53 protein-coding genes (1 of these 53 running past the window's edge) are annotated in these 57671 nt (G+C 40.3%); 37 read left to right on the top strand and 16 right to left on the bottom strand.

Going from position 1 to position 57671, the window contains the following annotated elements; all coding sequences use genetic code 11:
- Nucleotides 1-298 precede the first annotated feature (298 nt).
- Nucleotides 299-1561, top strand: a complete 1263-nt coding sequence (locus tag ACIQZ2_RS01740) for a DNA recombination protein RmuC (RefSeq protein WP_395767113.1) — start codon at nt 299-301, stop codon at nt 1559-1561.
- A 72-nt stretch (nt 1562-1633) separates the two neighbouring features.
- Here the strand turns inward: ACIQZ2_RS01740 and ACIQZ2_RS01745 are convergent, their stop codons facing one another.
- The 3 genes from ACIQZ2_RS01745 to ACIQZ2_RS01755 are packed head-to-tail and all read right to left on the bottom strand — an operon-like array spanning nt 1634 to nt 5892.
- Complete coding sequence (locus tag ACIQZ2_RS01745) at nt 1634-1861, bottom strand: zinc ribbon domain-containing protein YjdM (protein WP_395767114.1); 228 nt, start codon at nt 1859-1861, stop codon at nt 1634-1636.
- A 24-nt stretch (nt 1862-1885) separates the two neighbouring features.
- Entirely contained in the window at nt 1886-3745 is a 1860-nt protein-coding gene (locus ACIQZ2_RS01750) for a YgiQ family radical SAM protein (protein ID WP_395767115.1), read from the bottom strand.
- A 32-nt stretch (nt 3746-3777) separates the two neighbouring features.
- Nucleotides 3778-5892: a S9 family peptidase gene (locus tag ACIQZ2_RS01755; protein ID WP_395767116.1), complete on the bottom strand. Its 2115-nt coding sequence runs from the start codon at nt 5890-5892 to the stop codon at nt 3778-3780.
- Between the two features lie 111 nt (nt 5893-6003).
- Here ACIQZ2_RS01755 and ACIQZ2_RS01760 point away from each other — a divergent pair, with 111 nt between their 5' ends.
- The 12 genes from ACIQZ2_RS01760 (at nt 6004) to ACIQZ2_RS01815 (ending at nt 19229) form a co-directional block, all read left to right on the top strand.
- A complete protein-coding gene (locus ACIQZ2_RS01760; protein WP_395767117.1) occupies nt 6004-7008 on the top strand; it encodes a glycosyltransferase in 1005 nt (334 codons plus the stop codon).
- Nucleotides 7009-7056: 48 nt separating this feature from the next.
- Nucleotides 7057-7809 (top strand): EboA domain-containing protein, encoded by a 753-nt coding sequence (locus ACIQZ2_RS01765; protein WP_395767118.1) that lies wholly within the window; start codon nt 7057-7059, stop codon nt 7807-7809.
- A gap of 112 nt (nt 7810-7921) precedes the next feature.
- Entirely contained in the window at nt 7922-8827 is a 906-nt protein-coding gene (locus tag ACIQZ2_RS01770; protein WP_395767268.1) for a TatD family hydrolase, read from the top strand.
- Nucleotides 8827-9714, top strand: coding sequence for a UbiA-like protein EboC (gene eboC / locus ACIQZ2_RS01775; RefSeq protein WP_395767119.1), 888 nt, complete (start codon nt 8827-8829; stop codon nt 9712-9714). Before ACIQZ2_RS01770 ends, eboC begins: the two co-directional genes overlap by 1 nt.
- A 9-nt stretch (nt 9715-9723) precedes the next feature.
- A complete protein-coding gene (locus tag ACIQZ2_RS01780; protein WP_395767120.1) occupies nt 9724-10869 on the top strand; it encodes a 3-dehydroquinate synthase in 1146 nt (381 codons plus the stop codon).
- A gap of 1 nt (nt 10870) precedes the next feature.
- Nucleotides 10871-12049 carry a metabolite traffic protein EboE gene (gene eboE / locus ACIQZ2_RS01785; protein WP_395767121.1) on the top strand — a complete coding sequence of 393 codons (1179 nt, stop codon included), beginning with the start codon at nt 10871-10873 and terminating at the stop codon, nt 12047-12049.
- Nucleotides 12034-13398 carry an alkaline phosphatase family protein gene (locus ACIQZ2_RS01790; RefSeq protein WP_395767122.1) on the top strand — a complete coding sequence of 455 codons (1365 nt, stop codon included), beginning with the start codon at nt 12034-12036 and terminating at the stop codon, nt 13396-13398. The genes eboE and ACIQZ2_RS01790 overlap by 16 nt, the downstream gene beginning before the upstream one ends.
- A 10-nt stretch (nt 13399-13408) precedes the next feature.
- Nucleotides 13409-15664, top strand: coding sequence for a carboxypeptidase-like regulatory domain-containing protein (locus tag ACIQZ2_RS01795; RefSeq protein WP_395767123.1), 2256 nt, complete (start codon nt 13409-13411; stop codon nt 15662-15664).
- 252 nt (nt 15665-15916) lie between these two features.
- Nucleotides 15917-16276: a hypothetical protein gene (locus ACIQZ2_RS01800; protein WP_395767124.1), complete on the top strand. Its 360-nt coding sequence runs from the start codon at nt 15917-15919 to the stop codon at nt 16274-16276.
- 5 nt (nt 16277-16281) lie between these two features.
- Nucleotides 16282-17481: a parallel beta-helix domain-containing protein gene (locus ACIQZ2_RS01805; protein WP_395767125.1), complete on the top strand. Its 1200-nt coding sequence runs from the start codon at nt 16282-16284 to the stop codon at nt 17479-17481.
- 2 nt (nt 17482-17483) lie between these two features.
- On the top strand, nt 17484-18494 hold the full coding sequence (locus ACIQZ2_RS01810) for an SO2930 family diheme c-type cytochrome (RefSeq protein WP_395767126.1): 1011 nt from the start codon (nt 17484-17486) through the stop codon (nt 18492-18494).
- Between the two features lie 81 nt (nt 18495-18575).
- On the top strand, nt 18576-19229 hold the full coding sequence (locus ACIQZ2_RS01815; RefSeq protein WP_395767127.1) for a hypothetical protein: 654 nt from the start codon (nt 18576-18578) through the stop codon (nt 19227-19229).
- Nucleotides 19230-19257: 28 nt separating this feature from the next.
- On the opposite strand, the gene leuS is transcribed toward ACIQZ2_RS01815, so the two are convergent.
- A complete protein-coding gene (leuS, locus tag ACIQZ2_RS01820; protein WP_395767128.1) occupies nt 19258-22074 on the bottom strand; it encodes a leucine--tRNA ligase in 2817 nt (938 codons plus the stop codon).
- 119 nt (nt 22075-22193) lie between these two features.
- Between leuS and ACIQZ2_RS01825 the strand changes: the two genes are divergently transcribed.
- A complete protein-coding gene (locus ACIQZ2_RS01825) occupies nt 22194-23147 on the top strand; it encodes a sulfite exporter TauE/SafE family protein (protein WP_395767129.1) in 954 nt (317 codons plus the stop codon).
- Here the strand turns inward: ACIQZ2_RS01825 and ACIQZ2_RS01830 are convergent.
- Nucleotides 23144-25123, bottom strand: a complete 1980-nt coding sequence (locus ACIQZ2_RS01830) for an FG-GAP repeat domain-containing protein (RefSeq protein WP_395767130.1) — start codon at nt 25121-25123, stop codon at nt 23144-23146. The two genes, ACIQZ2_RS01825 and ACIQZ2_RS01830, sit on opposite strands and share 4 nt — an antisense overlap.
- Before the next feature lie 45 nt (nt 25124-25168).
- On the opposite strand from ACIQZ2_RS01830, the gene murF reads away from it, so the two are divergent.
- The 4 genes from murF to purQ all read left to right on the top strand — a co-directional run bounded on the left by murF (nt 25169) and on the right by purQ (nt 30268).
- Complete coding sequence (gene murF / locus ACIQZ2_RS01835; RefSeq protein WP_395767131.1) at nt 25169-26461, top strand: UDP-N-acetylmuramoyl-tripeptide--D-alanyl-D-alanine ligase; 1293 nt, start codon at nt 25169-25171, stop codon at nt 26459-26461.
- A 91-nt stretch (nt 26462-26552) separates the two neighbouring features.
- On the top strand, nt 26553-27869 hold the full coding sequence (ahcY, locus tag ACIQZ2_RS01840; protein ID WP_395767132.1) for an adenosylhomocysteinase: 1317 nt from the start codon (nt 26553-26555) through the stop codon (nt 27867-27869).
- A 79-nt stretch (nt 27870-27948) separates the two neighbouring features.
- The gene (locus tag ACIQZ2_RS01845) at nt 27949-29535 is read left to right on the top strand and encodes a M1 family metallopeptidase (protein ID WP_395767133.1); all 1587 of its coding nucleotides are present in this window, start codon (nt 27949-27951) and stop codon (nt 29533-29535) included.
- Nucleotides 29536-29581: 46 nt separating this feature from the next.
- A complete protein-coding gene (gene purQ / locus ACIQZ2_RS01850) occupies nt 29582-30268 on the top strand; it encodes a phosphoribosylformylglycinamidine synthase I (RefSeq protein ID WP_395767134.1) in 687 nt (228 codons plus the stop codon).
- Nucleotides 30269-30361: 93 nt separating this feature from the next.
- Here the strand turns inward: purQ and ACIQZ2_RS01855 are convergent, their stop codons facing one another.
- The 3 genes from ACIQZ2_RS01855 to ACIQZ2_RS01865 all read right to left on the bottom strand — a co-directional run bounded on the left by ACIQZ2_RS01855 (nt 30362) and on the right by ACIQZ2_RS01865 (nt 34521).
- Nucleotides 30362-30964 carry an outer membrane lipoprotein carrier protein LolA gene (locus ACIQZ2_RS01855; RefSeq protein WP_395767135.1) on the bottom strand — a complete coding sequence of 201 codons (603 nt, stop codon included), beginning with the start codon at nt 30962-30964 and terminating at the stop codon, nt 30362-30364.
- A complete protein-coding gene (locus ACIQZ2_RS01860; RefSeq protein WP_395767136.1) occupies nt 30964-33423 on the bottom strand; it encodes a DNA translocase FtsK 4TM domain-containing protein in 2460 nt (819 codons plus the stop codon). Before ACIQZ2_RS01860 ends, ACIQZ2_RS01855 begins: the two co-directional genes overlap by 1 nt.
- A gap of 63 nt (nt 33424-33486) precedes the next feature.
- Nucleotides 33487-34521, bottom strand: a complete 1035-nt coding sequence (locus tag ACIQZ2_RS01865; protein ID WP_395767137.1) for a quinone-dependent dihydroorotate dehydrogenase — start codon at nt 34519-34521, stop codon at nt 33487-33489.
- Between the two features lie 190 nt (nt 34522-34711).
- Between ACIQZ2_RS01865 and ACIQZ2_RS01870 the strand changes: the two genes are divergently transcribed.
- Genes ACIQZ2_RS01870 through ACIQZ2_RS01880 form a run of 3 tightly spaced genes read left to right on the top strand, consistent with a single transcriptional unit; the run spans nt 34712 to nt 37310 of the window.
- Nucleotides 34712-35674, top strand: a complete 963-nt coding sequence (locus tag ACIQZ2_RS01870) for an alpha-E domain-containing protein (RefSeq protein WP_395767138.1) — start codon at nt 34712-34714, stop codon at nt 35672-35674.
- Nucleotides 35675-35731: 57 nt separating this feature from the next.
- The gene (locus tag ACIQZ2_RS01875) at nt 35732-36466 is read left to right on the top strand and encodes a peptidase (protein WP_395767139.1); all 735 of its coding nucleotides are present in this window, start codon (nt 35732-35734) and stop codon (nt 36464-36466) included.
- Nucleotides 36456-37310 carry a transglutaminase domain-containing protein gene (locus ACIQZ2_RS01880; RefSeq protein WP_395767140.1) on the top strand — a complete coding sequence of 285 codons (855 nt, stop codon included), beginning with the start codon at nt 36456-36458 and terminating at the stop codon, nt 37308-37310. Before ACIQZ2_RS01875 ends, ACIQZ2_RS01880 begins: the two co-directional genes overlap by 11 nt.
- Here the strand turns inward: ACIQZ2_RS01880 and ACIQZ2_RS01885 are convergent.
- Nucleotides 37307-38038 carry an MlaE family ABC transporter permease gene (locus tag ACIQZ2_RS01885; protein ID WP_395767141.1) on the bottom strand — a complete coding sequence of 244 codons (732 nt, stop codon included), beginning with the start codon at nt 38036-38038 and terminating at the stop codon, nt 37307-37309. The two genes, ACIQZ2_RS01880 and ACIQZ2_RS01885, sit on opposite strands and share 4 nt — an antisense overlap.
- Before the next feature lie 37 nt (nt 38039-38075).
- Between ACIQZ2_RS01885 and ACIQZ2_RS01890 the strand changes: the two genes are divergently transcribed.
- Genes ACIQZ2_RS01890 through ACIQZ2_RS01905 form a run of 4 tightly spaced genes read left to right on the top strand, consistent with a single transcriptional unit; the run spans nt 38076 to nt 40813 of the window.
- Nucleotides 38076-38777, top strand: a complete 702-nt coding sequence (locus ACIQZ2_RS01890) for an SDR family oxidoreductase (protein WP_395767142.1) — start codon at nt 38076-38078, stop codon at nt 38775-38777.
- Entirely contained in the window at nt 38774-39196 is a 423-nt protein-coding gene (gene tsaE, locus ACIQZ2_RS01895; protein WP_395767143.1) for a tRNA (adenosine(37)-N6)-threonylcarbamoyltransferase complex ATPase subunit type 1 TsaE, read from the top strand. Before ACIQZ2_RS01890 ends, tsaE begins: the two co-directional genes overlap by 4 nt.
- Nucleotide 39197: 1 nt before the next feature.
- Entirely contained in the window at nt 39198-40412 is a 1215-nt protein-coding gene (locus ACIQZ2_RS01900) for an alanine dehydrogenase (protein WP_395767144.1), read from the top strand.
- On the top strand, nt 40409-40813 hold the full coding sequence (locus ACIQZ2_RS01905) for a hypothetical protein (RefSeq protein ID WP_395767145.1): 405 nt from the start codon (nt 40409-40411) through the stop codon (nt 40811-40813). The genes ACIQZ2_RS01900 and ACIQZ2_RS01905 overlap by 4 nt, the downstream gene beginning before the upstream one ends.
- Here ACIQZ2_RS01905 and xerD read toward each other — a convergent pair.
- Nucleotides 40810-41724, bottom strand: a complete 915-nt coding sequence (gene xerD, locus ACIQZ2_RS01910; protein ID WP_395767146.1) for a site-specific tyrosine recombinase XerD — start codon at nt 41722-41724, stop codon at nt 40810-40812. The two genes, ACIQZ2_RS01905 and xerD, sit on opposite strands and share 4 nt — an antisense overlap.
- Nucleotides 41725-41790: 66 nt before the next feature.
- Here xerD and aroQ point away from each other — a divergent pair, with 66 nt between their 5' ends.
- Genes aroQ through mog form a run of 8 tightly spaced genes read left to right on the top strand, consistent with a single transcriptional unit; the run spans nt 41791 to nt 47431 of the window.
- Nucleotides 41791-42216, top strand: a complete 426-nt coding sequence (aroQ, locus tag ACIQZ2_RS01915) for a type II 3-dehydroquinate dehydratase (RefSeq protein ID WP_395767147.1) — start codon at nt 41791-41793, stop codon at nt 42214-42216.
- A gap of 5 nt (nt 42217-42221) precedes the next feature.
- Nucleotides 42222-43271: an aminotransferase class V-fold PLP-dependent enzyme gene (locus ACIQZ2_RS01920; protein WP_395767148.1), complete on the top strand. Its 1050-nt coding sequence runs from the start codon at nt 42222-42224 to the stop codon at nt 43269-43271.
- On the top strand, nt 43261-43833 hold the full coding sequence (locus ACIQZ2_RS01925; protein ID WP_395767149.1) for a MarC family protein: 573 nt from the start codon (nt 43261-43263) through the stop codon (nt 43831-43833). The genes ACIQZ2_RS01920 and ACIQZ2_RS01925 overlap by 11 nt, the downstream gene beginning before the upstream one ends.
- A complete protein-coding gene (locus ACIQZ2_RS01930) occupies nt 43833-44459 on the top strand; it encodes a viroplasmin family protein (RefSeq protein WP_395767150.1) in 627 nt (208 codons plus the stop codon). Before ACIQZ2_RS01925 ends, ACIQZ2_RS01930 begins: the two co-directional genes overlap by 1 nt.
- Nucleotides 44446-45147, top strand: a complete 702-nt coding sequence (locus ACIQZ2_RS01935; RefSeq protein WP_395767151.1) for a tRNA1(Val) (adenine(37)-N6)-methyltransferase — start codon at nt 44446-44448, stop codon at nt 45145-45147. The genes ACIQZ2_RS01930 and ACIQZ2_RS01935 overlap by 14 nt, the downstream gene beginning before the upstream one ends.
- Nucleotides 45148-45192: 45 nt before the next feature.
- On the top strand, nt 45193-46146 hold the full coding sequence (locus ACIQZ2_RS01940) for a glycosyltransferase family 2 protein (RefSeq protein WP_395767152.1): 954 nt from the start codon (nt 45193-45195) through the stop codon (nt 46144-46146).
- On the top strand, nt 46146-46919 hold the full coding sequence (locus ACIQZ2_RS01945; RefSeq protein WP_395767153.1) for a ThiF family adenylyltransferase: 774 nt from the start codon (nt 46146-46148) through the stop codon (nt 46917-46919). The genes ACIQZ2_RS01940 and ACIQZ2_RS01945 overlap by 1 nt, the downstream gene beginning before the upstream one ends.
- Nucleotides 46916-47431, top strand: coding sequence for a molybdopterin adenylyltransferase (gene mog / locus ACIQZ2_RS01950; protein ID WP_395767154.1), 516 nt, complete (start codon nt 46916-46918; stop codon nt 47429-47431). The genes ACIQZ2_RS01945 and mog overlap by 4 nt, the downstream gene beginning before the upstream one ends.
- Before the next feature lie 112 nt (nt 47432-47543).
- Here mog and ACIQZ2_RS01955 read toward each other — a convergent pair whose 3' ends face one another.
- Nucleotides 47544-48362, bottom strand: coding sequence for an aminotransferase class IV (locus ACIQZ2_RS01955; RefSeq protein ID WP_395767155.1), 819 nt, complete (start codon nt 48360-48362; stop codon nt 47544-47546).
- The gene (gene folP / locus ACIQZ2_RS01960; RefSeq protein ID WP_395767156.1) at nt 48340-49209 is read right to left on the bottom strand and encodes a dihydropteroate synthase; all 870 of its coding nucleotides are present in this window, start codon (nt 49207-49209) and stop codon (nt 48340-48342) included. Before folP ends, ACIQZ2_RS01955 begins: the two co-directional genes overlap by 23 nt.
- A 63-nt stretch (nt 49210-49272) precedes the next feature.
- Between folP and ACIQZ2_RS01965 the strand changes: the two genes are divergently transcribed.
- From ACIQZ2_RS01965 to ACIQZ2_RS01975, 3 genes are read left to right on the top strand one after another with little or no spacing between them, the layout of a single operon-like run.
- Complete coding sequence (locus ACIQZ2_RS01965; RefSeq protein WP_395767157.1) at nt 49273-49857, top strand: DUF1599 domain-containing protein; 585 nt, start codon at nt 49273-49275, stop codon at nt 49855-49857.
- A gap of 5 nt (nt 49858-49862) precedes the next feature.
- Nucleotides 49863-50957, top strand: a complete 1095-nt coding sequence (locus tag ACIQZ2_RS01970; protein WP_395767158.1) for a BT_3928 family protein — start codon at nt 49863-49865, stop codon at nt 50955-50957.
- Nucleotides 50958-50965: 8 nt separating this feature from the next.
- Nucleotides 50966-51484: a shikimate kinase gene (locus ACIQZ2_RS01975; protein WP_395767159.1), complete on the top strand. Its 519-nt coding sequence runs from the start codon at nt 50966-50968 to the stop codon at nt 51482-51484.
- Here ACIQZ2_RS01975 and ACIQZ2_RS01980 read toward each other — a convergent pair.
- Together ACIQZ2_RS01980 and ACIQZ2_RS01985 are read right to left on the bottom strand one after the other, a co-directional pair.
- Entirely contained in the window at nt 51481-53022 is a 1542-nt protein-coding gene (locus ACIQZ2_RS01980) for an OmpP1/FadL family transporter (protein ID WP_395767160.1), read from the bottom strand. The two genes, ACIQZ2_RS01975 and ACIQZ2_RS01980, sit on opposite strands and share 4 nt — an antisense overlap.
- 6 nt (nt 53023-53028) lie before the next feature.
- Nucleotides 53029-54015: a hypothetical protein gene (locus tag ACIQZ2_RS01985; protein WP_395767161.1), complete on the bottom strand. Its 987-nt coding sequence runs from the start codon at nt 54013-54015 to the stop codon at nt 53029-53031.
- Between the two features lie 156 nt (nt 54016-54171).
- On the opposite strand from ACIQZ2_RS01985, the gene proS reads away from it, so the two are divergent.
- Complete coding sequence (gene proS / locus ACIQZ2_RS01990; protein ID WP_395767162.1) at nt 54172-55644, top strand: proline--tRNA ligase; 1473 nt, start codon at nt 54172-54174, stop codon at nt 55642-55644.
- Nucleotides 55645-55718: 74 nt separating this feature from the next.
- Here the strand turns inward: proS and ACIQZ2_RS01995 are convergent, their stop codons facing one another.
- Nucleotides 55719-56867, bottom strand: coding sequence for a cysteine desulfurase family protein (locus tag ACIQZ2_RS01995; RefSeq protein ID WP_395767163.1), 1149 nt, complete (start codon nt 56865-56867; stop codon nt 55719-55721).
- Nucleotides 56868-56874: 7 nt separating this feature from the next.
- A protein-coding gene (glmM, locus tag ACIQZ2_RS02000) for a phosphoglucosamine mutase (RefSeq protein WP_395767164.1) crosses the window boundary here: on the bottom strand, nt 56875-57671 show its 3' portion. 592 nt of this gene lie beyond the right edge of the window; 797 of the gene's 1389 nt are visible here — the last part of the coding sequence; its start codon lies off the right edge, out of view; it ends in the stop codon at nt 56875-56877.

The following is a 57671-nucleotide window of genomic DNA, read 5'->3' on the forward strand; positions in this document are numbered from 1 at the left end:
TAAGCCCCGCACCGCTGATGATACTGGGATCAAACCCGGGAAAGTAAGTAAGCTCCAAGTTATTTAAAAAAAACCGCCTCCTAGGAGAGCGGTTTTTTTTTGCATAACAGTCAACAGTAGTCAGTCGTAAATAGTCAGTCGTCAGTCGCAAGTCCGAAGGGAATCAGGAGCTAATTTAACTCTTCAATCTTAGCTCTTAATTCCTGCCTCTTAATTATCAACTCAAACTTCTCCTCCGTACTCTTTCCCTTCGGACTGACGACTAGCGACTAGTGACTCTTTTTACTATATTTACTTCATGACTATCATCTACATCATTCTTGCGATTTTGGCCGGAACAGGAGTAACCTACCTCCTACTCCAAGGCAAATTAAACCTACTTAACAGCGAATTGGCTCAATTAAGCAAGGTACAAGCTAAAGCAGACGCTCTTGAACAAGAAAACAAGGCCATGTTTGGGCAATTATCCCAACTCCAAGGTCAAAATGAAACACTCAAAGAGACCATAGAAAGTCAAAAAGCGGACGAAGGTAAAATGCAAAAAATGTTGTCCGAGATAAGCAATGAGTCGGTTCTCCGACAAGGTCGGATTTTGAGTGAACATCAGCAAGTCAAATTAAATGATGTGTTAAACCCACTAAAAGAAAAATTACAAGCATTTGAGACGAAAGTAAATGAAAGTCAAAAAAGCTCTTTACTTCAAAACACCATACTTTTGGAGCAAATAAAAAATTTAACAAGCCTGAATCAAACCGTTAATCAAAAAACAGAAGACCTAACCAATGCCCTGAAAGGATCTAATAAATCCCAAGGTAACTGGGGCGAAATGATTCTTGAGCGTGTTTTAGAAAGCTCAGGCCTTAAAAAAGGCATGGAATACGAAACCCAATTCGTAACTAAAAACCAAATCAATGAGACCATTAAACCCGATGCGGTCATTTTTTTGCCCGACAATAAAAACCTGATCATCGACTCCAAAGTATCTTTGACAGCCTACGAACGCTATACCAGCGCTGAAGAAGGTACCGTTGAAAAAGACCAAGCACTCAAAGAACACATCGAGTCACTAAAAACACATATTAAATTATTATCAGCCAAAGATTATCACACAGGACTCGGTTTAAATAGCCCCGATTTTACATTATTATTCATCCCTATAGAATCAGGATTTGTGGCTACTATCAGCCAAGATACGAGCTTATTTAATTTTGCCTGGGACCGTAAAATCGTATTGGTCTCCCCTTCTACCCTATTGGCAACATTAAGAACCATCGCATCCGTTTGGAAAACCGAATACCAAACCCGAAATGCCCTTGAAATCGCACGTCAAGCCGGTGATTTATACGATAAATTCGTCTCGTTTACCCAAGACATGGAAGATGTAGGTAGACACATGAAACGTGCCGAAGATGCACATGCTGGTGCCCTAAATAAACTAAGCACAGGAAAAGGTAATCTTATCAGCCGTGCCGAAAAACTTCATAAATTAGGCATTAAATCATCCAAAAAACTTAATCAAGGTTTGATTCAGGATGAAGAACCCGAAATTGAAGAGGAATAATCAAGAAATAAGAATGAAGAGTTAAGAGATGAAAAACTCGCAGGACTACAGACCTAAAGGACAAGCGACTAATTACGCTTTCTTCAAAAATTCCGTTCTCAAAACCATCACTGACTTCTCAACCTTACCTTCGATTTCGTCCGCATCATCCGTTAATCGAATGTTCTTCACCATTGTTCCACGCTTGATTACACCGGATGACCCACGCACTTTCAAATCTTTGATTACCGTAACAGAGTCGCCATCCTTCAATACCGTACCGTTGCTATCGCGAACAACCAACGCTTCATGCTCATCCATGTTATAGAAAATTTATGCTGCTACTTATTTCTTCCAACCCGTTTTATTATTTCTAAAACCTAACAATCGCTGAGCTAAATCTGGCCGCTTTAGATAAGTCAATCTGTTTCTAATCCAATCCTTATACTCCGCCTTGTACCAAAAGAAATATTTATTCTGATTCTGCTTTTCCTCACGCGTTTTTGCCGTTTTAATTGGCTGCAACGTATACGGATGTACTCCCGAATAATAAATAACTTCCGCCACCGTCATTGGAGTAGGCGTAAAGTCTTGAACTTGCTCCAACTGAAACCCTAAATCCTTTGTTTCCGCAGCCAAGTTCGCCATATCCTCTTCCTCACATCCCGGATGTGAAGAGATAAAATAGGGAATCAAAGGCTGTTTTAAACCAAATTTGGCAGAAATTTCATCATACTTCTTCTTGAACGCATGAAAATACTTAAAAGATGGCTTACGCATGACACGTAATGTAGCATCTGAGGTATGTTCCGGAGCAACCTTCAATCGACCAGACACATGACGCGTAATCAATTGCTCCATGTACTCATCGTGATTGCCGTCCTGATTGTTCTTATTAAAGTCATCCACCAATAAATCATAGCGAACACCTGAGCCCACAAACGCCTTCTTAATACTTGGGTGTGCATCCACCTTGCGGTAAATCTCCGTCAATGGTGTATGGTTTGTATCCAAATTATTGCAAATAACCGGATGAATACAAGATGGACTTACGCATTTGGCGCAAATCGACTCATCCTTCCCTTTCATACGATACATATTCGCAGAGGGTCCTCCTAAATCTGAAATATACCCTTTGAATTCTGGATGCTTCGTAATTTCATCCACCTCCTTCATAATCGACTTCTCACTCCGGGAAGCAATAAATTTCCCTTGATGCGCTGAAATCGTGCAAAAACTACAACCCCCGAAACAGCCTCGGTGCATATTCACCGAAAACTTAATCATCTCATAAGCCGGGATTGGGCCACGTTTCTTATATTTTGGATGTGGCAAACGTGTATATGGTAAATCAAAGGACTTATCCATCTCCACTTCTTCCATCGTCTTAAACGGTGGATTGATCACCAATACATCGTCCCCAACCTCCTGTGTAATCCGATTCGCTTGCCACTTATTGGACTCAACTTCTACAATCTTGAAGTTGGACGCATACTTAATTTTATCTTCCAAACAAACCTCATGACTCGCTAACTCCACCGTTTCCCAGTCACCGACAACCGGTAAAGTTTCCAATTTTTTCTGCAGGTAAGCCACCTGATTAATATCAGTTAATTCCGACAATTGCTTACCAGATTTTACACCACGGATGATTTCACGCAAGGGTTGTTCTCCCATGCCATACACCAACATATCCGCTTTGGAATCCACTAAAATCGATGGAAATAACTTATCAGCCCAATAATCATAATGTGTTACACGACGCAATGAAGCTTCGATACCACCAATCAACACAGGAACATCTGGGTAAATCTCCTTTAAAATATTGGAATAAACCGTAGTTGCATAATCAGGACGAAAACCTGCTTCACCTCCCGGGGTATACGAATCATTCGATCGCAAACGCTTATTTGCCGTATAATGATTCACCATGGAATCCATACAGCCTGCCGTTACACCAAAAAAGTATTTGGGTTTACCTAACTTCTTAAAATCGCGCAAGTCGTCTTGCCAATTTGGCTGCGCGACAATCCCCACTTTCAATCCTTCGCTTTCCATGATTCGACCAATTACCGCCGTACCGAAGGCTGGATGGTCCACATAAGCATCACCTGAAATCAGGATTACATCGAGTTCATCCCAACCGCGTTTTTCAACTTCCTTTTTGGTCAGCGGCAGCCAGTCGGTAATAGGTCTTTCTTGCATTCGGCAAAATTACGCTAAAAACAACATGAAACCTACTTTAACAACTTCGCTTTAAAATAATCAGCCGTAGCTTGAAAGACCTTAAGGGCATTGGAAAACTTCATCCAATGATGCGTATCGTCCACAATTACCAGGGTCTCCATAGGTACCTTTTTCTTTTGAAGTCGATTGATTAAGTCTATGGTTTGGCTAAAAGGCACATTACGGTCATCATCTGCGTGTATAAGCAAAACAGGGGACTTCCAAGTATCAATTGATGAAATTGGAGAAGAACGAAAAGATAAACTCATAGCCCAATCCGCATCAGGAGCCTTGTGTGGACCCGATATAGACGCTAATGGTATCTCTCGCTGGTGCGCCCAATCATGAACACCATGAATATCAACACCAGCAGTAAAAAGTTTTGAATCTCGTGCCAATCCCAATGCCGTTAAATATCCGCCATACGATCCTCCATATAATGCGATTTTTTTTGCATCAACAAATGACTGTTGAGCTAACCACTCCCCTGCCGCCTTGATATCTAAATATTCAGATGCTCCCCATTGACCTGCTGATTTTGGATTATGAAAGTCATAACCGTAACCAATACCCAAGCGGTAATTGACCGATAAAACAACAAACCCTTCGCTTGCCAAATATTGATTTAACGCATAGGCATTTGAATAATAGTCAGAATAATGCCAACCTAATAACATCTGACGCGGGGGTCCCCCGTGTATAAAAATAATTGCCGGCTTTTTCTGAGAACCATTAGTATTATCAAAAATCTGTCCGTGAATGGTCATTCCATCAAGCGATTTGAATATCACTTGCTTGGGTTCAACCAAAGACTTGGCAGGAAACTCGGCAGGAATTAAACTTTCAGTTAAGGAACGGGGATTAGCGGAACTACCCAGCATAACTTGAGGTGCTTTTTGAGCGCCTGCACCAATATAAGCATAACCTCCATTGACTGAAATTGCAGTCCACTCAATACCGGTCCCAGGCGTTAAAACCTTCATGTCAGCTTTATCAATTGACACTTGGCATATATGTCTACGATCAATGTCGGTAGCATCTGATCCTGTATTAGCGTCAAAATAAATTGAGTTACCATCAGCGCTGACACTTAAATGCTCCACCATAAAGTTACCTGGGCTTAACAAAAGCGCTGGACCTCCCTCAGGGGCCACAGAATAGGCATGTGGCCATCCATCTTGATAAGAGGTGAAAACTAGGCGATCTTTACGCGCCCAATGCAAATTTGTCCCCCCATGCGTTGTGGGAATTGAACCCCGATAAGTATTGGGCGCCTCCCAAACTAAACTTGACTTTTCTCCTGCGGTTAATCCAACCTTACGAATCGACCAAGGTATGCGTTTACGTTGCGTCAATGAGTCTGCTGAACCGCCCTCCGCTGGAGTACGATTGAATGCGATTTGAGTTCCATCTGGCGACCATCTTGGATTAAAATCGTTAGCAAATGTAGGATCTAACCAATTGACATTGGTCTTGCCCATTTCCAAAAAACCAACAAACGAATGATCCCCACGGTCGACCACAAACGCAATTTTTTTACCACCAGGTGCCCAGCGTAGCGAGTGGACAGAACCTCTGGTTTTAAACAAACGAACTGGAGCCTCTAGAAAGTCTTCATTCTCATTGGTATCCAACTTACACACCCATGGCTGGCCTTCTTTAATATAAGCGACCACTTTATTATCAGAAGAAATCACCGGAAAATCCCCCTCTGAAATAATACGAATAGGCCCACCAACAAAAGCAATTTGCATAACTCGAACCGTTTGCGGTTCCGTATTTCCCGCAGGATTAACTGCTTTCTCATCATCAAAATTTGCCCCATGGTCACCACCACGAACAAAAAGCACCCATTTTCCATCATCTGAAATAGAAATAGAGCTTATCTCCTGGCCGTCGTCATCTACAAAACTTGTCAATTTACGCGCTACAAAATTGGGAGCTTCAGCAACATAAATGTTTCGAACACCTTTCTCATCTAAGGCCCAAGCAATTTTATCACCTTTGGCAGAACGAACTAATTCCGTTGGAAAAGCATACGATTTAACAGCATCCAAAGTGAATTTTTGACCAAATAAGGAAAGTTGAATGGTTACAAGAACCAAGATGTATAGGTACTTACGCATAAATTGTTTTGAATTTTTTATATACTAAATATAGGAAATGAATGATGAAAACGAAAAGAAAAACACCTAGACCTGTTTAATTAAAATAAATTCAAACTAATTTTGAAGTTCATGGATGTATCAATCGTATTTGTCAACTACAAGACTGAAGCGCTCTTATTGGATTGCTTGCGTAGTATTTATGAACATACGATTGGGGTAGATTTTGAATGTATTGTCGTTGATAATCATTTTATTCCCGGAGCAAACCAGCAAATACTTGAGGCCTTCCCTGCTACCCAATGGATTGATTCAGGCGGAAATCTTGGCTTTTCCAAAGCTAATAATATTGGTTTGGCTGTCGCAAAGGGTGATTATGTCTTGTTTCTCAATGCAGATACACTTGTGTTTGACTCGGCTATAACTAACGCATATCAACATTTAACGAGTGATTCTGAATTGATAGCTGTTGGAGGAATCCAATTGGATGCAAAACACAACCCTATTCCCTTTTACAGAACGCTCAATGATACCCGTAGGGATTTTTATATTGTCCCCAATAAATCAATATTTCATCAATTGATTAATCGATTTTTGCCTAAAGAGTCTTTTTCAAGACCCGAGGAAACCAACAATTTGGTGGGTGCTTTCATAATGGCTTCAAAAGAACGTTTACTAAATTTGAAAGGATGGGATGAGGACTTCTTCATGTATGCTGAAGATGTTGAATTATCTTGCCGCCTCAATAAATTTGGCAAACTAGCTTATTTCGAAAATGTTAAATTTATTCATCTCATTCAAGATAACCCGTATAGAAGAACGAAGTATTCATGGGTAAATCGTTTCTCCATTCAAGTACAGGTTTCTAATTTGCTCTGGATACGAAAAAGCTATGGTATTTTGGCTTTTCTACTTATCTACCTAAACTATGCTAGTTTGGCTCCTATTTTTTGGATATGGAAAATCACGCTCAATCTTTTGAAAGGAAAAGTATGGCATCATGATACAACTAACCAACGTATTTTCTCCCGGAAAGTCGCCATTTTATTTCGGTATTTTTTCCCTATTTTATTTCTTCAAAAAGGCCCATATCAGATAAAAGAAGATGAGAATATTGATCAAGTCAATAAATCATAATAATCCTCATTTTTTTTAGTATTTTCGTTGAAAGGAACCTAATTAGCCGTGAAAACGAATTTACAAATCACCGAAACCCTTGCAGCAATTGCCAGTGAAGCCGAATCTAATTGGCTAATTGAGCAAAAAGCCTTATCAGGTAAAGCATTGGCTTTAGCTTTTGTAAAAGTTCCCCGATTTATTTCTAAAAAAATCATTGAAGGTGGTGAGTTTTCAAGTTGGACATTAGACCAACTCGTTCGTTTGGACATATTGATGCAATTAGACGCAGCCAACATCGATTCATTATTCGAAACCGCAGAAATGCAAGAAGCTGTCGCACTGACTCGCTCATTACCATTTTTACCAAATCCTTCATCCTATTTGTTGCGTGCAACAGATGCGGTAAGATCTAACATGGGGCCTGTATTCGATGCGATCGCCTTTGGAAATACCTATCCAAAAGACTATTTCAGTGAAGCTGCTTGGAACCAATTGGTCTTAAAATGTATTTTCAATGACAAAGCGATACACCAAATCATCGGATTGGATGAGCGCTCAAACCAAAACTTAGCGAATACGCTTTCCGATTTTGCACATGAACGATGGGCTGCAGACCGAAGAGTGCCTTCACAAGTATGGAGGTTAGTTCCTCGATTTATGAATGAAACCTTACAGGCTGACATTGAAAAATTAGCTCAGTCAGAAAATTCTAAGGACGTCCTCGCGGCATCTTTAGTAAAACAGGAAGTCCAAATTCCAGGCAGCACGCAGGGTCTTTGGCATGAATTAGAAAACCCAGAACCGATTTATACCGCCTAATATGTGCCAAGAACATAAAACCATTGGAAATCCTTCTCATTTCGAAGGAACTGAACAAGAAAAAACAACGGCTCACGCGGTCGATGGGACATTTGCTCAATATACTCAAGGCATGAAGTTCTTTGATCCGCATGTACATATGACTTCGCGGACGACGGATGATTACCAGGCGTTGGCGGATGCTGGGGTGGTTGCCTTGATTGAACCTGCATTTTGGTTGGGCCAACCGCGAACCGGATTAGCCTCGTTTAAAGACTATTTCGCCAGCTTAGTGGGTTGGGAACGTTTTCGATCATCCCAATTTGGGATTAAACATTATTGTACGATTGGATTGAATTCTCGTGAGGCAAATCATGAAGCTTTAGCCGAACAGGTAATGGAAATTTTGCCTTTGTTCTTGCAAAAAGAGGGCGTCGTGGGCGTAGGGGAAATCGGCTTCGATGACCAAACAGCTGCTGAAGAAAAATATTACCGAGCACAATTAGAACTTGCGAAGGAAATGAATTTGCCCGTTCAGGTTCACACACCACACCGCGATAAGAAGAAAGGAACGGAACGTAGCATGGCCATTGCTTTAGAGCATGGTATCGCACCGAACATGGTCATCATCGACCATAACAATGAAGAAACCGTGAAATCGGTTTTAGATCAAGGATTTTACGCTGCATTTACGATTTATCCATTTACCAAAATGGGCAATGAGCGCATGGTGGAAATTGTAAAACAATACGGACCAGAACGCATTATGGTAAACTCGGCTGCCGATTGGGGAATTTCAGATCCTTTGGCGATACCTAAGACTGCGGCTTTGATGAAGATTAAAGAAGTACCGGACGAACATATTCGATTGGTAACTTATCAAAATGCTTTGGATGCATTTGCTCAAAGTGGACAGATTCAGGAAGCTGATTTCATCCATGGATTGGAAATAGATCAAACACAAAAATTCAATGGTAATACCGTTTTACGCGGAGGACAAGCACCACGCATCGACAAGGACTCCTTAATCATTCGCTAATGCGCAGTAAAATTAGAGCCTTTCTTGAACTCATGCGTCCAGCTAATGTCATCACGGCATTAACGGATGTATTGGCAGGTATGGCCATCGTAGGATTTACCTTTGGAACCTTAGAATACCAATTTTGGCCAGTCGTTTTTTTAGGCATTTCAACCATGTGTTTATATGCAGGTGGAGTTGTATTTAATGATGTTTTTGACCACGAACTGGATATCCTAGAACGTCCAGAGCGCGCCTTGCCAAGCGGAAGAATCCAACGAGCAGAAGCGGTATTTGGTGGAATTGTTTTATTATCATTGGGTATATTCTTGGCTTTTTGGCAGAGCAGACTAAGCGGAATCGTGGCAGTGCTCGTGACCATTCATGCATTATTTTATGATTTCAAGGGCAAACATATGCGTATTTTTGGCCCTATTAATATGGGATTATGTCGGGCATTCAACTTGATGTTAGGCATGAGCGTTTATGAACTAGGCGTATTGGAACATTTTTATTTGATAGTAATTCCATTGATATACATCGCTGCCATTACATTAGTCAGTCGCGGTGAGGTCCACGGAAGCCAGTCGGCGCCGTTATGGTTCGCGGCCATTTTATTCATTTTCGTCCATGCAAGCCAAATAGCCGTTGGCTATCAAGCAGGCAAATTGGTTTACATGTTACCATTCGTTTTGATACATGTGTATTTAATCTTTGCCAAATTAATCCCGGCCATTAAAAAACCCATTGGTCCAAATATAGGCCAAACAGTAAAGACTGGAGTTTTGACACTAATTTTAATGAATGCCGCTTGGGTGAGTTTAAGTGAACAATATTACATGGCTTTTGTTACCTTAGCGTTGTTGCCATTCTCCATGTGGGTGGGTAAAAAATTCGCCGTTTCATAATTTATATTCATGCACGTATTACAACAGCAATTTCAGGTTCCTTTTTATTACCAAGTGATTTTCACGAAGCACTTGTTTGAAAGCAGTAATAAAACCTTGTGTGAATTTATCTCAAATTTCGGCCAAAGTAATTTTCGCAAACGCATCTTATTTGTCATCGATAAAGGGGTAGCAGATGCGCATCCAACATTAACAAAATCAATTGTTACCTATTTTGAAGCTAATAATGTAGCTGATTTAGCCCCTGAATTGCTCGTCTTACCGGGAGGAGAAGGGTGTAAAAACGATCCAAGATTTTATGAAGAAGTGGTACGTGCGATTGACGAACATCGCATCGATCGGCACTCTTTTGTAGCGGCCATAGGTGGTGGGGCATTTTTGGATATGTCGGGTTATGCAGCAGCCATCTCCCATCGAGGCGTTAAATTGATTCGTATACCTACTACCGTTCTATCTCAAAATGATTCAGGGGTAGGCGTTAAAAATGGTGTCAATTACTTAGGAAAGAAGAATTTCTTGGGAACCTTCGCTCCTGCTGTAGCCGTATTTAATGATGTTGCATTTTTAGCGACGTTGGAAGATCGTGATTGGCGCTCTGGAATAGCGGAAGCGATTAAGGTTGCGTTGATTAAAGATATAGCTTTTTTCGAATGGCTTGAGACTAATGTCTCAGCTATGAATGCCCGCGATGAAGATGCCATGGTGGAACAGATTTATCGCTGTGCCGACTTGCACATGAAGCATATTTCGGGCGGAGATCCATTTGAGTTGGGGTCTGCTCGTCCATTGGATTTTGGGCACTGGGCAGCACATAAATTAGAATACTTAACGGATTTCAAGATTCGTCATGGTGAAGCGGTAGCGATTGGTATTGCTTTAGATTGCGTGTATTCGCACTTGATTGGAGCAATTAGTTTATCCGATTGCGAACGAATTTTGGCTGTGATTAAAGGCCTAGGATTTAATGCATACCATCCGGCATTGGCAGAAAACGAATGCCAAAACCTCCACAAAGGCTTACAAGAATTCCAAGAACATTTGGGTGGTCACTTGACCATCACTTTATTGAAAGCGCTAGGAAAAGGAGAAGAAGTGCACGAAATGGACTTCAAGACTATCCAAGCATCCGTTGCTTTACTTGCCACCTACGCCTAAGATGAAAACAGCCCACGGACACCTCAGTTATTGCAGCAATATTCATCCGGGAGAGATTTGGGAAGAACATTTTGCCAATTTACAAGCGACTGTTCCGAAGGTAAAAACAGCAGTTTGCCCAGACCAGACGATGGGATTGGGATTACGCATTGCCAACCAGGCGAGTATTGATTTAATCGAAGATCCCGATAAACTAGCAGCCCTAAAAACTTGGCTAGCACAGGAAGACATCTATATTTTTACGCTCAATGGATTTCCTTACGGAGGATTTCATAATACAATAGTCAAAGATCAGGTACACGCACCCGACTGGACAACGCAGGATCGCGTGAATTATACGCGGCGGTTAATCGATTTATTGGTTCAATTATTGCCCTCGGATCAGCATGAAGGTGGAATTTCCACATCTCCCCTATCCTATAAGTTTTGGTGGGATCAACGTGGAGCGGCAATCGGTCAAGCTACTATGGAATTGTTGAAACTCGTTCCTTATTTGGCCCAAACAGAGCAAAAAACAGGTAAATGGATTCACATTGACATCGAACCGGAACCGGATGGATTACTAGAAAATCACCGCGAATTCGTCGACTGGTATACAGATACCTTGATTCCATTTGCTATTACTGCGGGGATTCCGGAGGATTGGGTGCGCCGACATATTCACATCTGTTTCGATGTGTGCCATTATGGAGTTTCATATGATAAACCTGCTGACTGTTTGCAAGAATTAGTGGATAAAAACATTTCTATCGGCAAGATTCAAATCAGCTCTGCCCTTCGCGTAGATTTGCGAAAAGATGCATCAGCACGTATTGAGGCATTGAAACAATACGAGGAGCCAACTTATCTGCACCAGGTTAAAGCCTTGAAAAAAGATGGAAGTTATGTGCAGTTTAAGGATTTAGGAGAAGCGCTAGCCCAATACAAAGAGGGTGTTTATGACGAATGGCGTGTGCATTTCCATGTACCCTTGTTCTTGGATTCGTATGGTTTATTGAATTCCACCCAAGCAGAAATCGGCGAAACATTGGCCTATCAAAAAAAGCACCATATTACACGAATGATGGAAATTGAAACCTACACGTGGGGCGTTTTACCTTCCGAATACCAAGAATCGATTGAAACCTCTATCGCACGTGAGGTCACCTATATTCAAGACATATTATGCAAAAAACCGTAGTCATAGATATCGTTGGCCTAAGTGAAAGCATTTTAGGTCGATATACACCCTTTTTGGACGCATATATTTCAGGTAAAAAGAAATCGAAAATCAAGCCCCCATTTCCGGCTGTAACCACTACGTCTCAAAGTGTTTACTTAACAGGAAAATATCCGAGTTCCCATGGTATCGTAGGAAACGGTTGGTATGATGCGATAGACTCTGAAGTGAAATTCTGGAAACAGTCCAACAAACTCGTTGGAGATGAAAAAATTTGGGATGCCGCGCGTAGAAAGGATTCAAAGTTTACTTGTGCTAATTTATTTTGGTGGTACAACATGTATTCATCAGCGGATTATTCTGTAACACCGCGTCCGCAATACCACTCAGATGGAGTCAAAATGCCCGATTGCTACAGCCATCCGGCTGATTTACGAGATGAATTGCAAGAGGCTTTCGGGACATTTCCCTTGTTTAATTTCTGGGGACCCAATGCGAATATCAAATCGACAAATTGGATAGCGGACGCCTCCATTTATGTGGATAAGAAATTTGATGCGACATTGACATTCATCTATCTGCCTCATTTGGATTACTGCTTACAGAAATTCGGGGTGGATTTTGAAAAGATCAAAGGTGATTTACAAGAGATTGATCAGGTCATTGAACGATTAATATCGCATTTCGAAAGCAAAGGAGCGAAGGTGATTATCTTATCCGAATATGGAATTAATGATGTGTCAAATCCTGTTCATTTGAATCGTATTTTACGAGAAGCAGGCTATATCGCCTTGCGGGAAGAACAAGGATTGGAATTGTTAGATCCCGGCGCATCGCGCGCATTTGCGGTTTCAGATCATCAAATTGCGCATGTTTATTGCCCAGATGAAACCGTTTTGGATGAGGTCAAGCTCCTTTTGATGCAAACGAACGGTGTTAAAAAAGTGCTATCAGGAGACGAATTAGTAGCTTATCACATCGATCATCCGCGTGCGGGTGATTTGGTATTGATTGCTGATTCTGACGCTTGGTTTACGTATTATTACTGGTTGGATGACAAAAAGGCACCCGATTTCGCTCGTTGCGTGGACATCTTCAAGAAACCGGGTTACGACCCAGTTGAGATGTTTATGGACCCTAAAAATCCCTTCATTAAGTTGCGGGCAGCCTATAAATTAGCTCGTAAACTGACGGGATTCCGTTACCGAATGGATGTGATTCCTTTAGATGCAACTTTAGTTAAAGGGTCACATGGAAGTCCTTTTTGTGATGAAGCTTACTATCCCTTGTATATTGCTGATAATCAGCCAGCTGCTAACATGGAGCCTACGGAAGTTTATTCGTTGATTTGGAACACGGTGTTTAAATAAATTACTAAAGTTGAAATCAATTCTTTTCATAGGGCTATTCATTTCATACACGAGCTTTTCCCAAACCCAAAATATTCGAGGTCGGCTACTGGATAAACATACTCAACAGCCAATTTCATTTGCAGATATCTATTTATCGCCTTCCAATCTAATTGCCAAATCCGATTCTGTAGGCAATTTTTCTTTTTCTAAACTGCCGCTCAATTCATACCAATTACGCATAAGAGCTTTGGGATATCACGAATTTAATATTCCCAAAATTGAATTGATAGCTGGAAAAGAAAGCTATTTAGCCATTGAATTAGAGGAAAACCCCGTATTCCTACAAGAAGTTCGTGTCGTTGCCGAAAAACCAAAAGATGTGGCAAAAAATGAATTTGCCCTGGTGAGTACAAGACAATTTAGCTTATTGGAAGCGCAACGCTATGCCGGAGGATTTCAAGATCCCGCAAGAATGGCCTTGAATTTTGCAGGCGTAACAAACTCCGGATCAGATCAGAATAATGAAATTATCATTCGAGGAAATTCTCCTAAGGGCTTGTTGTGGAGAATGGAAGGAATTGAAATACCCAATCCCAATCATTTTGGAGATGGTCAAGGATCCACCAGCGGGATAATTTCCATGATTAATTCCACTAGTTTAGCCAATTCGGATTTTATGTCAGGTGCATTCCCCGCTGAATATGGCAATGCCTCTTCAGGGGTCTTTGACCTGAGTTTAAGGCGGGGAAATAACTTGAATCGAGAATGGATGGCAACGCTATCCGTTGTAGGATTGGATGTGGCCAGCGAAGGTCCACTGGGGAAAAAGGGTGGATCTTATCGACTTGGATTCAGGTATTCAACGTTGGAGTTATTGTTAAAATCAGGACTGGTAAATATTAATACAGGCAATTTCAAACCAGCCTATCGAGACTTAAATTACTTAATTGAATTACCAACTAAAAAATCGGGAACGATAACCATTTGGGGTATAGCTGGAGCAAATAATACGGAAGATTTAAGAACAAATGTGAGTGATTATACGAATAGCTATTTAGCTGTAGGTGGAATTTCACATAAACTGCCTTTGAAAAATGGGCATTTAAAAACGGTTTTGGCATATACAATGGAGTCTACCGAAATTATTCGCGAAGATTTTTCTGTTAAAACAAGAGAGCAAACTTACCAATATCCCTCTTGGCGATTTAGTACCTATTATTTACACCGCATAAATGCTAAAACACAAGTAAAAATTGGATTCAATGGTAGTCAATTAGCATATCAATTATATGAAAATAGAAATAAAATTACCTTCCTAGATGAAGACGATAAAACCTATTATTGGCAACAATTTATCCAAATAAATAAAAGATTGACATCACAATTGAATGTAACGGCTGGTATTCATCACTACCAGTTTGAGTTAAATAATGCAAAGGGCTGGGAGCCTAGACTTGGCTTATCCTGGAATACCAACTCTGGGGGTCGTTTTAGCGCAGGAATGGGCGTTCACTCACGCCTAGAGCCTCTATCTGTCTATTTCTATAAACGATACAAAGGTAAAATTGCTGAAATGCCGAATCAATCTATTAAACCAGCTGTTTCACTTCATCAAGTCATTGCGTATGACCAAAGATTAGGAGAAAATACGCGCTTGAAAGTAGAAGCCTATCTGCAAAATATTAGTCATGCGCCCGTGGATTCCAATAGAAACAGTCCGTTTTCACTCCTCAATTACAGTTCTGGAATACCGACACAGGTTTTAGAAAACGTAGGAAAAGGAGAAAATAAGGGTATTGAATTAACCATTGAACGCTTTCTAAGTAATGATTTTTATTATTTATTAACAGCATCCGTTTTTGACACGAAATATCAAGCCAAGAAAAATGTTTGGTATAATACTCAATTCAATAATAGGTATGCAGCTAACCTATTAGTAGGAAAAGATTTTCGCCAAAAATTTTCACTGAATTTTCGCTATTTGGTAAGAGGAGGAAATCGGTATACGCCCATTAATTTAGCGGAATCAATTCGAAGAAATACCACCGTTCTACAATCTAATAGAATAATGGAAGGACAATACCCTACTTTTCATCGGTTAGACATATCGTTTGCCTATAAGGTAAATAGAAAGCAACATACGTGGACTTTTCGAGCAGACCTCCAAAACGTCATTAACATCAATAATATTATTGAGGAGTTTTATGATGGAAGAATAAAAGCGCTTAACTATCGATATGCGCTTCCGCTTATTCCAATATTCAGTACAAGAGTAGATTTTTGATACAAATTAAAACATCCATCACTTGCAAAGGTGATTTACCCTCGAGGTATCTCAAATTGAAATACCACAACAGGATATACCCTTCTGAAAAGACCAAGGTCAACAAAATTATTTCATTGGGTGTATACCAGGAAGCCCATTTCAGAGATCATGAATCAACAGATCAGATGCAAACATGCAAAGTTTATTCCTTGATTTTAGATACGGTGTTTAAATAAATTACTTAAATTGAGAATTGAAAAAATAAAACCTATGAAAAAAATCTTAACGACAATTGCCATGGTCGTTGCTCTTTTGGGAGCTGGCGAAGCAGCACACGCACAGATGCCAAGTCCTCAAGAAATGGCGATGAATCAATTGAACCGAATGAGTTCGGAATTAAAATTGACCAAAGAACAAGAAGATAAAATAGAGCCCTTAATTGTTGCCCGTATAGAAAAAATGATGGAATTCCGTCAAGCTGGAATGGAACGCGAGGAAATGATGGGTGAAATGAAGAAGATTAATGAAGGCCAACTAGAAACATTAAAGGCTATTTTGACACCGGAGCAATTAGAAAAATACAAGACTATGCAAACGCAAATGCGTGCGGGTGGTGGTCCTCGTAACTAATTCGAATGAAATATTTACTGATATTTTTATTATTCATTGGGCTTTCTCCAGTCATGGGGCAAGCCCAATTTGAAAAAGCACTTCAGACACAATTAATTCTTGCCTCAGATGGTGATGTGATTGAAGTGGAGGAAGGAAATTTTCAAATTTCAGGTAGTCTTTCCTTAGAGGGTAAAAAGAAAATCACCATTCGTGGAAAAGGAATGGACAAAACCGTTTTAAGCTTTAAAAATCAAAAAACGGGTGCTGAAGGTATTAAAATCACCAACTGTGAAAATATCATTTTGGAAGATTTTACCGTTCAGGATTCCAAAGGTGATTTAATCAAAACGATGCACGTGAAGGATATCATATTCCGCCGCATCAAAGCGGAATGGACGGGTGGCCCAAAAGCAGAAAATGGCTCCTATGCGCTATATCCTGTATTATGCACCAATATATTAATTGATAGTTGTATCGCGATCGGTGCATCTGATGCGGGTATTTATGTGGGGCAATCCAAAAACATCGAAGTAAAAAACTGCATAGCCTATCAAAATGTTGCTGGCATTGAGATTGAAAACTCATTGTATGCAGATGTACACCATAACCATGCCTATGGAAATACGGGAGGCATATTAGTATTTGACTTACCTGATTTGATTCAAAAGAAGGGTGGTTTCGTCAAGGTGCACGATAACCTCATCGAGGATAATAACTTATCTAATTTTGCACCCAAAGGTAATATTGTTGGCAAAGTTCCCCGCGGAACCGGCATGCTAATTCTTGCGACCAGCAACGTAGATATTTTCGACAATAAAATATTAAATCATCGGACCGTAGGTGTAGGCATTATTTCCTATTTCTTGGCAGAGATAGCCATTAAAGATAAGGAATATGACCCCTACCCAACCGCCATTTCGGTATACAAAAACACCTTTGAGCGTCGGCTTGGACGCGTTCCATTGGAAGGACGCTTTGCGCAGATCTACCGATTCAAACTGCGTTTTGGTCGGGATGTACCACATATCGTTTATGATGGTGTTTTGGATTCAACGCGCTGTGGAAGTGATGGGCAATATTTACCTCAGCATCGGATTTGTGTGCATCAAAATATAAACCAATCTGTAGCTAATATGGATGCGGAACATGATTTTAAGAACGTGCGTCGCAATCCCAAGGAGCTTGATTGTGTACAAGAATATGTCAAATCGAATCAATTTTAACGATGCGATACCTAGGATTTATCTTGTTATTGGGTTTGTTTTCTTATCAGCCGGGGCCTAAATTTCCGAGTAAATTGTCTGATTATGGCTTGTTTGAGGGGGATTTAAAAAATCAATTACCCCATTCCGGTGTGACCCCATATGAATTGATATCTCCTTTATTTTCAGATTACGCACATAAATTACGTTTTATACAATTGCCAGCGGGTCAGTCTGTCGCTTATAATCCCGATTCCGTATTCCAATTTCCGGTAGGTACCCGTATTGCTAAGACCTTTTATTATCCCATGGATGAGCGAAAACCAAATGGCAGTAGACGCTTGATGGAAACACGTATTCTAAGTCATGAACCAACGGGCTGGGTAGCATTACCCTATATTTGGAATGAGGAGCAAACGGAGGCATATTTAGAAGTGGCTGGAGGAACAAGTTTGGTGGAGTTTAAGAACCAACAAGGAAAGAAACAGCAAGTAAATTATGTAGTACCTAATGTCAATCAATGTAAAGGTTGTCATGAGCGAGATGGTATGATGACTCCAATTGGTCCTTCAGCACGACAGATGAATGCGTCGATGCAATATGTCCATGGTTCCGAAAACCAGTTGGACTATTGGAATCGGACAAATCAAATGAGTAACGTTCCTTCATTACGTCCCAAATTCGTTTCATATAGTGACGAAGGTGCTTCCTTAAATGAACGTGTTAAAGCATATTTAGATATCAATTGTGCACATTGCCATAATCCGAAAGGACCTGCAAAAAGTTCTGGTTTGTTTTTAGATTACCGCTATTATGGTTCGACGGCGTATGGGATGATGAAATCACCTGTAGCAGCAGGTCGAGGTTCAGGTGGGCTTCAATACGATATTGTTGCAGGCAAACCCGCCGAAAGCATTCTACATTACCGCATGAATTCACATGATCCGGGTGTCATGATGCCGGAACTTGGCAGAACCATTGTGCACCAAGAGGGCGTCGAACTCGTTCGCGCATGGATTAAATCATTAAACTAATAATCATTCGATTAGTCAAATTTTGAATAGGAAACGGCATTTTAGCGGGCGAAATTTGTTTTAACAAACCTAGCCCAGAAAATGAGAAAGACTGCCAAAATTGAGAATCAGCTACTGGAAATGATTCAGCCTCGTATACAGCTAATTGAAAACAAGTTTTCTAGTGGAGAGGCTTTAACAGATCAAGATGTGAATTCACTTCTAGTGAAATCAGCATTCAATCACATGAATCATTTAGATCAGCGATTAGATGAAGTAGCTGCAGATGTGGCTCAATTAAGAACTGATTTTTGTGGACTTGAAGGTAGATTTCTTGAGCTTGAAGGAAGATTCCATACGCTTGAAGGAAGATTTCATGCGCTTGAAGGAAGATTCAAGTTACTTGAGGGTAGATTCCAGGTACTTGAGGAAAGATTCCAGGTACTTGAGGAAAGATTCCATATTCTTGAGGGTAAATTTCAGCTAATGGAGGGTAAATTTCATGAACTCGAAGGTAGGTTTAATGCACTCGAAAGAAGGTTTCAAGAACTTGAAAATAGATTTTATACGCTAGAAGGAAAATTCGAAACACTTGAAGCAAGATTCGAAACCTTAGAGGCGAGATTCATTTCTTTTGAGTCAAGAATGGAAGCTACCATTGAGAAAACGATGAAATCTCACATTAAATGGACACTCGGCTTAATGACCTTCTGCCTCACATTATTTAAAATCATTGATCTAGTAGTACAAAACTAAAAAGGGCTGACCCCTCAGCCCTTTCCAACTATTTGCCTAAAACAATATTAACGATCCGTTTCGGAACCACAATCACCTTAGAAGGAGCTTTACCGTCCAAATGTTTCTGCACTTGATCGTTGGCCAATACACCCGTCTCTACTTCTGCAGGACTTGCCGTGGCAGAAAAAGCTAAGGTCAACTTAACCTTACCATTAAATGAAATCGGATAATTGAACTCGTTCTCCACCAAGAATTCTGGATTGAAAACAGGGAACTTCGCGTGTGAGATCGCACCCGCTTCCTCACCCAAAGCCACCCATAACTCCTCAGCAATGTGTGGCGCATAAGGAGAAAGCAATAAAACCAATTCACGAAGAACCGATTTCTTATGACATTTCAATTGGCCTAAATCATTCACACAAATCATCAAAGTCGATACAACGGTATTGAATGAATAACGATCCAAATCATCTTGCACCTTACGAATCGCCGTATGTAAAACCTTTAATTCTTCAGGTGTTGCTGACGCATCCACTAAAACAGATTTCTGAGCTTGCTCATCAAAGAACAATCGCCACACCTTCCGCAAGAAATTGTGTGACCCCGAAATCGAATTCGTATTCCAAGGTTTGAATTGCTCCAAAGGACCTAAGAACATCTCATAAACCCGTAAAGTATCAGCCCCATATTTGGCAATTAGATCATCAGGATTTACAACATTGAACTTCGATTTGGACATTTTCTCCACTTCCCAACCGCATAAATACTTCCCATCTTCTAAAATAAATTGTGCATCTGCAGGAACATCGTTGCGTGAGCGCTTAAATTCCTCAAGATCCAAGATGTCATTTTCGACAATATTCACGTCTACATGCAACGCAGCTACATCGTATTGATCTTTCAATCCATACGATACAAAAGTCACTTGATCCGAATTTTTCACTCGATAAACGAAATTCGACCGACCCTGAATCATCCCTTGGTTGATCAATTTCTTTGCAAATTCCTCCTCTGCCACATAGCCCAAATCCTTCAAAAATTTATTCCAAAAACGCGAATATAATAAGTGACCGGTAGCATGTTCAGAACCTCCGATATATAGGTCAACTGCCTTCCAATAGTTAACAGCTTCAGAGGAAGCAAATTCGGCATCGTTTTTAGCATCCATATATCGGTACCAATACCAGGATGATCCAGCCCAACCCGGCATGGTAGACCATTCATAATCATACTGACCTTGATATTTCCACGAATCTGCGGCACGACCTAATGGCGGCTCGCCCGTTTCAGTAGGTAAATACTTGTCGATTTTTGGTAACTCCAAAGGCAACTCGGATTCCTGAATTAAATAAGGCAATAATTGGCCTGAAGATGTCGGTTTAAAATATACCGGAACGGGCTCACCCCAATAACGTTGACGAGAGAATACGGCATTACGCATTCTGTAATGCACTTTTCCCTTACCAATTCCTCGTTCCTCTAACCACTGAATTAAGGTATCTGTGGCTTCCTTATAACCCATGCCGTTGATGATACCCGAGTTGATATATTTCCCCTCTTTGGTATTATCGGCCTGTTTTTCAATATCTTTTTGTGCATCTAATATGGCTGGAATAGGCAAATCAAAATGCTTGGCAAAATTCCAGTCTCGTTGGTCACCCGAAGGTACACCCATCACGGCACCCGTTCCATAACCGGCCAATACATAGTCCGCAAGGAAAAGAGGAACCCGCTCATTATTCAGCGGATTAATTACATAAGAACCTGTAAATACGCCTGAAACCGTTTTAACCTCTGAAACACGATCCAACTCTGAACGGGATTTTGTCCAGGTAATATACGCATCCACGTCGGCTTGTTGGGCTGGCTTCGTTAACTCCGCCACCCACTCATGCTCCGGTGCTAAAACCATAAAGGATACGCCATAAATGGTATCGACACGCGTTGTAAAAACTTTAATTTTCTTATCTGAAATACCTTCAATGGCAAATTCTACATCGGTACCGATTGATTTCCCAATCCAGTTTCGCTGTTGTTCTTTTAAGGAGTCTGACCAATCAACCTCCTCTAAACCCCGTAATAAACGATCTGCATATGCGGTAATGCGCATTGACCACTGACGCATTTTTTTCTGCTCAACCGGATAACCACCACGCTCGGAAAGACCATCTTTAACCTCGTCATTCGCTAATACCGTACCTAATTGAGGGCACCAGTTAACGACTGAATCATCCAAATATGCCAAACGAAAATTCAGTAAATAAGCATATTGCTCCTCTTCACTCATCGCATGCCAACTTGCCGCGGAGATGCGTTCTACCTCCTCATCGCATACAGCCTGTAATCCAATAGAGCCCTGTGATGATAAAATCTTCTTTAGGGTATCTATGGATTCAGCTTTGTCGGCCGACTGGTTATACCAAGAATTAAACAACTGCATAAAAATCCACTGCGTCCATTTATAATAAGAAGCATCAGATGTACGCACCTCACGTGACCAATCGAACGAAAAACCCATGTTTTTCAATTGCTCGATATAACGCGTAATGTTTTGTTCCGTCGTTATCGCTGGATGTTGGCCCGTCTGAATCGCATATTGCTCTGCAGGCAAACCAAAGGAATCAAATCCCATGGGATGCAACACTTCATACCCCTGCAATCGCTTATAACGCGCCATAATATCAGATGCAATGTAGCCAAGTGGATGACCCACATGAAGCCCCGCTCCAGAAGGATAAGGGAACATATCTAACACATAATACTTGGGTTTATTGGGATTAACCTGAGCTTTGAATGTTTGGTTTTTCTCCCAAATTCCTTGCCAAGCTTTTTCGATCTCACGAAATTGATACTCTGAACGCATAAATTGTTTGTTTTTCAAAAGGGGATGCAATTTACACGAATTTTACGAAAAAATATTTACTCTACTTTGTTGGTAGATTAAGTAAAGTCTATTAGTTTTGTAGGATAATTGAATTAACCATGTCCACAGAACCTGACTCGACACCTAAAAAGCCTAAATTTCCAAGCTTATTTAAAGCTATCGATATCATTTGGAAACGAGAAAGGAGCATTACGGAAGTCATCATTCACCTAAGCAATGCGCTTGCCTTAATGATAGTGGGGCATCTTCTTTTTACATACTTAACCGCTGAAAATGTTATTGCGATATTCAACACGGTCGATTCAGAAATTCTTTACTACATATTGGGAGGATTTATCGCCCAAATGATCGATGGTGCTTTGGGAATGGCATATGGTGTTACAGCCACTACGTTTTTGATGTCGGTAGGCATCACCCCGGCCGCTGCTTCAGCCAGTGTGCATGCGTCTGAGGTCTTTACCTCTGGCGTTTCTGGCTATATGCATTTGAAATTTGGTAATGTGAATTCCAAATTATTCAAAACTTTAGTTATCCCGGGCGTTATTGGAGCCATTTTAGGTGCCTATGTTCTATCGTCCCTAGAGGATTATTCAGGATACATTAAACCTATCGTGTCCATTTATACCTTATTTTTAGGAGCAATCATTATTCGAAAGGCATTAATCAAGCGACAAGAAAAACGTCAATTAAAACGTGTAGGCTGGTTGGCACTTTTCGGAGGCTACCTCGATTCCATCGGTGGAGGTGGCTGGGGTCCAATCGTTTCCTCTACCTTAATCGCTTCAGGTCGTCATCCTAAATATACCATAGGAAGTGTTAATCTAACTGAGTTCTTTGTTTCCCTCGCTTCTTCGTTAACCTTCTTTACCGTGATCGGCCTAGGTTATTGGCAAGTAATCGCAGGACTTATTTTAGGGGGTGTCGTAGCAGCTCCTATTGCAGCGCGCTTAGCGAATAAGCTTCCCGTGAAGAGTATGATGATTTTAGTAGGGATTGTCATCATCATTGTTAGCCTACGTCAGATTCTCTTAGGAGCAGAAAAATTCTTTTAATCTTGCTGTACTTTTCGGGTTGTCACATGACCTTTGGCATCTATAAATCGCAATACATGCATGTTTGCATGTGTGAATTGGTATGTTTTACCTGATTTTATTGAAACTTGATCTAGTAATTGACCTAATCTATTAAATACTTGAAATTCGCCCGGCTGATTTGCTAGAACATGAATAAGGCCTGAATTGGGATTGGGCCAAACCTGAAATGCATCATTTTTCAAACCCTCCCAAACAAGTGAAGTACTTTTATTTTCTACTAGATATACCCCACCACTTCCTGTACCCACAATTAAATCATTTCGGCCATCCCCAGTAAAATCGGCTACTTGCAAACGTGCATTGCGACCTACTGTAAGCCCAAAAAAATCGGCATCAAGCCATGTTAGGGTATTCGTCTCATCTTGGTAATTACCAACATGCCATTGACCCTCCATATCTATTCCAATAAATTCAATCGTTCCATCACCATCTAAATCAGCAAATTGGCAAGTTCTTATTTGCCAGGGATACTGACCCAACTGACCCCAGTCCAGACCTGATTTCGACCACTGAATACGCCCGGACTTGGTTAATATCATATTCCCCCAAGGACTAAATAATGGAATTTCACCAAAATTTAACTCAAAATTTATCGGGCTCAATTGCTGGTTGACTATTTTATAAGCCTTAGTCCCCATGGAACTTTGTCCCACAACAATTACTTGATTGCCTGAAACTTGCAACACAATTTCCGTCAATGATTCCCTTGCTGTCAAGCCTAAATAATCCGATGTCTTTAAATTATATGTACCTAATTGATTTTCATATAAATAAATTCCGGCTTTAACATCATTTGCTTTTCGATAACCTGCATGACCTATTAATAGATCCAAATCGCCGTCGGCATCTATATCAAAAAAACAAGGACTTGCCTTTTCCCCCACATCAATCATTTGATCTTGCAAGAAAGGCGTAGCTTTCCCTGAGCTAACTTGAAATGAAGAATGTTGAAAATCTTGTAAATACCCTACATTATCAGCTGAATTGACCGATACAAAAACATCTTCGGAATTGCCTGTCAATTGCAAAGGTGTCGCGGTGTAAAATACACCGGGAGAAACTGCCTTAGTAGATAAAAAATCATAATCAATATTTGAATATTTTACTTGTTGGTTTGTTCCTATGTTTTTCAAAAAAGTCAAATTATCACAGGACACTTGCCCCAAGAACAAATCATTTTGAGCCGTAATACCTAGGCTATTGCCCACGTGGGCTACTTTATTCTTTAGTTGTACGGCATCAGATCTCTTTTCGGATTGCAACAGTTGAATTGACTTACAATCTTGATGTATTATGTTTCCCCAATTGGTAGGCGATTTCACAAATTGCAATCCCGCCGTTCCCGATTTTTGAATGGATATGTTTTCATGGAATTCAATATAATGTCCACCAGGTTCAAATGCCAATATATCCACATCGCCATCCTGATCTACATCAGCAACAACGGGGATATCAGGAGCAGCCACATATAGGTTAATCAAACCGGAAAAGCCAACACTGAAAAGGGGTTCTTTGACTAATTCAAAAACAATTTGATTAGCAGTAGACTTATTTTCATACACTTTAATGCCAGCGCTCGTAGAACTGAACAAATCCTTTTGACCATCCCGATTATAATCCACAAGCACAAACCAATTCTCAATACGAGGAAATTTTGAAATATATTGAGGCGAAAAAACAAATGAGCCAAGTCGATCTTGTAAAAAAGTAGAAATTTGTTGGCTCGTCCTGTCATATGAAACCAAATCGACAATCCCATCACTATTCAAATCCATACTTTGATACTGCATGGAATTCATCCCACCAGCCCAAGGTAGTGATAAGTTTGTCCCATTTTGATTGACACGTAAGTTTTGAATAATGCTAAATCTTAATTTTTGGCCTTGTATTTGCATACTTATCAAGCCCAATAAAAGGATTAAACAATTTTTCATTCGATATTTGTAGCTGCATGTAAACAAAGGCTCACTAAAATTAACATGAAGATTTTAAATTCAGCTCTTTTAGATTTATTTCTATCATCTACTGGCATATGTACAGATACCCGAAAAATTCAAGCGGGGAATCTATTCTTTGCGTTAAAGGGGCCTAACTTCAATGCCAATGTTTTAGCAAAAGAAGCCTTAGAAAAAGGAGCAATAGCTGCCATTATTGATGATCCGGCTTATTTAACTGGAAAAGAAACCATATTGGTTGAGGATGGATTGCAAGCCTTACAAGACTTAGCCCGTGACTATCGTAGCACGTTGAAAATTCCGATTATAGGTTTAACGGGGTCAAATGGAAAAACCACGACCAAAGAACTTTTGTTTTCTGTTTTGTCACAGCAATACCAATGCTACGCAACGGAAGGAAACTTGAATAATCACATTGGGGTTCCACTTTCAATACTTCAAATAAAGCCTATGCATGAGGTAGCCGTTATCGAGATGGGGGCCAACAAACAAGGGGACATTAAGGAATTGGTGGAGATAACTCAACCCACACACAGTTTAATTACGAATATAGGTAAAGCGCATTTAGAGGGATTTGGGGGCGAATCTGGAGTAATTAAAGGGAAAGGTGAATTATTCGATTATGTAGCCCTACATGGAGGAATCGTCTTTTTACCTAAAGACAAAAATGTAGTTTATACCATGAGTCAAGAAAGAGGAATCCGTGACTGTGTATATGCAAATGAAGCGATGCCCATTACTTTATTAGAAGCCAAACCAACGGTCACATTTTCATGTCCTGATGGAAGTATTGTTACATCGCACTTACCAGGGATTTATAATTTTGAAAATATCCAAATGGCAATTGCCGTAGGAAAGACTTTCGGATTAAGTGATAAGGCCTGTCAGACAGGAATTAGTTCTTACTTACCTACAAACCATCGCTCACAATTCATAAAAATAGGATCCAACCAAGTCTTAATGGATGCTTACAATGCCAATCCTTCATCCATGCAGGCAGCCATTAGTCATTTCGCCTCAACTGAAAATAATCCGAAGATTGTTATTTTGGGAGATATGTTTGAATTAGGTGACTTAACAGAATCAGAGCATAAATTACTGGGTAAACTTATTGCAGAATTCGATTTTTCAAAGGTCCTTTTAGTAGGTGATCATATGCAACATGCCTTGCACTTTCTACCACAAGCATATTATTTCCCAGACAAATTCGGCCTTCACAATTGGTTACAAGATCATCCTATTACGGATAGCTTTTTATTGGTTAAAGGTTCTCGTGGAATTCAACTGGAGAGTATTTTGCCATTCCTCAATGCCTAGTTTACGCTTTCTGATAACAAAATTTTGTTGCTCCGCAATAAAGGACTAAATTTGCACTTTCTTAAGAATTCGAAATAAAATAGAATACACAATGGCATCACAATCAGGCACTTACGTACCTTACAAAGTTAAAGACATTGCATTAGCCGACTGGGGTCGCAAAGAAATTCAATTAGCAGAGGCAGAAATGCCAGGCTTGATGGCCTTGCGTACTGAATTTGGTGCAGCCCAACCGTTAAAAGGTGCGCGCATCGCAGGATGTTTACACATGACCATCCAAACAGCGGTATTAATTGAAACATTAACTGCCTTAGGAGCAGATGTAACATGGTCATCATGTAATATTTTCTCAACACAAGATCACGCTGCAGCCGCTATCGCAGCTGCCGGTATTCCCGTTTACGCTTGGAAAGGCATGAACGAAGAAGAATTCAACTGGTGCATTGAGCAAACGTTATTCTTTGGTGAAGATCGTCAACCATTAAACATGATCTTGGATGATGGTGGTGATTTGACCAACATGGTTTTTGATGAATATCCTGAGTTGATTGAAGGAATAAAAGGTTTATCAGAAGAAACTACGACTGGTGTTCACCGTCTATATGAGCGTATGAAGAATGGCACTTTATTCTTGCCAGCAATCAACGTGAATGACTCGGTTACGAAGTCTAAATTTGACAACAAGTACGGTTGCAAAGAGTCATTAGTTGATGCAATACGTCGTGCGACTGACTTAATGTTGGCCGGTAAAGTAGCCGTAGTAGCTGGTTATGGTGATGTAGGAAAAGGCTCTGCAGATTCATTACGTGGTGCTGGTTGCCGTGTATTAGTGACTGAAATAGACCCTATTTGTGCTTTACAAGCAGCTATGGATGGATATGAAGTTGTTCCAATGGACGAGGCGGCTACGCGTGCGAATATCTTTGTAACAGCAACGGGTAACGTGAAAATCATCCGTGATCGCCACTTCAAAGCAATGAAGGACAAAGCAATCGTTTGTAACATCGGTCACTTCGATAACGAAATCGATATGGAGTGGTTGAACAGTAACTACGGTTCCACGAAAGATCAAATCAAGCCACAAGTAGATATGTACACCATCGACGGCAAAAACGTAATTGTTTTGGCAGAAGGTCGTTTAGTGAATTTAGGTTGTGCAATGGGGCACCCATCATTCGTGATGTCAAATTCATTCTGTAATCAAACATTGGCTCAATTAGAGTTATGGGCCAATTCGAAAAATTACGAAAACAAAGTGTACATCTTACCAAAACACTTGGATGAGAAAGTAGCATTCTTACACTTGGCACACATCGGTGCTAAATTAGAGAAACTAGAAAAAGAACAAGCGGAATACATCGGCGTACCACAAGCTGGTCCATTTAAGCCAGAACATTACCGTTACTAGACGCTTTTTTCGCTCAATTTATAAGCTGCACTCCCAAGGTGCAGCTTTTTTTATATCTTTAAATTCATTTCATTTTACAATGTACAATAAACTACTCCTCATTTTATTATTTCCCTTCGGCTTAATGGGACAAGGTTTCTCACACGCAGATAGCCTTAGAGGAACATTAAGTCCTTCGCGATCTTGTTTCGATGTCCTACATTATGATTTACATGTTGCGGTTAATCCGCAAGAAAAAAGCATTTCAGGCAGTAACCGAATTCGTTTTATCACCACGCAAAAAACATCAGAAATCCAATTGGATTTATTTGCCAACCTGACTATTGATGAAATCCAATGGGCAAATAAAAAGGTAAATTTCCGCCGAGATGGAAATGCCATTTTCATACAAGCCGCGAAGGAAGTTCCGGCTAATCAAGTACAAACGGTATGGGTGAAATACCATGGTCAACCTCGGCCAGCCGTAAAACCGCCTTGGGATGGTGGTTTTTCATGGACTAAAGACCCCCAAGGAAATCCTTGGGTGACCGTATCGTGTGAAGGACTAGGTGCCTCGGTTTGGTGGCCGTGTAAGGATCATCTTTCAGATGAGCCTGAATCTATGGATATTCACATTGAAGGCCCTAAAGGTCTTATTTCTGTATCAAATGGAAACTTGGTAGAAAAAATCAGCAAGGCAACAACGGATGAGTACCATTGGAAAGTAAGTTACCCCATCAACCTTTACAACGTCAGCATCAACATGGCAAATTATGCACATTGGTCTAAATCAATGAAGCAACTCAATGGCAAAACCTTGGCTTTAGACTATTACGTGTTAAAAGAAAATGAAAGCGTTGCCAAAAAACATTTCGAACAAAGTGAAGAAATGTTACGAATTTTTGAAAAATATTTTGGCCCCTACCCTTTCCCTAAAGATGGCTATGCATTAGTTGAAACTGATTATTGGGGCATGGAACACCAAAGTGCTGTAGCCTATGGTAATCACTACAAAAACAACAAATTTGGATTCGATTTCATCATTGTGCATGAGTCGGCACATGAATGGTTTGGCAATTCCATTTCCTGTTCTGATCATGCCGATTTATGGATTCATGAAGCACTTGGAACCTATGCTGAAGCAATCTATGTGGAAGAAAAATTTGGTAAAGATCAGGCTCGTATCTACTTAAATGCCCAACGAAATAACATTCGCTATGCATTCCCTATTGCGGGTCCTTATCATGTCAACTACCAGCATCCTGATTCTGACATGTACTTCAAAGGAACGTGGATGTTCCATACCCTACGCAATATTATTCAAGATGATGCCCTTTGGTTTAAAACCATGCGTGAATTTTGCATGGCCTTTTACCACAAAAATACCAATACCCAAGAAGTAGTGGACTATTGGAGTAAACACTTAAATAAGCCTATAAAATCACTTATGATGCATTATTTATATCAGGTGAAGAACCCTAATTTGCAATACAGTATTCAACAGGAAGGTAGTAATTGGAATTTTAAGTACCGCTGGAGCAATATCAGCGATGAAATTGAATATCCATTAATGCTTAGGTCAGGAGAGAAAATTAATCCGAAAACTTACTGGCAAGAAATCAAATTAGATCACCAGCCCCAATTAGACGAAGAAAGCTATTTATTTGACAAAGAATTGCTAAAATAAATCGCCAAAATCCTGTATTTTTGCACAAAATTAAGACATAAAAGAAATGAAATTTGGCGTAATTGTATTCCCTGGATCCAACTGTGATGATGATACCGTTGGCGTAATTCAAAGCTTAGGCCACGAAGCCATTAAACTCTGGCACAAGGATACCGATTTACAAGGCTGTGATTTCATTATTGTACCAGGTGGTTTCTCCTATGGTGATTACCTACGCTCAGGTGCCATTGCACGCTTTTCGCCAATCATGGACCACGTTATTGAATTTGCCAAAAATGGAGGTTATTTAATGGGGATTTGTAATGGTTTTCAAGTACTGGTTGAGGCGCATTTATTACCTGGGGTTCTATTACGCAACAACTCGCAGAAATTCATTTCAAAAAATATTTACTTGAAAGCGGCAACTAATAATGCATTGTTGACGCAGGAATTAGATCTCAACAAAGCCTACAAGATACCCATCGCGCACGCAGAAGGTCGTTATTTCACCGATCAAGCTACTTTGGCTTCTCTACAGGCAAATGACCAAATTCTTTTCTATTATTGCGATGCGAATGGCCAAGTGAATGACGAGGCAAATCCCAATGGAAGTCTATTGAACATAGCTGGAATTTGTAACGAGGGACGCAATGTATTCGGTTTGATGCCACATCCAGAACGCGCAGCAGATCCAGATTTGAATAATACGGATGGATTAGAAATCATGAAACAATTGATTCTTCAATTAGCATAAATTCAGAAAAACATTCCAAAGAAAAAGGCGCAATACTTGCGCCTTTTTCTTTTACATCCCCTGACTATTATGTCTAGGAATAGGAAACAGTATCTATCTTAAATCATTCACCTCAACTCCTGGGAATGATTTTTTATTGAAGGTAAAATACGCATCATCTACACCGGCTTTCGGATTCAATTTGGTTACCGAAAACGATTGCTTTTTTCCTGTCTTGTTAACAATAATCCAAGACTTTACGGTTAAGTCGGAAGAATTAATCTTAATCGTAACGCTTTTCACTTGGGCTGATTTACCAGTAGGAGCCATTTCAACCGTAGCTACACCACCGGCCTCGCTCACCAAGGTAAACTTATACCCTTTTTTGTCAAACGTATAGATCTTCGCTGGATTCAAATCTCCATCTGCCGGATCAAAATCCGATAGGTTTACCTCATTAATCTCCTTGATGTAGGTAGCAACTTCTTTTCCATTATTAAAGATTTCTTGTCCCGCGGTCTTTAAACGAAACTTGGTCCCCTTAACGGTTATAGAACCCGTTAGGGCATTACCTCCATCTGTTTGATAGCTGAAATTAGCCGAAAAAGACCCCATACCCTTATATTTTTTCTGCATGCCATCAATGATGCTGATGGCCTTATTTACCTGCCCCCAAACGGGCATAGATAACAAAATCAATACAATTAGTTTTTTCATTACTTTAAGTTTTTCAAAATTTCTTCTAATTCTATTTCAGATTTAACTAATACCTCACGGGCTTTTGAACCACCAAATGAACCTACGATTCCCGCAGCTTCCAACTGATCAATTAAACGACCTGCGCGATTATAACCCAATTTCAATTTACGCTGAATCAAAGATGTACTTCCCTGCTGGTGCATCACGACTAATCGAGCGGCCTCGTCAAAGAATGAATCTCGATCTCCTAAATCTACATCCCCCCGATCCTGGCCTCCCATTTCATCGGCATCCGGCTCTGGTAATAAGTAGGCTGACGAATAACCTTGTTGGTTCCCAATAAAATCACAAATTTCCTCTACCTCTGGTGTATCCACAAAAGCACATTGCAAACGAATTACTTCTGACCCCATAGATAAGAGCATATCTCCCATACCCACTAGTTGGTCGGCCCCACCCGCATCCAAAATGGTACGGGAGTCAATTTTAGACATTACTTTAAATGACAGACGCGCTGGGAAGTTTGCCTTAATAGTACCCGTAATAACGTTAACGGAAGGACGCTGTGTAGCCACTACCAAGTGAATACCTATCGCACGCGCCAATTGAGCCAATCGAGCAATCGGATGCTCTACTTCTTTACCCGCAGTCAACATCAAATCAGCTAATTCATCAATCACCAAAACGATATATGGCATAAAGTCATGCTCATTCGGATTTAACCGACGGTTGATAAACTTCGTATTGTACTCTTTGATGTTGCGACATCCCGCTTCTTTCAATTTATCATAACGCATATCCATCTCCTTGCAGAGTGAATTCAAGGTTGCGACAACTTTCTTCGTATCCGTGATAATAGCCTCCGCAGAATCTGGTAAACATGCTAAAAAATGACGCTCCAATTTATTAAAGAGCGACAATTCAACTTTCTTGGGATCTACAAGAACAAACTTTAAGGTGGAAGGATGTTTCTTGTAAATCAACGAAGTCAATAACATATTCAAGCCAACTGACTTTCCTTGTCCTGTAGCACCTGCCATTAATAAGTGAGGCATTTTAGCTAAGTCGGCAACAAAAATTTCGTTTGAAATAGTCTTACCTAGGGTGATTGGCAAGTCATAAGTAGACTTTTGGAATTTCTCTGACCCAATAACCGCCCGGACAGGTACCATTTCGCGATTCTTATTCGCAACTTCAATACCAATGGTTCCTTTACCTGGCATTTGACCGATAATACGAACCCCCATCGCTGCCAATGAAAGCGATAAATCATCTTCCAAAGAAGTGATTTTACTTACACGAACACCGGCCTTAGGAACAATTTCATATAATGTAACCGTTGGCCCAATGGTAGCCTCAATCTTCTGAATACCGATACCATAGTTCAATAAGGTCTCAACAATTTTCTCTTTGTTTTCCTTAAGCTCATCCATGGTTACCTGAGTCGTCTGATTCTTTTGATCGTACTCTTTTAACAAGTCAAGCGTTGGGTAAACATACTTGGGCAAATCCGCAGTCGGGTCATATAAACCAAATTGCGCTACTAAATCATTTGCCTTTTCAGCCGTCGTTGGAGGCGTTTCTTCAACCTCAACCGCAGCATCATCCTCATCCGCTACTTTAAAGGTAAATGGCGTTTCATCTACTTCCTCCAGGGCGGCCTCCGCTATTTGCTCCTCTAGGATAGGCAAATCAGCGGATAGATTCTCATCCTCTTCGTCCACTTTTACTGGAGGAACATGTGGACGATACTCCTCTAAATCTTCATTGTCAACATGAAATGATGAATCATCATCATCGTCAAAAAGGGCTTCCTCTCCCGTTGACTCACCCGTAGGTATAGCGCCACCTGATGCTGCCGTTTGGACTTTGGCTTTAGCCGGATTCCACTGGTAAAACAAAATAAAAAACACCAAACCCGTAAATCCAATGGCAAAAACGGAAAGATAACCAATCAATTGAATCAACTTTTCACTTACAAAATAGCCAATACCACCACCCATCGAATGAGGCAAATCCAATTGAAACACAAAAAATCCAGCCAATAAACTTCCCCAAATAATGTAGAAGATAAGCTGCCAAGTCAAACGATCTAAAGGGTAAAACTCCTTTTTAAACAATAATTTGATGGCTGATAAATAAAACAAGGGCACTAATAAAAAGGATGACCAACCGAAAGTTTTAAACAAAAAGAAATGAGCAATTTTAGCTCCTATCAAACCAGCCCAGTTTTTTACAGGGATATCCGAACCTGCAATTACCTCCAATGCGCCCTCCGAGACTTCACTTTGATCTGATACGCCAACAAAAAAGCTAGAGACAAATGAAAACAGCAATAGTGAACCTACCAGAACTAAAAAGGCACCGAAAATCAACCGAATACGATAGGCAATTTCGCCAGGCGTTTGAGGTTTACGATTTTCAGAATCAAAATTAATTTGAAGTGTACTTGTGGGATTTACTATCTTCTTCGCCATCTACTAAACAATCATTATAAACATATAAATTTCGACTTTTTGATTCGATTTACAAAATCAATTTTAAAGTCCCTCTTGAACGATTCCTTGATTGATTTTTTTTATCAAACCAGGACCTTCGTAGATGAAACCCGTATAAATCTGAACCAAACTCGCCCCTGCCCGAATTTTCTCAATCGCGTCTTCAGCGGAATGTATTCCCCCTACCCCAACGATTGGTATCTTCCCATTTGAGTTTTGGTGTATGTAAGCTATCACCTCCGTCGAACGATTTTGCACCGGCTTACCACTTAATCCACCTTGTTCATTTTTTAAAGTATCAGCCGACAATAAACCTTCCCTTGACAAGGTAGTATTGGTAGCAATTATGCCCGCAATACCAGTAGACATAACGATTTCAATCACATCATCTAGTTGGTCATTGCTTAAATCAGGAGCAATCTTTAAGAGTATCGGCTTTGGTTTTGGCTTTTCGTCATTCAAGGTTTGTAATCGAATAAGCAAATGGCGCAAAGGCTCTTTTTCTTGCAATGCTCTTAAATTAGGTGTATTGGGAGAACTAACATTAACAACGAAATAATCCACCACCTCATACAATGCCTCAAACCCAAGGCAGTAGTCTTCCTCTGCCTCCTCGTTGGGCGTCAACTTGTTTTTCCCCAAATTTCCACCGATGATAATCTTCGATTGACGTACTTGAAGGCGTTGCTTTATGGCGGCTAATCCATCATTATTAAATCCCATTCGATTAATAATAGCTGCATCCGCTGGCAAACGGAATAAACGAGGCTTCTCATTTCCATCTTGTGGCTTTGGAGTAACCGTTCCCACTTCAATAAACCCAAAACCCAAATTTGAAAATTCATCAATCAATAACGCGTTCTTATCAAATCCGGCAGCTAAGCCAACCGGATTAGGAAATTCAATCCCAAAAACCGTACGCGTTAATTGAGGATGCTCATATCCGTAAATCCATCGAAAGAGAACAGGCACCCCCGGAATTCTCATAAAAAACTTGATCAAATCCGCTAACAAATAATGCGCGCGCTCTGGATCAAAGAGAAAAAAGAAAGGTTTAATGAGGTATTGATAAAACATATAAAAATGTCAATAAATTGAAGCTACAAAAATACAAAATACCCCTCGATTATGGGAATAAAACAAGGATTATCTGCAGATTCCTATGACATTGTAAAATAAACAAGTCAGCAGATATGCCAAATCAAAAAAAAGGCTAATTTTAAACATGCCTTAACAGGCTAATCAAGCATTAACCAATCGTACTTCTATGTTAAGTCGTGTAGCAAACTCCATTTATTGGATGAACCGGTATATTGAACGCGCGGACAATTATGCGCGTTTTATTTCTGTTAATTTCAATCTCGCATTGGACTTACCACCCAACGTCCCTGAACAATGGGAACCACTCATTGTAGCGACCGCGGATCACTATAATTTCTTTGAGCATTATCCAACCGCCAACCGGGAGCATGTTTTACATTTCATGACATTCGATGAAAGTAACCCCAATTCCATTTTGTCTTGCCTATATAGTGCCCGTGAAAATGCACGCACAATACGAGAAAGTATTTCGCGCGAGATGTGGGAATACGTAAACCAAATATACTGGAAAGTCAAAGACCGGGTAGAAGGAAGTAAAGATTGGGAGATATCCCGTTATCAAGGTTTCCTTGAAGAGATAAAATCAGGAAGTCAATTGTTTTATGGTATTGTTGATTCCACCATCACACGCGGAGAAGGATGGCACTTTGGTCAATTAGGAAAGTTATTAGAGCGAGCAGATAAAACAACCCGTTTCCTTGATGTTAAATATTTTACACTTCTCCCGGATATTGACGCGATAGGATCGCCATTGGACCTATTATTATGGTCAGCTGTGTTGAAATCCAACTCGGCCTACAACATGTTTCGCCAACAATACAAGATAATCAACCCCAAAAATATTGTCGAATTCCTCATTTTGGAAAAGAGTTTCCCAAGATCTGTCGTACACTGTCTGCAAGAAGCCGAGGTTTCCTTATATGCCATTTCGGGTACATCCTTTGAAAGCGGGTATTCAAACCCAGCAGAGAAAAAGGTTTCCAAATTACTTTCAGAAGTTCAATTCACGGAAATAGATGATATCCTTGATACAGGTTTGCATCAATTCTTGGATAACTTCCAAACAAAAAACAACGAAATCGGCCAAACCATTTTCAATACCTATTTTGACCTGAAACCCGTGAGTTAATCCGGGGTCTCGATTTTAATTTGTAATATTGCGATCCCATTTGCCAGCCATTATTATATGACATACTGTTTAGGAATCACCGTCAAGGAAGGACTTATTGCCATTGCAGACACGCGCATAACTGCCGGAAACGAAATGTACTCCAATAAGAAAATTTCTATCCACGAGATCAATGAACATAGTTTATTTATCATGACAGCTGGGCTTCGTTCGGTTAGGGATAAGGCCGTGACGTATTTTAATCAAAAAATAGATGACGAGGAATCATCCTATGATTACATGTTTCAAGCAGCAACAGCTTTTGGGCAAATGCTAAAACAAGTCGCACAAGAAGACCGTGATTCACTTGAAAAAGAAGGTTACAACTTTAATCTACATGCTATCGTAGGAGGACAAATGCCCAAAGACAGCGAACATAAGTTGTTTTTAATTTTTCCCGAAGGAAATTGGATTGAAATAAATGATGGTTTAAAATACCAAATTATCGGCAATGCTAATTATGGAAAACCGCTACTCAATAGAAACTTGAGTTTTGAGACTCCTTTAAAAGATGCCCTGAAAATGGGTTTTCTTTCCTTTGATGCTACGCAAGTCAGTACAAATGATGTCGATTATCCAATCGATGTGGTCGTTTATGAAAAAGGAAGTTTTAAAGCGAAGGAAATTCGCCTTTACAAAGAGGATATGCAGAAGATTTCGGATGATTGGAATCTCGCTTTGCGAAATTCCCTAGAAACCATAGAAGAATATTGGATGAAGAGCTTACTGACCTTGCCCTCAAATGATCGCTAAAATCCTTCATAGGCTTCAGTATCAATATAGCGAACCAGTTACCCTGGATCCACATATTCTGTATTTACACCCCCGAAAAAGCTCTTTGCTAAGCGTAAAATCGTTTGGGCTTAGCATAGACCCTGTTCCTGTTCAGATTTCCAAAAACCTGGATCCCGAAGGTAATATTCAAAATATTTTATTTTTCAAGGACCCTACCAATTACCTAACAATCCACATGCAAGCGCAAGTGGAAACCACCGAATTTAACCCTTTTGATTTCGTCTATTTCCCTTTTGAAAGTAAACGCTTACCTATGCGCTATTCTGAGGCCTATGTAAAAACGTTAAGTCCATATCTAGGCATTGAGGGTATAGGTAATGTGGTGGAACACACCGCCCGCCAACTGGCTTCGCAGGTTCAATATGAAACCTCCGCATTTTTAATGCAAATCAATGAATTTATTTTCAAAAATTTCGCCTACGAAATTCGAGAAGAGGGCGCCCCCAATACTCCAGAAACAACGTTAGTTAGTCGTAAAGGTTCTTGCCGAGATTACGCCGTTCTTTTCTCCGCACTTTGTAGAGCTATGGGAATAGCTACCCGTTTTGTTTCGGGCTATTACACTGGCGCATCGCCCGTAGATGTTCCAAATCAAACACATCATTTACATGCTTGGGTAGAAGTATTTCTTCCTGGAGGTGGTTGGCGTGGGTATGATCCTACCCAACATGAGGTTGTATCTGGAAATCATATCCCCCTTGCTGCTTCGTGCTTGCCCGAGGAAATCACTCCTGTTTATGGAAGCTACCGAGGAACAGCCTTGTCCAGCTTAACAACCGAAGTTTTTATTGAACGAATTTAGCCTACCAGCAATTGGGCTAAAAGATAATCAGCAATTAAAATTGCAATACAAGAATTTGTAACAGCGGCGGTACTTGCTTTTCCTACTTCATAGGCTCCCCCTTTGGTATAAAATCCTTGAAAAGCAGCAATCGTTGCAACCAAAAACCCAAATACCACAGATTTAATGATGGCAAATATCACATAACTCGGCTTAAAGGCGAATTGAAGTCCGTAAATGTAATCTTGTTGGGTTACTGAACCCGTCAACCAACCAGCTAAATAACCGCCATATATTCCCAAGAAGCAGGCAAGTGTTACCAACATCGGAAAAGTTACCATGGAAGCGATCATCTTAGGCAAAACCAAATAAGAAGAGGAATTAATTCCCATCACCTCCAAAGCATCAATTTGTTCTGATATACGCATAGTACCTAATTGACTTGCAATATTTGAACCAATTTTACCGGCTAAAACCACACAGGTAATGGTAGGTCCTAACTCCAAAATAGTCGAATCCCTTACAATTAAACTGATGATGTATTTTGGTACAAACGGATTATCCATATTGGCCGCAGTTTGCACACAAGTAACGGCCCCTAGGAATGATGCGACAATCGTAACAATTAACATGGAATCAATTCCAATATCCTTACATTCCTGCATCGTTAATGTCCAATACACCCGAAATTTCTCACGATTTGTAAAAAGCTTACTCAGGAAGATTAAATATTTGCCTAATTTTGACATGCGTTTGAATTTAAGAACGCGCTAAGTCTCAAAGATAATGAACAAATCCGTAGTTATAAGTGGTGGAAGCCAAGGAATTGGCAAAGCACTGGTAAAAAAGTTTTTAGCTGAACAGTTTACTGTTTACACCTGCTCCCGAAATCAAGAGAAATTGGACGCACTAAAATCTGAAATGGGTACTGACCGCTTACATACGTATGCTGCCGACTTAAGTAACAAACAAGAAGTTGGGAATTTTGCCCATTGGATTTTAAAACAAAGCAATCAAATTGATGTCCTCGTAAACAATACCGGTGTATTTATTCCCGGACAAATTCAAAACGAAGCAGATAATTTACTTGAGAAGACCATTGAGACTAATTTATATAGCGCTTATCATTTAACAAGAGCATTATTGCCAACTTTTCAGAACAAAAAAGCAGGCCATATTTTCAATATTTGTTCAACCGCCTCCATTACGGCATACACCTTAGGAGGATCCTATTGCATCAGTAAATTTGCCTTACTAGGATTTACTAAAGTATTACGTGAGGAATTGAAAACACAAGGTATTAAAGTAACGGCCATTTTACCTGGGGCAACGCTGACTCCTTCCTGGGATGGTGTTGAACTACCTGAATCTCGTTTTATTCCAGCAGATGATGTGGCGCAAACAATATTTTCAGCCTATCAAATGAGTCCTTCTACTGTTTTGGAAGAAATTCTCATTCGCCCTCAATTAGGAGATATCGATCTATGAGAACCTGGGAATCCTATACATTAACGGATTTACCTAACGTAGCAAGTGAGGTAATACTTGCTTTGCAAGACGCTCCTCAGGTATGGCTTTTTCGTGGACAAATGGGCGCAGGGAAAACAACCTTAACGAAAGAAATAGTTAAACAATTGGGTGTTGATGAATCCGTACAAAGCCCAACATTTTCGTTAGTCAATGAATACCTGAATAAGAAAGGGCAACGTATATATCACTTCGATTTATATCGATTAAAAAATGTTCAAGAGGCCTTAGCAATAGGCATTGAAGAATATTTAGATTCCGGAAATTATTGTATTATTGAGTGGCCCGAGCAGGCTGAAGCATTGTGGGATTTCCCTCACGTGAATTTTCAGTTAGAGGCCATCAATGAAAACGAAAGAAATTTAACCCTTATTTGGTAAAATGCGCACAACAAATCCATTTCACGAATTACTCTCCCAACAGGGCATTATGCCGATGGAGGCGATGAGTTGGACCAAACAAAATGCGAAAAGCATTCAAATCGCATTACCAAAAGAAACAAGCGCGCATGAAAACCGCATTGGATTAACACCACAAGCGGTCCAACTAGTAGTAGCTAACGGACATGAAGTCATTGTTGAGCATGGCGCTGGGGAACGAGCTGGGTTTTCAGATGCGGATTACCTATTAGCTGGAGCTAGTGTCACAGAAGACCTCCAACAAATATGGCAAGGAGGCTTAATTTTAAAAATCAATGCACCTACGTTAGAAGAGATTGGTCGCATGATGCCAGGTCAATCCTTTGTTTCATGTGCATCAAAACACCAGCTTTCTGGAGAGTTATTAGATGAAATCAATAGAAAACAATTGATTGCTGTTGGCTTGGAATATGCCGAAGATAATGCCGGTGGATATCCCTTCGTCAAAATCATGGCTGAAATTGCAGGCCAATTAGTCCTACCAATTGCGAGTGGCATACTAAGTAATCATAAAGGCCCAGGCTTATTAATGGGAAACGTGACAGGGGTTCCCCCATGCAAATTGGTATTACTTGGTTCAGGGCATGTTATTGAACAAGTTGCTCGTGCCGCATGGCATGCCGGTATTCAAATGCAGGTATTTGACAAAGACATATATAAACTTCAACGATTAAAACATACGTTGGGATTTCCGCTGGTAACTCAAGTAATCGATTCTGAGAATTTGCCACAAGCCCTTCAAGAGGCCACTGTTATTGTGGGAGCCTTACGTTCCGACACAGGAGTGACACCATGCGTTGTCACCGAAGAAATGGTCAGCAAATTAAAGCCGGGAACATTGATTATTGATGTTTGCATCGATCAAGGGGGGTGCTTTGAGACATCCGAATTGACTAGTTTAGGAAAACCTGTATTCAAGAAATTTGGTATAAGCCACTATTGCGTTCCTAATATTCCTTCATTGGTATCACAAACGGCGAGCATTGCTATGAGCAATTTATTAACCTCTTTTGTTTTAAAAGCGGGTAAAACGGGTGGCGTGGAGGAAATGCTTTGGGCAGGTAAATCATTCATGAAAGGAACTTTCTGTTACAAAGGACACGTTACGCTAGCAAGTATCGCTAAATTGTACAAAAAACCATTAAAAGACATTCAACTTTTATTATTAGCCCGATGATTGAAGATTACACCGCCCTATCCAACGCCCCTAACTCCCCTGATTTAAATGGGAAATATTTAGGATTAATATCAAGTGATTTTGTGCGTGTAGCCGATACACTTAAGGAGGCTGCATACCAAATAAAAAAGCGTGGATTCTCTGATTTCCCTGTATTTGTTTGTTCGCAAAGGCCCATCGAAATTGGCCAAATGCTAATTGCGGTGGCCGAATTGAATGAAAACAAGTGGAACTACCATGCATCTATGATGGAGGAGTTTGTTCAACGCAAATTAATCGCAGAGGAAAACATCGAATTGTTTGTACAGAACTTTAAAGATGTGGAAGAATATGCCTGTTTATTTGTGGTAGATGGGCAGTTTACCAACTTTGTCTTTATTCCGTATCCGGACGAAAATTAATTTTCTGACCGGCGATTTAAGGGATGAAAATCGTGCACCATTTGACTTAAGTATGCGCGATCTAAGTGCGTATATATTTCCGTAGTCAAAATAGATTCATGACCGAGCATTTCTTGGACGGCACGTAAATCAGCACCACCTTCGATTAAATGGGTCGCAAAGGAATGACGGAAAGTATGCGGACTGATGGTTTTGGTAATTCCTGCCTTAGCCGCCAAATCCTTGCAAATGATAAAAACCATGACGCGGCTAAGCGCGGCACCACGCCGATTCAAAAAGACCACATTTTGTGCCTCCTTCTTACAATCCACATGATTTCGCACCTCCTCTAGGTACAGGTTTAAAAAACGAAACGCATCACGCCCAGCAGGAACTAAACGTTCCTTGTCGCCCTTTCCTCGCACCTTAACAAGGCCTAAATCAGAATAAATATCGGTTAACTTTAAGGAAACCAATTCTGAAACGCGCAAACCAGCACCATATAAGAACTCCAACATAGCTCGATTTCGAATTCCTTGGGGATTTGACATGTCATTGGACTCCAGAATTGATTCAATTTCATCAAAAGACAAGGTATCCGGTAAATGTCTGCCCTTTTGCGGAGACTTGATATGAACGGTTGGGTCGCGAAAATCAGGGTTCTCCATTGATAAATATTTGAAAAAACTGCGAAGGCCAGATAAACAACGTGCTTGACTACTTGCCTCAATTCCCAAGTCATGTAAGATTTTAAAATAATCAAGAATTTGATTTTCTTCAACCGCTTCTGGGCGAATTGAGTGGCCCACTGAGTCGCTATAAAATTGTGCAAATTTGGTTACATCACGCACATAACCATCTAAAGAATGTGGCGATAGGCCGCGCTCAATCTTTAAATAATTCCCAAATGCTTGGATTTCCGTGGACCACATGAATACAATATTGCTATATTCCTGTAAATTTAGGCTAAATTTGAAATATAGCACATCCATTGAACCATGGTACGAAAAAAGATATTAATTCTAAATGGCCCTAATTTAAATTTATTAGGTACGCGAGAACCTGAAATTTATGGCCACCAGACCTTCGAGCAATTTCTTGAGATTTTAACTGAAAAATTTAAAGAAACGTTGGATATCACCTATTTTCAATCCAATGAGGAAGGAGCATTGATTAATAAATTACATGAGCTAGGATTTAGTTATGATGGGATTGTTTTTAATGCAGGAGGATATACGCACACATCGATTGCTTTAGGTGACGCGGTAGCAGCAATCAAAACGCCTGTTATTGAAGTTCATATATCGAATGTACATGCTCGGGAATCCTTCCGAGGTCACAGTTATTTGAGTCCAAATTCCAAAGGAATTATCGTTGGTTTTGGCTTAAGAGGATACGAATTAGCTTTAACATCATTCATCTAAACAATATGCTCTCCTTTTACCCAGGTCCTTCCAAGGTACATCCTGAGGTCTTGGATTTTATCCGGGAAGCCTTTGAAAAAGGTATTGTGAGCATAAATCATAGAAGTGCGCGTTTCGAAGCACTCTTAAAAGACACGTTGGAAATTCTTCATGAAAAATGGAATATTCCCACAGACTACACGATCTATTTTATTTCATCAGCCACGGAAGCATGGGAAATTGTCGCGCAGTCGTTAATTGAAAAACAGTCGCTTCATTTATACAATGGTGCATTTGGAAAAAAATGGGCGCACTATACCCAACAAATCCATCCAGCATCCCTATCAATTGAATTTAACTCTCAAACAAGTTTAGCTTCGGTCAATCTTCCATTACTTACCGATTTTGATACGATTTGTTTGGTACAAAGTGAGACATCCAACGGAACAGGCCAAGCGATTTCGCGTAAACTTTACGGAAATGCATTAATTGCAGTCGATGCTACATCATCCATGGGTGGTATAGAACTCGAATGGAAAGAAGCTGATGTGTGGTTGGCCTCTGTCCAAAAATGCATGGGAATTCCCGCAGGGCTAGGCATTATGATTTGTTCACCTAAAGCCTTAGAACGGGCGGAAAAACTAGGAAAAAAATCGCATTACAATGATGTCTTGTTGATGGAAGAAAATCGCCAGCGATTCCAAACGCACTACACACCTAACGTGCTTGGGATTTATCTACTTAATCGATTAACCCATCTTCTACCTAATATCAAACAAATAGATCTTGAGACGCGAGATAAAATGAAAATTTGGGAGCGTTTTTGGGAAGAAAATCACGCATGTGGCTTAGATTTCCTGATTAAAAATCCTGATTTACGATTACCGACGGTACTTGCCCTGGAAGGAGAAGCAGAAAATATTCAGCGTATCCAACAAAAATGTTTCGCAGCGGATATTGAATTGGGGAAAGGATATGGTGAATGGCAGACGAATACAGTAAGAATTGCCAACTTCCCTAGCCATACGGAAATAGATATTCATACACTCATCAAGCTTTTAAATCATGAACTTTAATTTTAAAGAAATCTTATCTTCTTCTCTGATTTTATTTTCGGTCATTGATATTTTGGGATCCATTCCCATCATCATTGACTTACGTAAAAAAAATGGGAACATTCATGCAGAGCAGGCCACCCTGGTCTCGGGACTCATCATGATTGGTTTTTTCTTTGCGGGGAAATTGATTTTGCACTTTTTGGGAGTAGATACGAATTCATTTGCCATGGCAGGTGCACTCATCATATTTTTAATTGGCTTAGAAATGACATTGGGACGCAATATATTTAAATCCGAAGAGCTGCAAGAAGGTTCAGCACACAGCATTGTTCCATTGGCATTTCCTATCATCGCAGGAGCAGGTACTATGACAACCCTTATTTCGCTAAAATCCCAATTTGAAGAGGAAAACATCATGGTCAGTATTTTGATTAATCTAATCTTTATATACATCGTTTTGCGTTCAAGTGTTTGGATAGAAAACAAATTGGGTAATGCAGGCACTCAGGTTTTACGCAAGGTTTTTGGTGTAATTTTGATTGCTATTGCCATTAAAATATTCAAAACACGAATAGGATAATGGCCAAAAAGCAAAAATATTATGTGATTTGGGAAGGCCACAAAAAGGGTATTTTCGACACCTGGGCTGAAACGGAGAAAAACATCAAAGGTTTCCCAAATGCGCAATATAAATCTTTTGAGTCAAGGCAGGAGGCGGAAGTGGCTTCAAAAAAGAATTACTGGGCGAGTATAAACCCCAAAGCTTCAAAAACGTTAAAGCCATCAGGAATCAAAGGGAATTACATCGTCCCCAGTATTTCCGTTGACGCGGCATGTGCGGGTAATCCGGGAGTATTAGAATACCAAGGTGTTAATACGGCCACAAAAGAGGTATTATTCAAACGTGGCCCATTTCCCGTAGGTACAGTTAATTTAGGCGAATTCTTAGCTATCGTTCATGGTCTCTCCTACCTCAAAAAATTGGATTGTCCTTTCCCGCTGTATTCCGACTCACGCACTGCCATCGCCTGGGTTAGAAACAAGGCAATTAAAACCAATTTGGAACGTAACGCTCAAACAGAGGATTTATTTATTTTAGTTGACCGAGCCATTGAATGGTTAAAATCCAATGCATATTCGACGAAAATACTGAAATGGGAAACCGAAGATTGGGGTGAAAATCCAGCAGACTATGGCCGAAAATAGATCCATTTTTCACTTTAAACAATTCGCGCTGGCACATGGAAATCCAGGCTTAAAAATAACAACGGAAGCCTGCTTGTTTGGAGCATGGTCGGCACAATTTCCCCAAAACAACACCTTGGATATCGGTACTGGTTGTGGACTCCTTGTATGCATGCTGGCCCAAGCCCATCCGAACTGCCAGTTTACCGGCATAGAAATTCAAGCGGATGTTGCAGAATTAGCGCAAACTAATGTTGCTGAAAAATCAAACATCAGGATACATTCCCTTGATTTAGCTAGGGCTACGGGGCAATATGATTTCATTATAGCCAACCCTCCCTTCTTCATCAATCATTTGAAAAATAGTATTGACTCAAAAAATCTGGCAATGCACGGTGAAACCTTAGGTCCAAAGGAATTAGCGGAAGGAATTCACCGATTGTTAATTCCAGAAGGTAAATTCACGGTACTTTACCCACCAGTCGGTATGAAACAATTCGAAGCAGAGGCTAAGAAACTAGGACTTTATATTAATCAAGTCTGTAGTGTTCATCATCAAGCGGGTCGTGAAACATTAAGATTGATGGCCCAAGGCTCATTTTTTGAAAGTCCAAGCGTAAAACAAAATTTGAGCATTAAAAAAGCCGATGAAAGTTATACGACCGAGTTCATAAACCTCTTAAAACCCTACTATTTAATTTTCGACTAATTTTATCCATTGAAATTTGTATTTTTGTCTGTTTGACGTCCAACTATGTTGCAAATATCCATTGTAGTACCGCTTTATAACGAAGCTGAATCGCTCCCAGAATTATGTTCGTGGATTGATCAAGTTATGCTAAAAAATCAATTCATGTATGAAATGATTTTTGTTAATGATGGCAGCAAGGATGATTCATGGCAAGTCCTACAAGACTTAGCGAAACAATATGATACGGTTAAAGGGATATCATTTGCCCGTAATTATGGTAAATCTGCAGCTTTGCATGAAGGTTTTCAAAAAGCACTTGGCCAAGTCGTTATCACCATGGATGCTGACCTTCAGGATTCACCGGATGAAATCCCTGAATTATATCGCATGATTACAGAGGATGGATTTGACCTGGTTTCAGGTTGGAAACAAAAACGTTTTGATCCTATTTCAAAGACCATCCCGACGAAACTATATAATGCTGCTACTCGCGCGCTGTCGGGTGTTTATTTGCATGATTTCAACTGTGGATTAAAAGCATATAAATTAGAAGTCGTAAAAACCATCAAATTATATGGCGAAATGCATCGCTATATTCCGGTTCAGGCCAAATGGAATGGATTTACAAAGATTGGTGAGAAGGTCGTTCAACACCAAGCTCGAAAATACGGGGTAACCAAATTCGGCTTAGAACGCTTTTTATATGGCTTTTTGGATTTATTATCCATTTCATTTGTACAAACTTTTGGTAAAAGACCGATGCACCTTTTTGGGAGTTTAGGTATTTTATCCTTTTTGGCTGGTTCAATGATCACATTTTGGGTAATCGGCGAGAAGCTATACAACATAGCGAATAATCTAAAATACCGTAATGTGACCGATAATCCCATGTTTTTTTTAGCCTTAGTTGCTATCATATTAGGGGTTCAATTATTCGTTGCGGGATTCTTGGGCGAACTGCTCATCACGAATACCGATAAAACAACTCAATACCAAATCAAGGAAGAAATTGCTTAATGTTACAAGAAAATGACCTTAGCTGGCTCAGTCGGTCCGAATTATTAATCGGCTCCGAAGGAATCCAAAAACTTCAACGCGCGCATGTATTAATCGTAGGCTTGGGTGGCGTCGGCTCCTTTGCGGCAGAATTCATCGCCCGATCAGGCGTAGGAACTATGACCATCGTTGATGGCGATGTGGTAGACCCTACCAACCGAAACCGTCAATTACCAGCATTAGCCACAAACCATGGCGTCTCCAAGGCAAAAATCATGGCAGAACGTTTACTGGCCATCAATCCAGCATTAAGACTCACAAGTATTGAGACTTTTTTAAGCCCGGAGGCTGCCAAGGAATTATTAGAGCAAACGCAATTTGATTATGTGATGGATTGCATTGATTCGGTAACGCCCAAAATTACCTTGCTTAAAACAGCCTATGATTTAGGTTATCGAATTGCGAGTTCTATGGGAGCCGGTGGGAAATTGGATCCAACCAAATTGCGTACAGCTGATTTATTGGATACACGTGAGTGTTATTTGGCTTCATTAGTCCGGAAACGCATTCGTAAAATGGGGGTTGGCAAAGGAATCAAAGCCGTATTTTCAGTGGAAAAAGTCAAAGATGAATCTTTGATTTTAACGGATGGAAGTAACTTCAAGAAATCGGCATACGGCACCATATCCTATCTACCAGCAGCTTTTGGCGGGGCGGTCGCATCCATTGTCATTCGTGATTTAATTGATGAACCCATCCCAATGGAAAAAAGGATTAAAGCCTATAAAAAATGATCAAAATTGGCGTAATAAATGTGTCTGACCGAGCAAGCGCTGGTATCTACGAAGATGTACCTGGCAAAGCCGTTGTGGAGTTATTGCATGAATATTTAACTTCTCCATTCGAGGTAATGTATGCCGTTATACCAGACGAGCAAGCACAATTAGAAGCCCAAATGATTGAAATGAGCAAGGAAGTTTGCCTCTTAATTACAACTGGAGGCACAGGTCCAGCCTTGCGCGATGTCACCCCCGAAGCTACTGAAGCTGTCTGCCAAAAGATGATGCCAGGTTTTGGCGAATTGATGCGAAAGGTAAGTTTACAATATGTCCCTACCGCAATTTTAAGTAGACAAACGGCAGGTATCCGCAACCAAACCTTGATCATTAACCTTCCAGGTAAACCCAAGGCTATCCGACAATGTTTGGAGGCTGTATTTCCTGCGATTCCTTATTGTATCGATTTAATCGGTGGGCCTTTCTTGGCATGCAATGAGGCGAATATGAAAGCTTTTAGGCCAAATTAGACATTGGACGTTTGACATTGGACATTGGAATTTGTGGAGACGCGATTTTTCGCGTCTGTTCGATTTTATAACCCTAGACTTATTCTGGTAAAAAACGCGAAGTATCGCGTCTCTACAAACATTCTAGCGATAATAACGCATCATACAAATGCCTTGCCACTGGACCGCGTTCCCCTGAACCAATCAACTGACCATCAATAGCCAAAATCGGTACCACCCGTTTCGTACTACCTGTGGTAAATACCTCATCAGCTGATAAAAAATCTTCCAACGTACAGCGTTGAACATGCACCGGATAATGTAATCTAGCGATTTCTAATACCTTCAAACGGGTAATACCCTCCAAAATATAAAGATCAGGGGTAAAAATCTCCCCATGCTTAACATAAAACAAATTACTCCGCGTGGATTCCGAAACGCCATGCTGGACTGTGTAATAAAGTAAATCATCCGCACCAGCTTGTTTCATTTCTGGTATATGTCCAATGCCAAAGGCGTAATTCAAAGACTTGATCTCCGCCATTTCTCTGACAAATTCTTTACTCAGTAGGCGCATCCCTTTTTCTGGGTCCGCAAACTGAAATACCCCAGGCAAAATCCACAAATTAGGCGTTTCCGCTGGGACATATCCATTTAAACTCTCCCCTCCAGTTAAAACCATCTTAACACCTAAACAAGAATCCGCTGACATGGCGGCTAGTTCATGTATACATTTAGCTAATTCATCTGTGGAATATGGCAAAAGCAACCCAATTTTAGCCGCCGAACGTTGAAAACGCGCGAGATGATCAGCTAAAAAAATAGGCTTTCCATCCATGATTCGGAAAAAATCAAAAATTCCAAAACCCCTTAAAAAGCCAATATCCTTTACCGAAACAACTACCTCATTGGCAGGCTTCCACACCCCATTAAACCAAATTGGATAATCCATTGGATTGCAATTTAGAAACTAGTGTAATCACTTCTTTGGCCGCTGCCACATCATGCACACGTAAAACATTAGCACCCTGCTGCAAGGCAATCGTATGTAAAACAGAGGTCCCATTAAGAGATTCTGCCGCTGTAATTCCGAGGGTTTTATAGATCATCGACTTGCGTGAAACTCCAATTAAAATAGGCGCACCCAAGGTTTTGAATGCAGATAAATTTGCCAACAATGCATAATTATGATCGATGGATTTCGAAAATCCTAAGCCTAAATCAATAATCACATCTTTAGCGCCTAAAGTACGTAGGTGCTGGAGTTTTAGCGCTAAATCAGACCAAACATCTGATACAACATCTTGGTAGTTGGGAACCTCATGAACCTGATCAAAGGCTCCCCGACTGTGTGATAAAATATAAGGGACTTGATTTTGGGCAACCCATGCAAATATCCCTTGATCCATTTGACCTGCACCAATATCATTGAAAATATCCGCCCCTGCTGCTATCGCGGCTTGCGCAACGGCCAAACGATAGGTGTCAATCGAAATCAAAAGCGATGGAAAATGCTGACGTAAACTCGAAATGATAGGCACCACCCGGTCGATTTCATCAGATACAGAGACGGGCTCGGCTCCTGGTCTTGTAGAATGACCTCCAATATCGATGATAGTAGCACCCATTACGATCATTTCTGCCACACGCTCAATACATACTGCAACATCCAAGGTTCTACTTTCTTCATAAAAAGAATCAGGAGTCGCATTCAAAATCCCCATGATCCATGGCTCATCCAGACGCAGGATTCGGCCTTTAACTCGAATTGTTTGAAAAGATGGAAAAAGAGCGTTCAAATCAAATGAAATTTAGGATAATTTAAATATTTTTGTAGGCTATAAGTAATAAAACCAATCCGTATGAATAAGGACTCCGCGCCTTCCCAAACTGAAATCGAATATCGCCAAGTAATTTCATACTGCAAAGCCTTGTTTGATAAAAAAAACAAAGATTACGGTACCTCTTGGAGAATTTTACGACTACCTAGTTTGACTGACCAAATCTTTATTAAAGCACAGCGCATCCGAAGCATTCAAGACAAAGGGGCGCAACGCATCGAAGACGGAATCGAAGGAGAATTCATCGGAATTATTAATTATTGCATCATCGCATTAATTCAAAAATCACTTGAATCTTCTGATCAAATGGAATTTTCTCCAGAAGAACTCAGTGGCTTTTACGACTTGCAGGTTGAAACAACCCTTGAATTACTTCGAAATAAAAACCACGACTACGGCGAAGCTTGGCGTGATATGCGGGTAAGTAGTATGACAGATCTCATCTTAATGAAAATCTTTCGTACCAAACAAATTGAAAATAATCAAGGCGTAACGCTTGTTTCTGAAGGTGTAGAGGCCAACTACCAAGATATGCTCAATTATGCTGTTTTTTGTTTGATTAAATTCAAAGAGGAAAAGCAAATGCAAATGGCTCAACAGCAATAAATCAAATGAAGCAATACCGCAACATAGCCACGTTTGTATTGGTCGGGATATTTTTATTTTCCGGACTAATTAAATTAAATGACCCCATAGGAACCCAACTAAAACTCGAAGAATACTTCGACGTGTTTTCGGTTGATTTTCCTTGGATGGCTGGTTTCTGGAAAGTATTAATCCCGCAAGCACTCCTATTTTCTATTGGATTGAGTAGTGCTGAAATTGTATTGGCTATTGCCTTGGCATTGAATTACAAGACCAAAATAACCTTGTATAGTTTTGTCGGCATCCTGGTATTTTTCAGTTTTTTAACGTTTTATTCAGCCTATTTTAATAAAGTTACCGACTGTGGATGTTTTGGAGAAGCGATTAAATTAACGCCTTGGACGTCTTTTGGCAAAGACATATTCTTGCTAATACTTACATTGAGCCTTTTCTTGACTGATAAGGTAAAGCAAAGTAAATCAACAGGAAAATGGGTTTTAGTATCAGCTTTTTTGAGTGTTGGCTTGGGTACTTATTGTTATTTTTATTTGCCAATCCAAGATGGCTTACCCTATGCGGTAGGCCAACATGTTCCTTCAAACATGAAGAATCGTGAAGAGTTAAAATTTAGTTATACCTACAAAATCGATGGTCAGGATGTTGAATTAAGTGAAATGCCTACTGACCCTAAGGCCGTGTTTATCTCCATGCGAGCTATTAATGAAAAAGAAGCCAGGCCCTTAATTACCGATTACCGTTTATGGATAGATGGTGACACCACTGATTATACACAAAAAATATTTAGCGGAGATCATTTGTTGGTCATCGTGCCGAATGTTCATCATACGCACCTAGCTGCATTTGAATCCATCAGTCAATTAACTAAATCGCTAAAAATACCGGTATGGTTGGTAAGTGCATCAGCTGATTCGGAGGTCAACGCCCTGCGACATGAATACCAATTGGCCTTCCCGGCTTTATCAGCGGATACAAAAGTATTAAAAACCATCATTCGATCTAGCCCTGGACTTTGGCTTGTTAGTCAAGGAACCGTGAAAGGAAAGTGGTCGGCTTATAGCCTACCAGATGCGAATGATATTCAACAACATTTAAAACAATAAGTGCTAGAATGAAGAATATCTATTTAGTTGGAATGCCCTCATCAGGAAAGAGTACATTAGGAAAAGAATTAGCTAGAAGTTTAGGGTATAGCTTTACAGATATGGATAAATTGATTGAGACTCGTGAACAAAAAACGATTTCAGAGATTTTTTCAAACTTTGGAGAAGCGCATTTTCGTGAATTAGAAAAGAAGATTTTACGCAGTTTTCAACCTAACCAATCGATGGTCATTGCAACCGGTGGTGGGGTCCCCTGTTTTAATGATAACATGAATTTCATTAAGGAAAATGGTGTGAGTATTTTCTTAAATGTAGATGTTAATGATTTAGCTAACCGCCTGTATAAAGCGCAAGGAAATAATCGTCCGTTATTGGATAAAAGCCAAAGCGAAGAGGTAGTCATTGCATCAATTAAAAAGACATTTGAGGAGCGTTTATCCGACTACCAACAAGCGGACATTCAGGTGGATGGTGAAATTACAGTAAGTCAATTACTCTGGTTACTGGACCAATACCTTCCTGTTTAGAAAAATAACCCACCTCCAAGGGTAATTTGTGTGTTAGTAAATTTTAATGCGGCTGATGCATAATCGGTCGCATTTTTTAGTACATAAGGCGTGAAGGCATCATTCCCTGTTCTTTGAACCACAGCAAAATCAATATAATAAGCAGAGGTCCGATAACCTAAACCACCAGAAACTTGCAATTGATTTCGGTCAATAACATCGTAAGTACTTGAAAAACCACTCCCAAACATCGCAGCACCACCGCGGACAGTTAAAGAACTGGTAACCCGAAACTCAGCACCTACTTTCATATTCAAAGCCGATTGGAAATTTTTTGAAATTTGTTTGTTGTATTTATCTTTGAATTGTTGGTTCGCATATGGCCCTAACTCTGCAGACGCAACCGACATGCCCGAAAAATTAACAAATTCTACATCCGCACTAATTAAGCCTCGCTTTCCAAAAAAATAGGCCATACCACCCGAAAGTCGGAAAGGGGTAGCTAATTGATACGTAAATTCATTCGGCGTCAACTTAACTGGCTGCTTTAAACCGGTAATAAAGCCCCCCGGAACTGGAATTGACTCAATTTTTGGTGAAATATTACCTGTAAACTGTTCATTTATTTGATCATAATAGGTAGGAGATTGAATATTTAAAGCAACACGAAGGTTGGGCTTCAGTTTGTATATAACACCTAGCGACGCAGAAATCCCAGATCCCGTCGTGATCAATTGCTCATTAAAGGTATAACTAGAAACAAATCTGTTTCCAGGAAATCCTTCTTCCAATAATTGCGATTGCGTTGAATTTAATCGCGTAAAATGAAGACCTAAGCCCACATATAATTCTTCTTGATAAGCTGCACCATAACTAATATCCCACTGCGTAACCGATCCTGTATTACCCGTCTGAATGCTTTGCTGCGTAGGCAAATTCGGCATGTAACGCTCAAATGGAGCCCCGCCTGTTCTCGCATTTGGATTAATCAAATAAGCTTGATATGCTGCTGCCTCGGGACTATCTGCAGTCACATAGAAGGCATCAAACTCATCATCTAAACTTGCCCCCGTAGCTCCCTTATCTCCAGCTTTTTGAATCAAATAGTCAAGATAAGAACTTCGATTATTGGTACCTTCAACCGACAAAGGTTGTGAAATAATCACCTGCCGAGAATATCCTATACCAAAGGCTCCACGCCAAGAAGAACTTGATAAATAATCACCTGATATTACTACACCAAAATTAGGCATATGAATCATGGAATTAGTACTTTGTGTCGCTTGACCTAAATAAGTAGCATCGGTATTTGCCGACATGATCGCAAGATTTAAACCAACTTCAGAGCGCGAGTAAAAGCCTAATCCTGCAGCATTTCCCGCAATTGAACTTAAATCCGCACCTAACACGCTATGCGTACCACCCATGCCCTGCATTCTTGCTGAACCTGTTACGTAGGAGGTTGAAAACTGCTTTGCCAACATTGGATAAGTATATACTTGTGCATATCCAATAAAGCCGGCACATGCTAGCAAGAAAATAAATAATACTTTTTTCATGTGCAATTATCTAGGTCCTCTTGATGATCCCCCACTCGATGAGCCACCTCCACCGCCATAGCTTCCACCACCATAACTTCCGCTGGAATAATTGGAAGATGGTGCACTGTAAGATTCTGTCCGACTTTGACCATAATTCTGCTGAGGAGCAGATGGACGATATTCAACATTTGTATTTCTTCGAGGCGCAGCCTGAACAGGTGAAGTAGTATAGCTTGGCGAAGAATTTACACGAGGTTGATTTGTACCTTGTGTATTGTAGGTGTTGCTTCCTCCTCGTGGCGTATTTGAATAATTCTCACCTCCATAACGGTTACTTGAACCTGCATCACGTGGCCCACGAAGGTAACGCGGAGCGGGTTCCTGGTTGTTAACTACGTTTGGTCGGAAATTATTACCTCCGAAATAATTTTGACCAAAACCGTTGTAGTAATTATAGGCTATACCATTACCAAACATCATACCTGGACCTACGAAACCATAAAACGGATCAAAGAACCCATAAGGACTAGTGAAACCAAATGTATTGAAACTAGAAAAACCCATTCCTCCAAAAAACCCGAAATTCGCACCCATGGGAAATCCCGAATAAAAGGGATCATGTAGACGCCAAGCTTGCAAAGGGGAATACCAACGATTCGGAAATCCAAAACCAAAATTGATGTATGGATTAGCATACCAGTTATTCCAAGGATTGGATGTGAACAGACCTTGATTAAATCCTGAATTAAACCCTTGTTGATAAACAGCTCTCGAACTCAAAAAGTTAACATCCTCATCTTCTTGAATTACGGTCGCTTCATCCTCCTGAATGATTTGTGCATCATCCTCAAAATTCAAATAGGCGGCCTTCTTTTGCTTGGCAACCCGAGCTTCCGATTTCTGGTAACTGTCATACAAATCATCAGAAACAAAAGTTGTCTGTGAGACAGAACAAGCGTTTAATAGAAAAATTATACTGAACAATACCGAAGTAACCCCTACGTTTTTCATGACTATCAATGGTTTAAGATCTGTGTTCAAGCTTGTATTTTTAAGTTCATGGTTTAATTCGTAATTTTAACCATCGAACTTTGAAAAAAGTTTCAAAGTCAACAACACACAAATTAACGAAATAAATACCCACCTAGTACGATTCTACAAAAAAATATGAGTAAATCCTTACCATCGCGTGCCGAAAATTATTCTGAATGGTATAATGAATTAGTCAAGCGAGCTGATTTGGCTGAAAATTCAGCCGTTAGAGGTTGTATGATAATTAAGCCTTATGGCTATTCCATATGGGAAAAAATGCAACGTGCATTGGACGATATGTTCAAAGAGACAGGCCATACAAACGCCTATTTCCCACTTTTTATACCAAAATCCTTTCTCTCAAAAGAAGCATCTCACGTGGAGGGTTTTGCCAAAGAATGCGCAGTAGTTACTCATTACCGACTGAAGAATGACCCCAATGGTGGGGGTGTCATTGTTGACCCAGAAGCAAAATTAGAAGAAGAATTAATCGTAAGACCAACCTCCGAAACGGTTATTTGGTCTTCATATAAAAATTGGATTCAATCCTACCGAGACTTGCCCTTGTTAATTAACCAATGGGCCAATGTGGTTCGCTGGGAAATGCGTACACGTCTATTCTTACGTACTGCCGAATTTCTTTGGCAAGAAGGTCATACCGCACACGCAACGAAAAAAGAAGCCATCGAAGAGACCGAACAAATGTTGGACGTTTATGCCGACTTTGCAGAAAACTTCATGGCCATGCCGGTGGTAAAAGGGATAAAAACAGCCAATGAGCGGTTTGCTGGGGCAGATGAAACCTATTGTATCGAAGCTTTAATGCAAGATGGGAAGGCTCTTCAAGCAGGAACATCCCATTTTTTGGGCCAAAATTTTGCCAAAGCTTTTGATGTAAAATTCCTAAGCAAAGAAAACCAATTGGATTATGTTTGGGGCACCTCATGGGGCGTTTCTACCCGTTTGATGGGAGCATTAATCATGGCGCATTCAGATGACCAAGGTTTAGTTTTACCTCCGAAATTAGCGCCTATTCAAGTAGTTATTGTGCCGATTTACAAAGGCGAAGAACAATTAAACGCCATCATTGAAAAAGTAAATCCATTGGTTAAATCACTTCGAAAAAGTGGCGTTTCTGTCAAATTTGATACCTCTGATAATCAAAGTCCAGGATTTAAATTTGCTGAATATGAATTAAAAGGTGTACCTATTCGTCTAGCGATAGGAAATCGTGACATGGAAAATGGAACCATCGAGTTAGCGCGTCGCGATACACGAGAAAAAACCAGTATGCCTTTCGAAGGTATTGAACAAGTCGTATTAGATACTTTGGCCGATATTCAAACGCAAATTTATGCGAAGGCTTTGGCTTTCCGTACAGAGAAAACTTACGAAGTAAATACCTGGGAAGAATTTAATGCCAAATTAGAAGAAGGTGGATTCATCTCAGCTCACTGGGACGGCAGTTCAGAAACTGAAGAAAAAATCAAGGAATTGACAAAAGCAACGATTCGTTGTATTCCGCTAGATGCCAAAGAAGAAGTTGGGACATGTATTTTGACTGGTAAGCCTTCAAGTAAGCGCGTGCTATTTGCAAGAGCTTATTAGATTATTCTATAGGCTAAAGTCTGGGGTTAATGATTGCAGAAACCCCGGACTTTAGTCTGGGGAACTTTATGCGATTACTTCACTAATCCCTCGAGCACCTCCAACACCCGATCAATCTCCTCTTTCGTATTATTTTTAGAAAACGAGAATCGAATCGCAGCTCCCGTGGCCGTTGGATTTAATGCCGAAAGTACATGCGAACCTACCGATGTACCACTTGAACAGGCGCTTCCCCCTGAAGCAGAAATTTTCTCAATATCCAATTGAAATAACAACATATCACCATCAGCAACATTGGGAAAGCGTACATTTAATACCGTGTACAAACTGTTATCGACTTCACCCGAACGACCATTAAACTGAATACCAGGAAAACGAGCCTCTAAACCTTCGATAAAGTATGATTTGACAGACTTAATATGTTTCATGTGTTCATCCATGTGCTCATACGCCAAGCTCAACGCCTTGGCTAACCCCACCATTCCATATACATTTTCCGTGCCTCCGCGCTGATTTCGCTCTTGTGCCCCTCCGTGCATTAAGGGATGAAATTTAGCACCAGCTCTTGCATACAGAAAGCCAATTCCTTTTGGCCCATGAAACTTATGCGCTGCCCCTACTAAAAAATCAACAGGCAAAGTCTGTACATCATGACTAAAATGCCCCATCGTTTGAACGGTGTCGGAGTGAAATATCGCTCCATATTTTTGGCACAATTCACCCACGGACTTTAAATCCAACAGGTTGCCAATTTCATTATTACCATGCATTAAGGATACAAGGGCATTGGGAGAATCTGCCAATAATCCTTCTAGGTGTATTAAATCGATATCACCTTGGGCATTAATTTGAACCAACTTCACTTGCACCAAACCTAATTTTTCCCATGCCTCCGCTGTATGTAATACGGCATGATGTTCCAAAGGGGAAGTAATAATCGTTTTTACTCCACCATGTAACACGGCCGATTGAATAACGGTATTATCAGCCTCTGTACCTCCAGATGTAAAGAAAATCTCGGCAGGGGATGCATTTAATAAGGTCGCAACGGTTTTCCTTGCTTTCTCTACAATTACTTTGGCTTGTCGGCCATGCGAGTGAATCGACGAGGGATTAGCGGTAAACTGCTCCAAAAATGGTTGCATTTCCTTCCAAACCGCCGGGTCTACCGGGGTAGTAGCAGCATTATCCAGGTAAATAGGTGTTTTCGTTGTTGATGTCATGTTAATATTATTTGCTAGCAATCGCTTCGATTACCTGCATAATTTGTTGGGCCAACCCATTCGCTTCTGCCTCCGTAGGAGCCTCAGAATAAATCCGAATGATTGGCTCCGTATTGGATTTACGTAAATGTACCCAGCGATCGGCAAAATCAATTTTCACCCCATCGATGGTATTGACGCGTTCCCCTTTGAATTGTTCTGCGACTGTGGCTAATATCAAATCTACGTTTAAGTCAGCCGAAAGTTCGATCTTATTTTTCGACATGATATACGTTGGATATTCAGCCCGAAGCGCGCTCACCGTTTTATTTTTATAGGCCAAATGTGTTAAAAACAATCCTATACCAACGAGTGCATCTCGACCATAGTGTGATTCTGGGAAAATAACTCCCCCATTGCCCTCACCCCCGATAATCGCATTTTCCGCTTTCATTTTGGTCACTACATTAACTTCACCCACAGCTGCCGCAAAATAATTTCCACCATGTTGAACAGTAACATCCGCTAAGGCACGCGTTGAAGACAAGTTTGAAACCGTATTCCCCTTTTCTTTGGCTAAAATATAATCTGCAATAGCAACCAACGTGTATTCTTCACCAAAAGGTGTTCCATCTTCCGATATAAAACATAAACGATCCACATCAGGATCTACAACGATTCCTACATCATATTGGCCCGATTTCATTTTAGCAATCATAGCCGTCAAGTTTTCTGGTAAAGGTTCTGGATTATGTCCAAAGAGACCATTAGGTTCACCAAAAATCACATCAACGTGTTGGACTCCTAGGGCATTTAACAATTGAG

This window comes from Aquirufa sp., assembly GCF_044342065.1.
GTDB lineage: Bacteria > Bacteroidota > Bacteroidia > Cytophagales > Spirosomataceae > Aquirufa.

Bases quoted from the DNA above. Each gene is read 5' to 3' on its own strand.
- ACIQZ2_RS01740 (WP_395767113.1), top strand. From the start codon at position 299: ATGACTATCATCTACATCATTCTTGCGATTTTGGCCGGAACAGGAGTA.
- ACIQZ2_RS01745 (WP_395767114.1), bottom strand. From the start codon at position 1,861: ATGGATGAGCATGAAGCGTTGGTTGTTCGCGATAGCAACGGTACGGTA.
- ACIQZ2_RS01750 (WP_395767115.1), bottom strand. From the start codon at position 3,745: ATGCAAGAAAGACCTATTACCGACTGGCTGCCGCTGACCAAAAAGGAA.
- ACIQZ2_RS01755 (WP_395767116.1), bottom strand. From the start codon at position 5,892: ATGCGTAAGTACCTATACATCTTGGTTCTTGTAACCATTCAACTTTCC.
- ACIQZ2_RS01760 (WP_395767117.1), top strand. From the start codon at position 6,004: ATGGATGTATCAATCGTATTTGTCAACTACAAGACTGAAGCGCTCTTA.
- ACIQZ2_RS01770 (WP_395767268.1), top strand. From the start codon at position 7,922: ATGAAGTTCTTTGATCCGCATGTACATATGACTTCGCGGACGACGGAT.
- eboC (WP_395767119.1), top strand. From the start codon at position 8,827: ATGCGCAGTAAAATTAGAGCCTTTCTTGAACTCATGCGTCCAGCTAAT.
- ACIQZ2_RS01780 (WP_395767120.1), top strand. From the start codon at position 9,724: ATGCACGTATTACAACAGCAATTTCAGGTTCCTTTTTATTACCAAGTG.
- eboE (WP_395767121.1), top strand. From the start codon at position 10,871: ATGAAAACAGCCCACGGACACCTCAGTTATTGCAGCAATATTCATCCG.
- ACIQZ2_RS01790 (WP_395767122.1), top strand. From the start codon at position 12,034: ATGCAAAAAACCGTAGTCATAGATATCGTTGGCCTAAGTGAAAGCATT.
- ACIQZ2_RS01800 (WP_395767124.1), top strand. From the start codon at position 15,917: ATGAAAAAAATCTTAACGACAATTGCCATGGTCGTTGCTCTTTTGGGA.
- ACIQZ2_RS01805 (WP_395767125.1), top strand. From the start codon at position 16,282: ATGAAATATTTACTGATATTTTTATTATTCATTGGGCTTTCTCCAGTC.
- ACIQZ2_RS01810 (WP_395767126.1), top strand. From the start codon at position 17,484: ATGCGATACCTAGGATTTATCTTGTTATTGGGTTTGTTTTCTTATCAG.
- ACIQZ2_RS01815 (WP_395767127.1), top strand. From the start codon at position 18,576: ATGAGAAAGACTGCCAAAATTGAGAATCAGCTACTGGAAATGATTCAG.
- leuS (WP_395767128.1), bottom strand. From the start codon at position 22,074: ATGCGTTCAGAGTATCAATTTCGTGAGATCGAAAAAGCTTGGCAAGGA.
- ACIQZ2_RS01825 (WP_395767129.1), top strand. From the start codon at position 22,194: ATGTCCACAGAACCTGACTCGACACCTAAAAAGCCTAAATTTCCAAGC.
- ACIQZ2_RS01830 (WP_395767130.1), bottom strand. From the start codon at position 25,123: ATGAAAAATTGTTTAATCCTTTTATTGGGCTTGATAAGTATGCAAATA.
- murF (WP_395767131.1), top strand. From the start codon at position 25,169: ATGAAGATTTTAAATTCAGCTCTTTTAGATTTATTTCTATCATCTACT.
- ahcY (WP_395767132.1), top strand. From the start codon at position 26,553: ATGGCATCACAATCAGGCACTTACGTACCTTACAAAGTTAAAGACATT.
- ACIQZ2_RS01845 (WP_395767133.1), top strand. From the start codon at position 27,949: ATGTACAATAAACTACTCCTCATTTTATTATTTCCCTTCGGCTTAATG.
- purQ (WP_395767134.1), top strand. From the start codon at position 29,582: ATGAAATTTGGCGTAATTGTATTCCCTGGATCCAACTGTGATGATGAT.
- ACIQZ2_RS01855 (WP_395767135.1), bottom strand. From the start codon at position 30,964: ATGAAAAAACTAATTGTATTGATTTTGTTATCTATGCCCGTTTGGGGG.
- ACIQZ2_RS01860 (WP_395767136.1), bottom strand. From the start codon at position 33,423: ATGGCGAAGAAGATAGTAAATCCCACAAGTACACTTCAAATTAATTTT.
- ACIQZ2_RS01865 (WP_395767137.1), bottom strand. From the start codon at position 34,521: ATGTTTTATCAATACCTCATTAAACCTTTCTTTTTTCTCTTTGATCCA.
- ACIQZ2_RS01870 (WP_395767138.1), top strand. From the start codon at position 34,712: ATGTTAAGTCGTGTAGCAAACTCCATTTATTGGATGAACCGGTATATT.
- ACIQZ2_RS01875 (WP_395767139.1), top strand. From the start codon at position 35,732: ATGACATACTGTTTAGGAATCACCGTCAAGGAAGGACTTATTGCCATT.
- ACIQZ2_RS01880 (WP_395767140.1), top strand. From the start codon at position 36,456: ATGATCGCTAAAATCCTTCATAGGCTTCAGTATCAATATAGCGAACCA.
- ACIQZ2_RS01885 (WP_395767141.1), bottom strand. From the start codon at position 38,038: ATGTCAAAATTAGGCAAATATTTAATCTTCCTGAGTAAGCTTTTTACA.
- ACIQZ2_RS01890 (WP_395767142.1), top strand. From the start codon at position 38,076: ATGAACAAATCCGTAGTTATAAGTGGTGGAAGCCAAGGAATTGGCAAA.
- tsaE (WP_395767143.1), top strand. From the start codon at position 38,774: ATGAGAACCTGGGAATCCTATACATTAACGGATTTACCTAACGTAGCA.
- ACIQZ2_RS01900 (WP_395767144.1), top strand. From the start codon at position 39,198: ATGCGCACAACAAATCCATTTCACGAATTACTCTCCCAACAGGGCATT.
- ACIQZ2_RS01905 (WP_395767145.1), top strand. From the start codon at position 40,409: ATGATTGAAGATTACACCGCCCTATCCAACGCCCCTAACTCCCCTGAT.
- xerD (WP_395767146.1), bottom strand. From the start codon at position 41,724: ATGTGGTCCACGGAAATCCAAGCATTTGGGAATTATTTAAAGATTGAG.
- aroQ (WP_395767147.1), top strand. From the start codon at position 41,791: ATGGTACGAAAAAAGATATTAATTCTAAATGGCCCTAATTTAAATTTA.
- ACIQZ2_RS01920 (WP_395767148.1), top strand. From the start codon at position 42,222: ATGCTCTCCTTTTACCCAGGTCCTTCCAAGGTACATCCTGAGGTCTTG.
- ACIQZ2_RS01925 (WP_395767149.1), top strand. From the start codon at position 43,261: ATGAACTTTAATTTTAAAGAAATCTTATCTTCTTCTCTGATTTTATTT.
- ACIQZ2_RS01930 (WP_395767150.1), top strand. From the start codon at position 43,833: ATGGCCAAAAAGCAAAAATATTATGTGATTTGGGAAGGCCACAAAAAG.
- ACIQZ2_RS01935 (WP_395767151.1), top strand. From the start codon at position 44,446: ATGGCCGAAAATAGATCCATTTTTCACTTTAAACAATTCGCGCTGGCA.
- ACIQZ2_RS01940 (WP_395767152.1), top strand. From the start codon at position 45,193: ATGTTGCAAATATCCATTGTAGTACCGCTTTATAACGAAGCTGAATCG.
- ACIQZ2_RS01945 (WP_395767153.1), top strand. From the start codon at position 46,146: ATGTTACAAGAAAATGACCTTAGCTGGCTCAGTCGGTCCGAATTATTA.
- mog (WP_395767154.1), top strand. From the start codon at position 46,916: ATGATCAAAATTGGCGTAATAAATGTGTCTGACCGAGCAAGCGCTGGT.
- ACIQZ2_RS01955 (WP_395767155.1), bottom strand. From the start codon at position 48,362: ATGGATTATCCAATTTGGTTTAATGGGGTGTGGAAGCCTGCCAATGAG.
- ACIQZ2_RS01965 (WP_395767157.1), top strand. From the start codon at position 49,273: ATGAATAAGGACTCCGCGCCTTCCCAAACTGAAATCGAATATCGCCAA.
- ACIQZ2_RS01970 (WP_395767158.1), top strand. From the start codon at position 49,863: ATGAAGCAATACCGCAACATAGCCACGTTTGTATTGGTCGGGATATTT.
- ACIQZ2_RS01975 (WP_395767159.1), top strand. From the start codon at position 50,966: ATGAAGAATATCTATTTAGTTGGAATGCCCTCATCAGGAAAGAGTACA.
- ACIQZ2_RS01980 (WP_395767160.1), bottom strand. From the start codon at position 53,022: ATGAAAAAAGTATTATTTATTTTCTTGCTAGCATGTGCCGGCTTTATT.
- ACIQZ2_RS01985 (WP_395767161.1), bottom strand. From the start codon at position 54,015: ATGAAAAACGTAGGGGTTACTTCGGTATTGTTCAGTATAATTTTTCTA.
- proS (WP_395767162.1), top strand. From the start codon at position 54,172: ATGAGTAAATCCTTACCATCGCGTGCCGAAAATTATTCTGAATGGTAT.
- ACIQZ2_RS01995 (WP_395767163.1), bottom strand. From the start codon at position 56,867: ATGACATCAACAACGAAAACACCTATTTACCTGGATAATGCTGCTACT.